The 54,839-nt window shown below is 67.8% G+C and carries 60 protein-coding genes and 3 tRNA genes (2 of these 63 cut by a window edge); 29 read left to right on the top strand and 34 right to left on the bottom strand.

From position 1 onward, the window contains the following. On the top strand, window positions 1-2,396 hold the 3' portion of the coding sequence (gene gyrA / locus DW307_RS06745; protein ID WP_021201380.1) for a DNA gyrase subunit A. 160 nt of this gene lie to the left of the window's left edge; only the last 2,396 of its 2,556 coding nucleotides appear in the window; its start codon lies off the left edge, out of view; the stop codon is at window positions 2,394-2,396. Next, window positions 2,393-2,797, top strand: coding sequence for a DUF3566 domain-containing protein (locus DW307_RS06740; protein ID WP_017829919.1), 405 nt, complete (start codon window positions 2,393-2,395; stop codon window positions 2,795-2,797). The genes gyrA and DW307_RS06740 overlap by 4 nt, the downstream gene beginning before the upstream one ends. A 69-nt stretch (window positions 2,798-2,866) precedes the next feature. On the opposite strand, the gene DW307_RS06735 is transcribed toward DW307_RS06740, so the two are convergent. Beyond that, the gene (locus DW307_RS06735; protein WP_136024359.1) at window positions 2,867-3,577 is read right to left on the bottom strand and encodes a VIT1/CCC1 transporter family protein; all 711 of its coding nucleotides are present in this window, start codon (window positions 3,575-3,577) and stop codon (window positions 2,867-2,869) included. Between the two features lie 125 nt (window positions 3,578-3,702). Between DW307_RS06735 and DW307_RS06730 the strand changes: the two genes are divergently transcribed. The 6 genes from DW307_RS06730 to DW307_RS06705 all read left to right on the top strand — a co-directional run bounded on the left by DW307_RS06730 (window position 3,703) and on the right by DW307_RS06705 (window position 8,365). Beyond that, window positions 3,703-4,971, top strand: coding sequence for a sensor histidine kinase (locus DW307_RS06730; protein ID WP_029259468.1), 1,269 nt, complete (start codon window positions 3,703-3,705; stop codon window positions 4,969-4,971). Further along, entirely contained in the window at window positions 4,959-5,648 is a 690-nt protein-coding gene (locus tag DW307_RS06725; RefSeq protein WP_029259469.1) for a LuxR C-terminal-related transcriptional regulator, read from the top strand. Before DW307_RS06730 ends, DW307_RS06725 begins: the two co-directional genes overlap by 13 nt. Then, the gene (locus DW307_RS06720; RefSeq protein ID WP_136024358.1) at window positions 5,645-6,601 is read left to right on the top strand and encodes a DUF4097 domain-containing protein; all 957 of its coding nucleotides are present in this window, start codon (window positions 5,645-5,647) and stop codon (window positions 6,599-6,601) included. The genes DW307_RS06725 and DW307_RS06720 overlap by 4 nt, the downstream gene beginning before the upstream one ends. Before the next feature lie 85 nt (window positions 6,602-6,686). Further along, a tRNA-Ile gene (locus DW307_RS06715) sits at window positions 6,687-6,760 on the top strand. 26 nt (window positions 6,761-6,786) lie between these two features. Further along, window positions 6,787-6,859: transfer RNA gene (locus DW307_RS06710), tRNA-Ala, on the top strand. Between the two features lie 252 nt (window positions 6,860-7,111). Then, the gene (locus DW307_RS06705) at window positions 7,112-8,365 is read left to right on the top strand and encodes a CDP-alcohol phosphatidyltransferase family protein (protein WP_136024357.1); all 1,254 of its coding nucleotides are present in this window, start codon (window positions 7,112-7,114) and stop codon (window positions 8,363-8,365) included. Between the two features lie 6 nt (window positions 8,366-8,371). Here the strand turns inward: DW307_RS06705 and DW307_RS06700 are convergent, their stop codons facing one another. From DW307_RS06700 to DW307_RS06685, 4 genes are all read right to left on the bottom strand, one after another. Further along, the gene (locus DW307_RS06700; RefSeq protein ID WP_136024356.1) at window positions 8,372-8,833 is read right to left on the bottom strand and encodes a GNAT family N-acetyltransferase; all 462 of its coding nucleotides are present in this window, start codon (window positions 8,831-8,833) and stop codon (window positions 8,372-8,374) included. 30 nt (window positions 8,834-8,863) lie between these two features. Next, complete coding sequence (locus tag DW307_RS06695; protein ID WP_136024355.1) at window positions 8,864-9,238, bottom strand: HNH endonuclease; 375 nt, start codon at window positions 9,236-9,238, stop codon at window positions 8,864-8,866. 35 nt (window positions 9,239-9,273) lie between these two features. Continuing rightward, window positions 9,274-10,398 (bottom strand): M24 family metallopeptidase, encoded by a 1,125-nt coding sequence (locus tag DW307_RS06690; RefSeq protein WP_205810411.1) that lies wholly within the window; start codon window positions 10,396-10,398, stop codon window positions 9,274-9,276. A gap of 166 nt (window positions 10,399-10,564) precedes the next feature. Then, window positions 10,565-11,011 carry a hypothetical protein gene (locus tag DW307_RS06685; protein WP_021201371.1) on the bottom strand — a complete coding sequence of 149 codons (447 nt, stop codon included), beginning with the start codon at window positions 11,009-11,011 and terminating at the stop codon, window positions 10,565-10,567. Between the two features lie 137 nt (window positions 11,012-11,148). Here DW307_RS06685 and DW307_RS06680 point away from each other — a divergent pair, with 137 nt between their 5' ends. Further along, window positions 11,149-11,571 (top strand): NUDIX hydrolase, encoded by a 423-nt coding sequence (locus DW307_RS06680; RefSeq protein ID WP_021201370.1) that lies wholly within the window; start codon window positions 11,149-11,151, stop codon window positions 11,569-11,571. Between the two features lie 24 nt (window positions 11,572-11,595). On the opposite strand, the gene DW307_RS06675 is transcribed toward DW307_RS06680, so the two are convergent. Both DW307_RS06675 and DW307_RS06670 read right to left on the bottom strand, forming a co-directional pair. Further along, window positions 11,596-12,051, bottom strand: coding sequence for an aminoacyl-tRNA deacylase (locus DW307_RS06675; protein ID WP_029268152.1), 456 nt, complete (start codon window positions 12,049-12,051; stop codon window positions 11,596-11,598). Between the two features lie 56 nt (window positions 12,052-12,107). Next, the gene (locus tag DW307_RS06670) at window positions 12,108-12,608 is read right to left on the bottom strand and encodes a hypothetical protein (RefSeq protein WP_029259475.1); all 501 of its coding nucleotides are present in this window, start codon (window positions 12,606-12,608) and stop codon (window positions 12,108-12,110) included. A 147-nt stretch (window positions 12,609-12,755) separates the two neighbouring features. On the opposite strand from DW307_RS06670, the gene DW307_RS06665 reads away from it, so the two are divergent. Next, on the top strand, window positions 12,756-13,313 hold the full coding sequence (locus DW307_RS06665; protein ID WP_021201367.1) for a peptidylprolyl isomerase: 558 nt from the start codon (window positions 12,756-12,758) through the stop codon (window positions 13,311-13,313). Between the two features lie 21 nt (window positions 13,314-13,334). Beyond that, entirely contained in the window at window positions 13,335-14,234 is a 900-nt protein-coding gene (locus tag DW307_RS06660; protein WP_021201366.1) for a rhomboid family intramembrane serine protease, read from the top strand. A gap of 210 nt (window positions 14,235-14,444) precedes the next feature. On the opposite strand, the gene DW307_RS06655 is transcribed toward DW307_RS06660, so the two are convergent. Beyond that, entirely contained in the window at window positions 14,445-14,684 is a 240-nt protein-coding gene (locus DW307_RS06655) for a cell division protein CrgA (protein WP_021201365.1), read from the bottom strand. A 113-nt stretch (window positions 14,685-14,797) separates the two neighbouring features. Here DW307_RS06655 and DW307_RS06650 point away from each other — a divergent pair, with 113 nt between their 5' ends. The 3 genes from DW307_RS06650 to DW307_RS06640 are packed head-to-tail and all read left to right on the top strand — an operon-like array spanning window position 14,798 to window position 16,405. Next, complete coding sequence (locus tag DW307_RS06650; protein WP_029268154.1) at window positions 14,798-15,592, top strand: class E sortase; 795 nt, start codon at window positions 14,798-14,800, stop codon at window positions 15,590-15,592. A gap of 28 nt (window positions 15,593-15,620) precedes the next feature. Further along, window positions 15,621-15,776, top strand: a complete 156-nt coding sequence (locus DW307_RS06645) for a hypothetical protein (protein WP_021201363.1) — start codon at window positions 15,621-15,623, stop codon at window positions 15,774-15,776. Further along, complete coding sequence (locus DW307_RS06640) at window positions 15,773-16,405, top strand: anthranilate synthase component II (protein ID WP_029259478.1); 633 nt, start codon at window positions 15,773-15,775, stop codon at window positions 16,403-16,405. Before DW307_RS06645 ends, DW307_RS06640 begins: the two co-directional genes overlap by 4 nt. Window positions 16,406-16,438: 33 nt before the next feature. On the opposite strand, the gene pknB is transcribed toward DW307_RS06640, so the two are convergent. Genes pknB through DW307_RS06605 form a run of 7 tightly spaced genes read right to left on the bottom strand, consistent with a single transcriptional unit; the run spans window position 16,439 to window position 25,296 of the window. Further along, window positions 16,439-18,127, bottom strand: coding sequence for a Stk1 family PASTA domain-containing Ser/Thr kinase (gene pknB / locus DW307_RS06635; RefSeq protein ID WP_029259479.1), 1,689 nt, complete (start codon window positions 18,125-18,127; stop codon window positions 16,439-16,441). Between the two features lie 45 nt (window positions 18,128-18,172). Continuing rightward, window positions 18,173-19,909, bottom strand: coding sequence for a protein kinase domain-containing protein (locus DW307_RS06630; protein ID WP_240750537.1), 1,737 nt, complete (start codon window positions 19,907-19,909; stop codon window positions 18,173-18,175). Beyond that, window positions 19,906-21,360 carry a peptidoglycan D,D-transpeptidase FtsI family protein gene (locus tag DW307_RS06625; protein WP_029259481.1) on the bottom strand — a complete coding sequence of 485 codons (1,455 nt, stop codon included), beginning with the start codon at window positions 21,358-21,360 and terminating at the stop codon, window positions 19,906-19,908. The genes DW307_RS06630 and DW307_RS06625 overlap by 4 nt, the downstream gene beginning before the upstream one ends. Window position 21,361: 1 nt before the next feature. Continuing rightward, a complete protein-coding gene (locus tag DW307_RS06620) occupies window positions 21,362-22,747 on the bottom strand; it encodes an FtsW/RodA/SpoVE family cell cycle protein (protein WP_021201358.1) in 1,386 nt (461 codons plus the stop codon). Further along, window positions 22,744-24,045, bottom strand: coding sequence for a PP2C family protein-serine/threonine phosphatase (locus tag DW307_RS06615; protein WP_136024353.1), 1,302 nt, complete (start codon window positions 24,043-24,045; stop codon window positions 22,744-22,746). The genes DW307_RS06620 and DW307_RS06615 overlap by 4 nt, the downstream gene beginning before the upstream one ends. A gap of 7 nt (window positions 24,046-24,052) precedes the next feature. Beyond that, a complete protein-coding gene (locus DW307_RS06610) occupies window positions 24,053-24,574 on the bottom strand; it encodes an FHA domain-containing protein FhaB/FipA (RefSeq protein WP_136024352.1) in 522 nt (173 codons plus the stop codon). Continuing rightward, a complete protein-coding gene (locus tag DW307_RS06605; protein ID WP_029259482.1) occupies window positions 24,571-25,296 on the bottom strand; it encodes an FhaA domain-containing protein in 726 nt (241 codons plus the stop codon). Before DW307_RS06605 ends, DW307_RS06610 begins: the two co-directional genes overlap by 4 nt. 144 nt (window positions 25,297-25,440) lie before the next feature. On the opposite strand from DW307_RS06605, the gene DW307_RS06600 reads away from it, so the two are divergent. After that, window positions 25,441-25,523: transfer RNA gene (locus DW307_RS06600), tRNA-Leu, on the top strand. 142 nt (window positions 25,524-25,665) lie between these two features. Here the strand turns inward: DW307_RS06600 and DW307_RS06595 are convergent. Next, on the bottom strand, window positions 25,666-26,514 hold the full coding sequence (locus DW307_RS06595) for a ribokinase (protein WP_136024351.1): 849 nt from the start codon (window positions 26,512-26,514) through the stop codon (window positions 25,666-25,668). 115 nt (window positions 26,515-26,629) lie between these two features. Here DW307_RS06595 and DW307_RS06590 point away from each other — a divergent pair, with 115 nt between their 5' ends. Next, on the top strand, window positions 26,630-27,562 hold the full coding sequence (locus tag DW307_RS06590; protein ID WP_029268164.1) for a nucleoside hydrolase: 933 nt from the start codon (window positions 26,630-26,632) through the stop codon (window positions 27,560-27,562). A gap of 3 nt (window positions 27,563-27,565) precedes the next feature. On the opposite strand, the gene DW307_RS06585 is transcribed toward DW307_RS06590, so the two are convergent. Further along, window positions 27,566-28,582, bottom strand: coding sequence for a LacI family DNA-binding transcriptional regulator (locus DW307_RS06585; RefSeq protein WP_029259485.1), 1,017 nt, complete (start codon window positions 28,580-28,582; stop codon window positions 27,566-27,568). A gap of 112 nt (window positions 28,583-28,694) precedes the next feature. Here DW307_RS06585 and uriT point away from each other — a divergent pair, with 112 nt between their 5' ends. The 4 genes from uriT to DW307_RS06565 all read left to right on the top strand — a co-directional run bounded on the left by uriT (window position 28,695) and on the right by DW307_RS06565 (window position 31,908). Next, complete coding sequence (uriT, locus tag DW307_RS06580) at window positions 28,695-30,113, top strand: uridine transporter UriT (protein ID WP_136024350.1); 1,419 nt, start codon at window positions 28,695-28,697, stop codon at window positions 30,111-30,113. Between the two features lie 164 nt (window positions 30,114-30,277). Continuing rightward, a complete protein-coding gene (locus DW307_RS06575) occupies window positions 30,278-30,469 on the top strand; it encodes a hypothetical protein (RefSeq protein WP_136024349.1) in 192 nt (63 codons plus the stop codon). A 10-nt stretch (window positions 30,470-30,479) separates the two neighbouring features. Next, on the top strand, window positions 30,480-31,184 hold the full coding sequence (locus DW307_RS06570) for a GntR family transcriptional regulator (RefSeq protein WP_136024348.1): 705 nt from the start codon (window positions 30,480-30,482) through the stop codon (window positions 31,182-31,184). After that, a complete protein-coding gene (locus DW307_RS06565; RefSeq protein ID WP_136024347.1) occupies window positions 31,177-31,908 on the top strand; it encodes a GntR family transcriptional regulator in 732 nt (243 codons plus the stop codon). The genes DW307_RS06570 and DW307_RS06565 overlap by 8 nt, the downstream gene beginning before the upstream one ends. Before the next feature lie 257 nt (window positions 31,909-32,165). Here the strand turns inward: DW307_RS06565 and DW307_RS06560 are convergent, their stop codons facing one another. Then, on the bottom strand, window positions 32,166-33,134 hold the full coding sequence (locus tag DW307_RS06560; protein WP_136024346.1) for a GNAT family N-acetyltransferase: 969 nt from the start codon (window positions 33,132-33,134) through the stop codon (window positions 32,166-32,168). A 150-nt stretch (window positions 33,135-33,284) separates the two neighbouring features. Between DW307_RS06560 and DW307_RS06555 the strand changes: the two genes are divergently transcribed. After that, entirely contained in the window at window positions 33,285-33,923 is a 639-nt protein-coding gene (locus DW307_RS06555; protein WP_136024345.1) for a hypothetical protein, read from the top strand. A 55-nt stretch (window positions 33,924-33,978) separates the two neighbouring features. On the opposite strand, the gene DW307_RS06550 is transcribed toward DW307_RS06555, so the two are convergent. From DW307_RS06550 to DW307_RS06530, 5 genes are all read right to left on the bottom strand, one after another. Beyond that, window positions 33,979-34,281, bottom strand: coding sequence for a hypothetical protein (locus tag DW307_RS06550; RefSeq protein WP_021201338.1), 303 nt, complete (start codon window positions 34,279-34,281; stop codon window positions 33,979-33,981). Then, window positions 34,278-34,544 (bottom strand): hypothetical protein, encoded by a 267-nt coding sequence (locus tag DW307_RS06545; protein ID WP_136024344.1) that lies wholly within the window; start codon window positions 34,542-34,544, stop codon window positions 34,278-34,280. The genes DW307_RS06550 and DW307_RS06545 overlap by 4 nt, the downstream gene beginning before the upstream one ends. 300 nt (window positions 34,545-34,844) lie before the next feature. Beyond that, window positions 34,845-35,648 (bottom strand): SDR family oxidoreductase, encoded by an 804-nt coding sequence (locus DW307_RS06540; protein ID WP_136024343.1) that lies wholly within the window; start codon window positions 35,646-35,648, stop codon window positions 34,845-34,847. Continuing rightward, entirely contained in the window at window positions 35,645-36,145 is a 501-nt protein-coding gene (locus DW307_RS06535) for a MarR family winged helix-turn-helix transcriptional regulator (protein ID WP_021201335.1), read from the bottom strand. Before DW307_RS06535 ends, DW307_RS06540 begins: the two co-directional genes overlap by 4 nt. 55 nt (window positions 36,146-36,200) lie before the next feature. Next, window positions 36,201-36,794, bottom strand: a complete 594-nt coding sequence (locus tag DW307_RS06530) for an isochorismatase family protein (protein WP_029259495.1) — start codon at window positions 36,792-36,794, stop codon at window positions 36,201-36,203. A 114-nt stretch (window positions 36,795-36,908) separates the two neighbouring features. Between DW307_RS06530 and DW307_RS06525 the strand changes: the two genes are divergently transcribed. After that, window positions 36,909-37,862, top strand: a complete 954-nt coding sequence (locus DW307_RS06525; protein ID WP_081859812.1) for a GlxA family transcriptional regulator — start codon at window positions 36,909-36,911, stop codon at window positions 37,860-37,862. 84 nt (window positions 37,863-37,946) lie between these two features. Here DW307_RS06525 and DW307_RS06520 read toward each other — a convergent pair whose 3' ends face one another. The 5 genes from DW307_RS06520 to DW307_RS06500 all read right to left on the bottom strand — a co-directional run bounded on the left by DW307_RS06520 (window position 37,947) and on the right by DW307_RS06500 (window position 42,821). Continuing rightward, window positions 37,947-39,374: an MFS transporter gene (locus DW307_RS06520; RefSeq protein ID WP_136024342.1), complete on the bottom strand. Its 1,428-nt coding sequence runs from the start codon at window positions 39,372-39,374 to the stop codon at window positions 37,947-37,949. A gap of 177 nt (window positions 39,375-39,551) precedes the next feature. Next, entirely contained in the window at window positions 39,552-40,106 is a 555-nt protein-coding gene (locus DW307_RS06515) for a peroxiredoxin family protein (RefSeq protein WP_197020549.1), read from the bottom strand. Then, window positions 40,099-41,130, bottom strand: coding sequence for a type I glyceraldehyde-3-phosphate dehydrogenase (gap, locus tag DW307_RS06510; protein WP_136024341.1), 1,032 nt, complete (start codon window positions 41,128-41,130; stop codon window positions 40,099-40,101). The genes DW307_RS06515 and gap overlap by 8 nt, the downstream gene beginning before the upstream one ends. Window positions 41,131-41,245: 115 nt before the next feature. Then, on the bottom strand, window positions 41,246-42,397 hold the full coding sequence (locus DW307_RS06505; RefSeq protein WP_136024340.1) for a calcium:proton antiporter: 1,152 nt from the start codon (window positions 42,395-42,397) through the stop codon (window positions 41,246-41,248). Between the two features lie 139 nt (window positions 42,398-42,536). Continuing rightward, window positions 42,537-42,821 (bottom strand): hypothetical protein, encoded by a 285-nt coding sequence (locus DW307_RS06500; protein ID WP_136024339.1) that lies wholly within the window; start codon window positions 42,819-42,821, stop codon window positions 42,537-42,539. A gap of 317 nt (window positions 42,822-43,138) precedes the next feature. Between DW307_RS06500 and DW307_RS18330 the strand changes: the two genes are divergently transcribed. Further along, the gene (locus DW307_RS18330) at window positions 43,139-43,273 is read left to right on the top strand and encodes a hypothetical protein (protein ID WP_017829963.1); all 135 of its coding nucleotides are present in this window, start codon (window positions 43,139-43,141) and stop codon (window positions 43,271-43,273) included. A 236-nt stretch (window positions 43,274-43,509) separates the two neighbouring features. On the opposite strand, the gene DW307_RS06495 is transcribed toward DW307_RS18330, so the two are convergent. Next, a complete protein-coding gene (locus tag DW307_RS06495) occupies window positions 43,510-44,334 on the bottom strand; it encodes a shikimate 5-dehydrogenase (protein WP_269320233.1) in 825 nt (274 codons plus the stop codon). A gap of 520 nt (window positions 44,335-44,854) precedes the next feature. Between DW307_RS06495 and DW307_RS06490 the strand changes: the two genes are divergently transcribed. Continuing rightward, window positions 44,855-45,061, top strand: coding sequence for a cold-shock protein (locus tag DW307_RS06490; RefSeq protein WP_017203899.1), 207 nt, complete (start codon window positions 44,855-44,857; stop codon window positions 45,059-45,061). 92 nt (window positions 45,062-45,153) lie between these two features. Here DW307_RS06490 and DW307_RS06485 read toward each other — a convergent pair whose 3' ends face one another. Continuing rightward, window positions 45,154-45,819, bottom strand: a complete 666-nt coding sequence (locus DW307_RS06485; protein ID WP_136024338.1) for an HAD hydrolase-like protein — start codon at window positions 45,817-45,819, stop codon at window positions 45,154-45,156. 144 nt (window positions 45,820-45,963) lie between these two features. On the opposite strand from DW307_RS06485, the gene DW307_RS06480 reads away from it, so the two are divergent. After that, window positions 45,964-46,323 (top strand): response regulator, encoded by a 360-nt coding sequence (locus DW307_RS06480; RefSeq protein WP_136024337.1) that lies wholly within the window; start codon window positions 45,964-45,966, stop codon window positions 46,321-46,323. A gap of 11 nt (window positions 46,324-46,334) precedes the next feature. On the opposite strand, the gene nucS is transcribed toward DW307_RS06480, so the two are convergent. Both nucS and DW307_RS06470 read right to left on the bottom strand, forming a co-directional pair. Next, on the bottom strand, window positions 46,335-47,030 hold the full coding sequence (nucS, locus tag DW307_RS06475; RefSeq protein WP_021200066.1) for an endonuclease NucS: 696 nt from the start codon (window positions 47,028-47,030) through the stop codon (window positions 46,335-46,337). 56 nt (window positions 47,031-47,086) lie between these two features. Next, window positions 47,087-47,968 (bottom strand): GAP family protein, encoded by an 882-nt coding sequence (locus tag DW307_RS06470; protein ID WP_136024336.1) that lies wholly within the window; start codon window positions 47,966-47,968, stop codon window positions 47,087-47,089. Between the two features lie 116 nt (window positions 47,969-48,084). Here DW307_RS06470 and DW307_RS06465 point away from each other — a divergent pair, with 116 nt between their 5' ends. Together DW307_RS06465 and DW307_RS06460 are read left to right on the top strand one after the other, a co-directional pair. Next, window positions 48,085-49,281 (top strand): sensor histidine kinase, encoded by a 1,197-nt coding sequence (locus DW307_RS06465; protein ID WP_136024335.1) that lies wholly within the window; start codon window positions 48,085-48,087, stop codon window positions 49,279-49,281. Next, window positions 49,278-49,925 carry a response regulator transcription factor gene (locus DW307_RS06460; RefSeq protein WP_136024334.1) on the top strand — a complete coding sequence of 216 codons (648 nt, stop codon included), beginning with the start codon at window positions 49,278-49,280 and terminating at the stop codon, window positions 49,923-49,925. The genes DW307_RS06465 and DW307_RS06460 overlap by 4 nt, the downstream gene beginning before the upstream one ends. Window positions 49,926-49,979: 54 nt before the next feature. Here DW307_RS06460 and DW307_RS06455 read toward each other — a convergent pair whose 3' ends face one another. Then, on the bottom strand, window positions 49,980-51,218 hold the full coding sequence (locus tag DW307_RS06455; protein ID WP_029260815.1) for an MFS transporter: 1,239 nt from the start codon (window positions 51,216-51,218) through the stop codon (window positions 49,980-49,982). A gap of 60 nt (window positions 51,219-51,278) precedes the next feature. On the opposite strand from DW307_RS06455, the gene DW307_RS06450 reads away from it, so the two are divergent. Next, entirely contained in the window at window positions 51,279-52,340 is a 1,062-nt protein-coding gene (locus DW307_RS06450) for a LacI family DNA-binding transcriptional regulator (protein ID WP_136024333.1), read from the top strand. A gap of 11 nt (window positions 52,341-52,351) precedes the next feature. Here DW307_RS06450 and DW307_RS06445 read toward each other — a convergent pair whose 3' ends face one another. Next, window positions 52,352-53,851, bottom strand: a complete 1,500-nt coding sequence (locus DW307_RS06445) for a hypothetical protein (protein ID WP_136024332.1) — start codon at window positions 53,849-53,851, stop codon at window positions 52,352-52,354. Between the two features lie 120 nt (window positions 53,852-53,971). Between DW307_RS06445 and DW307_RS06440 the strand changes: the two genes are divergently transcribed. Beyond that, window positions 53,972-54,839 carry the start of a Na+/H+ antiporter subunit A gene (locus DW307_RS06440; RefSeq protein WP_136024331.1) on the top strand. Its footprint extends 2,102 nt past the window's final position, so 868 of the gene's 2,970 nt are visible here — the first part of the coding sequence; it begins with the start codon at window positions 53,972-53,974; the stop codon falls past the right edge of the window.

Here is a 54,839-nt window from a genome sequence, read left to right as displayed (position 1 = left end):
GCCGTGTGATCTACGGCATGTACGACGGCGGCTTCCGCCCCGACAAGTCGTTCTCGAAGTGCGCCCGTGTGGTGGGCGAGGTCATGGGCCAGTACCACCCGCACGGCGACTCGGCGATCTACGACGCCCTCGTGCGACTGGTGCAGCCGTGGTCGCTGCGGTATCCGCTGGCTCTCGGCCAGGGCAACTTCGGGTCCCCGGGCAACATGGGCGCGGCAGCCCCGCGATACACCGAGACCAAGATGGCCCCGCTCGCGCTCGAGATGGTGCGCGACATCGAAGAAGACACCGTCGACTTCACCGACAACTACGACGGCCAGACGCAGGAGCCGACGGTCCTCCCGGCCCGCTTCCCGAACCTGCTCGTCAACGGCTCGGTCGGTATCGCGGTCGGCATGGCCACGAACATCCCCCCGCACAACCTGCGCGAGGTGTCCGATGCGGCGCTCTGGGCACTCGACAACCCCGGCATCTCCCGTGAGGAGCTGCTCGAAGGTCTCATCCAGCGCGTCCCCGGTCCCGACTTCCCGACCGGTGCGCAGATCCTCGGCACCAAGGGCATCCACGAGGCGTACCGCACGGGTCGCGGCTCGATCACGATGCGCGCGGTCGTCAACGTCGAGGAGATCCAGGGCCGCACCTGCCTCGTCATCACCGAGCTGCCGTACCAGGTGAACCCCGACAACGTGGCGGTGAAGATCGGCGACCTCGCCCGTGACGGCAAGATCACCGGCATCGCCGACATCCGCGATGAGTCGTCGGACCGCACGGGTCAGCGTCTGGTCGTCGTGCTCAAGCGCGACGCGGTCGCGAAGGTCGTGCTGAACAACCTCTACAAGCACACGCAGCTGCAGGAGAACTTCGGCGCGAACATGCTCGCGATCGTCGACGGTGTGCCGCGCACCCTCGCGATCGACGGTTTCATCACGCACTGGATCTCCCACCAGATCGACGTGATCGTCCGCCGCACCGAGTTCCGTCTGCGCGAGGCCGAGAAGCGCATGCACATCCTGCGCGGATATCTGAAGGCGCTCGACGCCCTCGACGAGGTCATCGCGCTCATCCGCCGCTCGCAGACCACGGCGGATGCGAACGAGGGACTCCAGAAGCTCCTCGACATCGACGAGATCCAGGCCGACGCGATCCTGCAGATGCAGCTGCGCCGTCTTGCGGCTCTCGAGCGTCAGAAGATCATCGATCAGGCGAACGAGCTCGAAGCGCAGATCACCGATTACAAGGCGATCCTGGCCGACGAGGGTCGTCAGCGCACCATCATCCGCGAAGAACTGACGGGCATCGTCGACCGCTTCGGCGACGAGCGTCGCACGCACATCCTGCACGGCTTCGACGGCGATGTCTCGATGGAAGACCTCATCGCCGAAGAGGAGATGGTCGTCACCGTCACGCGCGAGGGGTACATCAAGCGCACGCGCAGCGACAACTACCGTTCTCAGCACCGTGGCGGCAAGGGCGTCAAGGGTGCGCAGCTGCGCGCGAACGACATCGTCGAGCACTTCTTCGTGACGACCACGCACCACTGGCTGCTGTTCTTCACCGACAAGGGGCGCGTCTACCGCGCGAAGACCTACGAGGTGCCCGAGGCCGGACGCGACGCGAAGGGCATGCACGTCGCGAACCTGCTCGCCCTGCAGCCGGACGAGAACATCGCCCAGGTGCTCGACATCCGCGACTACCAGGTGGCCGACTACCTGGTGCTGGCGACCCGTGAGGGCCTCGTCAAGAAGACGCGACTCGAGGCGTACGACACCAACCGCCAGGGCGGCGTCATCGCGATCCGTCTGAACGACGAGGACGAGCTCGTCAGCGCATTGCTCGTGAACGCCGAGGACGACATCCTCCTCATCAGCCGCCGCGGCATGTCGGTGCGCTTCGAGGCGACCGATGAGGCCCTGCGGCCGATGGGTCGGGCGACGGCCGGTGTCCGCGGCATGAAGTTCAAGATCGACGAGGACTGCCTGCTCTCGGCATCCGTCGCAGCTCCGGGCAAGTTCGTCTTCGTCGTGACCGACGGAGGCTACGCGAAGCGCACCGCGGTGGAGGAGTATCGGGTGCAGGGACGCGGCGGAACAGGCATCAAGGTCGCCAAGCTCAACGACGATCGGGGCACTCTCGCGGGTGGTCTGATCGTCTCCGAGGACGACGAGGTCTTGGTGGTTCTCTCCAGCGGCAAGGTGGTACGCTCTGCCGTGGCCGAGGTCCCCGCCAAGGGTCGAGACACCATGGGAGTGGTGTTCGCCCGGACGACGGAGGCCGATCGCATCCTCGCCATCGCCCGTAACGGTGAGCGTGGCCTCGCCGAAGACGAGGCGGATGCGGAGGATGCCGAGACCCAGGCCCCCGAGACGACACCGACCCCCGAGGATACAGACGCATGAGCACAGTGGCCGACAAGCTGGCGAAGAAGTCGACCCGCAAGACCAGCGGCAAGCAGGTACGCCTCCGACTGGTCTACGTGGACTTCTGGTCGGCCGTGAAGCTCTCGTTCCTCGGAGCGGTGGCCCTCGCGGTCGTCACGATGGTCTCGTTCTTCCTCATCTTCCTGGTGTTCCAGGCGACGGGGATCATGACCACGGCGGAGAGCTTCCTGCTCGGCATCACCGACAACACGTTCGTGCTCTCCGAGGTCGTCGGACTTCCGCAGGTGATGGCGTTCGCGGCGGTTGTCGCGATCCTGAACCTCATCGTCTTCACGGTGCTCGGCGCCGTCGTCGCGGGAATCTACAACCTCGCAGTGAAGGTCACGGGCGGACTGCTCGTCGGCTTCATGTCGAACTGATCATCGGAACGTTTCACGAAGGGCGGGTGCTTCGGCATCCGCCCTTCGCTGTTTCTCTTCGCGCTTTCTCTAGACGACGCCCGTCGTGCCGAGAAGCGTGCCGATGAGCCAGGTCGCCGCCAGGGCGAGCCCACCACCGATCACCAGTCGGACCGATGCTCGCACGGGCGCCGAACCTCCGATCTTCGCGGACAGTGTTCCCGTGACGGCCAGGGCGAGGAGGACGGCGACGAAGGTCACCGGAACCCGCCACTCCGGCGGCGGAAGGAGGATGGCGAGCAAGGGCAATAGCGCGCCGAGGGTGAAAGCGATCGCCGACGACATGGCCGCATGCCAGGGATTGACGAGGTCGTCCTGGTCGATGCCGAGTTCGACCTCCAGGTGCGCGGCGAGGGCATCGTGCGCGGTGAGCTCTTCGGCCACCTGTCGCGCCGTCTCGTCCGAGAGCCCCCTCTCGCGATAGAGCTGCGTGAGTTCATCGAGCTCCACAGCGGGCATCGTGCGCAGCTCCTCGCTCTCTTTCGCGATGAGGGCGCGTTCGCTGTCTCGCTGACTGCTCACCGAGACGTACTCCCCGAGGGCCATGGAGATGGCTCCGCCGACCAGGCCGGCGATACCCGCCGTGAGGAGCGCCGCGTTGTCGGTCGTGGCACCGGCGACCCCGACCACGAGGGAGGCGACCGAGACGATGCCGTCGTTCGCTCCGAGAACTCCCGCACGCAGCCAGTTCAGTCGCTGACCGAGACCGGCACCGTGCGGTTCACCTTCATGCGCTGTCATGCCCCCAGTGAAGCAGACGGTGGCCGGAGAAGGAGGAAGTCCGCGACGGGCATTACGGAAAACCCGAAGTCGAGTGTCCGGTTGACTCGGTATCGAGCCCATCCGGCCCGCCGTACCTTGGAACCATGACCACTCAGACTGCGACTCCGACTCCCGCAACGGCGGTGAAGCCGCCGTTGCGCATCTTCCTCACGATCCTGCATCTGGCAGGTGTCGGCATCCTCGGTGGTGCCATCTTCGGCATGCTCGGCGGGCTCCTCGGCACGGGCCTCGGACTTCTCTTCGCCGCCGGTATCGGGCTCATCATGCTGGTGGGACTGGTCTACGCGCTCTACGGTGTGGGCTGGTTCGAAGTCGCTCGTGTCGGTGCGCTGTACCGCACGCCGATCGCACCGCTGCGTCTGCAGCCGCGCGACCGTCCCGGCTTCGTCGGTTGGTTGCGAGCTCTCGGCCGCCAGGCCATCGACGGGCGCATGTGGCGCGCGGTCGCGAACTTCGCCATCTCGGCGCTTCTCGGCTGGGTGGTGCTTCGCCTGTTCTGGGGTCTGGTGTGGTCGATCATCATCTCGTTCGCTCCCCTCACCGCGGCGGATTCGGTCATGGGACCGTTCGGTGGGGGAGGCATCCCCGTCGCATGGGCGCCGCTGATCGGCATCTTGGGAATCGCGGCCTGCGTCGTCGGGACGATCGGCTTGGCGCTGCTGCACCGCACGCTCTCGCTCGCGATCGTGATCCGCAGCAAGGAGACCGAGCTCACCGAGCGCGTGCGCACCTCGACCGCGCAGCGGGAGGGCGCCGTGCGCGCCGCCGACGTGGAGCGCACCCGCATCGAGCGCGACCTGCACGACGGTGTCCAGCCCCGACTCGTGTCGGTCGGCATGACGCTCGGCCTCGCGCAGCAGAAGATCGACAACGATCCCGAGGCCGCGAAGGAGCTCATCAACGAGGCGCACACCTCGACCAAGGCGGCCATCACCGAGCTGCGTCAGCTGGCTCGGGGCATCCACGCCTCGGTGCTCGATGACAGAGGCCTCGACGCTGCACTGTCGGCACTCGCCGGACGCTCGCACATTCCCGTGCACCTGGATGTGCGCATGGACGGGCGATGCAGTCGCGAGGCCGAGGCTGCCGTGTACTTCTCGATCGCCGAGTCGCTGACCAACGCGGCGAAGCACTCGAGAGCCAGCGAAGCCCGCGTGATCGTGCGGATTCGAGAGGGCAACACGCTCTGGGCACGCGTCGAGGACAACGGCATCGGCGGCGCTCAGGTGCAGCCCGGCGGCGGGCTCGACGGCATCGCGAATCGCATCCTGGCCGCAGGGGGAACCTTCCGCCTCGACAGTCCGCAGGGCGGACCGACCAGCCTGGAGGTGAACGTACCGTGCGCATCCTGATCTGCGAGGACTCGGTCCTCCTGCGCGAGGGCCTGGTCCGTCTGCTCGAAGACGCCGGCCATGAGGTGGTCGCCGCCCTCCCCGACATCGAGGGTCTCGACCAGGCCGTCGCCACTACGACCCCCGACCTGTGCATCCTGGACGTGCGTCTCCCCCCGACGTTCACCGATGAAGGCATCCGGGCCGCTCTCGGTCTGCGCTCGACGCATCCGTCTCTCGCGATCCTGGTGCTCTCGCAGTACGTCGAAGAGCGGTATGCGTCGGATCTGATCGCGGCGCAGGGTGGGCCCCTCGGCTACCTGCTCAAGGATCGGGTCGCCGACGTCTCCGAGTTCCTCGCCTCGGTGCAGCGGATCTCCGAGGGCGCCACCGTGCTCGACCCCGAGGTCGTCGCCCAGCTGCTGACCCGCCGCAACCGCGACGATCGAATGCTGCGGCTCACGGAACGCGAGCGCACCGTGCTCGCACTGATCGCCGAGGGCAAGTCGAACCAGGCGATCGCGGGGCTGCTGTTCCTCTCCGAGGCGAGTGTCGAGAAGCACATCACCTCCATCTTCCAGAAGTTGGGCTTCGAGCAGGACGAGGCGGGAAACCGTCGCGTGCTCGCCGCCCTCGCACACATCGAGAACACCGGCGGCCCGACGCCGCCGACAGGCCAGACAGGAGTGGCACGATGACCACCGACAACAACGGCACCCCGGGCGAGCACGCCCCACTCACCCCGCCGCCGCCCTCCCCGCCCCAAGGAACGGCCCCGCAGGCGGGTCCGTCCTCTCCTGCCGCGCCTTCTACAGGCGCGTCCACTCCTTCCGCGCCGACCAACGGGCGCACCCCAGGGGCGACCGCGGTCATGGTGGTGACCGCGGTGGTCGGGGGGATCGCGCTTCTCGGGGCCGGCGGCACGGCTGCTGCCGCGGCGGCCGGGACCATCGTGTCGTCGAGTCGTCCGGACTCCGTGCAGAGCGTGGACGTCGACGGGCTGGACAGCATCGACCTCGCCGCCGATGCCAGCAGCATGCGGATCGAGTTCGGCGACGTCGACGAGGCCGCACTCGCCATCACGAACGGGCGCGGTACACCGTGGACGTTCGAGCGCGATGGCGACGAGCTGGTCGTCCGGAGTCCACAAGGAGTCTTCGGGTGGTGGCTCGGCGGCTGGTTCGGTGATGAGGAGATCGCCGTGCTCACGCTCCCGGAAAGTCTTCGCGACGCAGGACTCGACGCCGACCTGAACCTCGATGCGGGCAGCCTCGACGTGAACGGCGACTTCGGTGTGCTCGACGTCAGCGTCAACGCCGGAGCGCTCGACGTCGAAGGGGCCGCGAAGGAACTCGATGTGCAGATGAGCGCCGGCCGCGCCGACATCCTCCTCGACGGCGTCTCCCAGGCGGACCTCGGCGTCTCCGCCGGCGATCTCACGGTCGAGCTCACGGGTACTCCCCCGACCCGGACGGCGATCGACGTGAGCGCCGGCACCCTCGATCTGACCGTTCCCGACGTGGAGTACGCGATCTCTCAGGAGATCAGCGCGGGCACGCTGAATGCCGAGGTCGACGAGGCTTCGAGCGCGCGGAGGACGATCGAGGTCTCGCTGTCGGCCGGCACCGCGACCATCCGACCGGGCCGCTGAACACGCTCGAGGGGGAGGACACTCCCGGGTGCTCCCCCTCGATTCGGATTTTCCGTATTTCTCCGGTAAAGTCTTGGAGGTTGACGGGGCTATAGCTCAGGCGGTTAGAGCGCTTCACTGATAATGAAGAGGTCCCAGGTTCAAGTCCTGGTAGCCCCACTCCTTAACTCAAGAAAATCCCTCACGGGGCCTTAGCTCAGTTGGTAGAGCGCCTGCTTTGCAAGCAGGATGTCAGGAGTTCGAATCTCCTAGGCTCCACAGGATCGAGAAGCCCCCGGCCCCCGGCCGGGGGCTTCTTCTGTTGAGGCGGGTGTCGACCCATCGCGTCTGCCTGGTTGTGCATCTCCGCCCACGGGGGGACGCGAATCGTCCCGGTGGACGACGCGAGGGAGTGAATACTTCACGTAGCGTGTTACCCATGTAGAGCTTGCCTCGTGCTGAGCTGCTTCAGATCAATGTCGCCCCCGCACATGGCAGGGCCGGCTCCAGCTCGCAAGACTCAGGAGACACATGGACATCCTCGAATGGGTGAGGACGACCGCATCAGCCCTTCCCGACCCTCTGGTCTGGGCCCTCGGCGGATTGTTCGCCTTCCTCGAGAACGGCTTGGGCCTCGGCTTCTTCCTGCCCGGTGAGACGATCGTCGTCTTCCTCTCCGCTTCGCTCTCCGACGTCTGGGCGGTGGTGGTGATGTTCCTCGTGGTCGTCGTCGCGGGAAGCGCGGGAGACCACGTCGGCTATCTCCTCGGGCGACACTTCGGCGTCGGCATGCGTGACCTCAAACTGGTCAAGCGACTCGGGATCGATCGATGGGATCGGGCCGTCGAGATCCTCCACCGGCGCGGTGCGATCGCCGTCTTCCTCACACGACTCGTCCCTGTCGTTCGCACGTTGACCCCGGCTGCTGCGGGCGTCGCGAAGGTGAGGTACCCGTCGTTCCTGCTCGCCTCGCTCGCCGGAGCAGCGACCTGGGCTGCGATCTACGTCAGCGTCGGGTTCCTGTTGAGGGCATCCCTCGACGCCGTCACCAAGGCGCTGGGACCGATCAGCAACGTGCTGCTCCTCGTCGTGGTCGCCGGCGTCATCGTCTTCTTCGTGGTGCGATTCATCCGCACCCGGTCGCTCGCACGCGCCGTCGATGCGACCGATGATGCTGCGCCCATCCAGCCCACCGTCGTCGACCGTCTCTTCCGTGAAGACGAATGGCGCACGTGGCCCAACCTCATCACCGGGATCCGCCTGCTCCTGCTGCCGGTGTTCCTCTGGCTGATCACCGCCAGGATGCTGTGGGCCGCGCTGGTCGTCATCGGCCTGGTCTTCCTGACGGATTGGCTCGACGGTTGGCTCGCGCGGCGGACGAACAGCGTCTCCGCCCTCGGCACCTGGCTCGATCCGGTCGCCGACCGGATCACGGTGGTCGTCACGGCCGTCGCCTTCACGCTCGGGCATCTCATCCCGTGGGAGACGCTCGTGCTGCTGCTCATCCCCGACGTCCTGCTCGGATCGGCCGCCCTGCTCTTCTTCCGAGGAAACCCGGCAGTCCCGGTCACGATGGTCGGGAAGGTCCGGACGGCTCTGATCTTCGTCGGACTCCTCGGCGTCCTCCTCGGCAGTGCGCTGAGTGAGTCGGGTCTGGAATCGCTGAGCTGGATCGTCGGGATGTCGTTCCTGCTGTTCCTGATCGGGATCGTCGGTCACTACATCGCGGCGTCCCAGTACGCCCGTGCCATGATCACGCAGAAGCTGAGTGTGCGCGAAGGCTGAAGCTCGTCAGGCCTCGGTGCCCGTCTCGAGGTCGATCTCGTAGTGGATCATCCCCGAGCGGGCGGCGAGGCGGTCGTAGAGTCCGCGCGCGGTGGTGTTCGTCTCGGCCGTGAGCCAGTAGACCTTCGCCGCGCCCTGCTGCTCAGCCCATGCGCGGACGTGCGCGATCAGAGCCCGGCCGACCCCGCCACCGCGCACGCCGGGTGCGACGAACAGGTCTTCGAGGTAGCAGTAGTCCGTCGTCGCCCACGTCGAGGGGTGCGTCAACCAGTGGACGATCCCCACTGCGGTGCCGCTCTCGTCGCGGGCGAGCGCGCCATGGACGCCGGAATCGGCGTCGATGAGGCGTTCGAAGGTGGCATCCGTGGTCGCGGGGTCGAGGGCTTCCTCATAGAAGGACAGATAGCCGCTCCACAGGTCGTCCCACTCGGCACGGTCCTCGGTCGTGATCGGTGCGATCGTCGTCATGACTCGAGAGTAACGAAGTGGTGCGGAGGTTCACTCGACGGGTCGAAGGCTCCGCAGGATCGCGGCGTGACGAACCAGGAACGTGCGTTCGTCGAGCTTCTTGCGCCGCAGCCAGCCGGTGACCTCGTCGTTGTGCTTGCTCGCGTTGCACGAGGCGCACGCCGGGACGACGTTCTCGAGCGTGTAGCGGCCGCCGCGCGACACGGGTTGGATGCAGTCGCGTTGCAGGGCGGCACCGTCCCCACCGCAGTACGCGCACCCGCCCCAGGCATCCATCAAGTCGTACCACTGCTCGTCGGTGAGGTCGTTGTCGACGCGGGCGAGCCGGTTCTGTCGGCGCTTGGCATAGCGGGCACGGGTCGCCGGCGACGCGGTGGCGGAAGAGACCTTGCGGCGGCGGCGCATGGGCCGATGCTATCGCGGTGAGCGCTCGACGCGCCTCAGCCCTGGCCTACCGAGGTCAACTCATGTGGCGCGAGATTCAACCGCTCGCCGCCGACCGCGGTCACGACCACGATGTCCTCGATGCGGGCACCCCAGGAGCCGGCGAAATAGATACCTGGCTCGATGCTGAATGCCATGCCCTCGCGAAGCACCAGGTCGTTGCCCGGAGCGATGTACGGCTCCTCGTGCACCGAGACGCCGATGCCATGGCCGGTGCGGTGCAGGAACGCCTCACCCAGCCCGGCGTCGGCGAGAACGTTTCGCGCCGCAGCATCCACCTCCGCCGCGGTGGCGCCAGGACGCACGGCGTCCACTGCTGCCTGCTGAGCGCGTACGAGCACCGCGATGCGCTCGGCGGCAGCGGGGTCGGGAGTGCCGGCGACGTAGGTCCTGGTGCTGTCGGAGTTGTAACCGCTCGGCACTGCCCCTCCGATGTCGACCACCACGATGTCGCCGTCCTCGATCACGCGGTCCGAGACCTCGTGGTGCGGATCGGCGCCGTTCGGGCCGGATCCTACGATGACGAACTCCACCGTGCGGTGTCCTTCGGCGACGATGGCATCGGCGATGTCGGCGGCGACCGCGCGCTCGGTGCGTCCGGCCCGAAGCCACTCGTGCACGCGGCGGTGCACCGCATCGATCGCCTCTCCGGCGCGGCGAAGCTCGGTGATCTCCTCGGCGTCCTTGACCATGCGGCCCTCGCGGAGCACGGGCGTCGCGAGTTCGAGACGCACACCCAGTCGCTCACCGATCGGGATCACGTGCAGGGCGGGGAGGGCATCGGAGACGCCGACGCGCGACACGGTGCCGACGGATGCGGTGATCAGTGCGTACGGGTCTTCGCCGTCGACCCAGTCGGCGACGGCGAGTGCGAGCTCTCCGACCGCCGTGGTGCGCACCTTCGCGAGTTCCATCCGCGGGACCACGATCGTCGGCGCGACGTCGGGGCCGATGACCAGCGCAGTGAGTCGTTCGATGGTGTCGCCTTCGACGCCCACCAGATACTGCAGATCGGGACCCGGACCCACGATGATGGCGTCGAGCCCGGCCTCGGCAGCGAGGGATGCGGCACGGCTGAGGCGGGCGGCGTACACGGAAGCGGGGAAGGGCAATGTGCTCACGGGCTCCACGCTACTGCGCGCGTGCTCGCAGGGCATCCGATTCGCGGTTCGATCCGCTCCGCGCGCACGGTCGGGGCTGAGCGACTCGCCCCGGTCGCAATGCCGCAGATCATCGACGGCTGAACGGAGGGGGCGCGGTCGTTCAGCCGCTCCCCCTCCGCGGTGGTCAGCTGATGGCGACGCGGATGCGCTCGGCGAGGAACTCCAGATCGGCCTTCGTGAGGTCGGTCACCGCGTAGGCAGTAGGCCAGACGGTGCCGTCGTCGAGGTTCGAGATGGGCTCGAACCCGAACGTGCCGTAGCGCACCTTGAATTTACTGGCCGGCTGGAAGAAGCAGAGCACCTTGCCGTCGCGGCCCCATGCCGGCATTCCGTAGTAGGTGCGCGGTACGAGCTCCGGGGCGACCTCCGAGACCAGGGCGTGCAGCTTCTTCGACAGCGCCTGGTCTTCGGGAGTGAGCTTCTCGATCGCCTCCTTGATGTCGGCCTCTCCCGCCGCTCGAAGCTCTTCCGGGGACTTCTTCGCGCGGGAGCGCCGGGTGCGGGCCTCCTTCGCGGCGGCCTGCATGGCCTCGCGTTCCTCAGCGCTGAAGTTCTTCTCTTTCTCGGCCATGATCGGTCCTCTCGACGTGCGTCCGGTGTGCAGATCACACTACGGACGCCGGGTGGCGATGCGCTTCTCGATTCATGATCGATCTCGGCAGGACGCACGGTCATCGACTGTCGTCGCCGACGGATAGTGTGTGATCCATGGACCTGCGTGTGGCGGCGTACGCGGTCGTCACCGATGACGACGGGCGGTTGCTGCTGGCGCGCTGGACCGAGGGTCGCCGGGTGGCATGGACGATGCCGGGCGGCGGACTCGAAGCGGGAGAGTCTCCGGAGGATGCCGTGCGTCGTGAGCTGCGCGAGGAGACCGGTTACACGGTCAAGGTCGGTGAACTCCTCGGCATCCACTCGCGGGTGATCCCCGCCGGTCGACGCGTGCAGAAGGCTGCAGATCCGCTGCATACCCTGCGGATCCTGTATCGGGCCGAGGTCACGGGCGGCAAACTGCGCTTCGAGACCGGCGGCTCGACCGACATGGCGGAGTGGTTCCCCCTGAAGGCGGTTGCCGAGCTGCAGCGCGTCAAGCTGGTCGACATCGCCTTGCGGATGGCCGGCATCCTCTGACAGGAGCTGCGCCGCCGCCCGGGATCAGCGCTCTTCGGGGACGGAGATGTCGGCGACGGTGGCGCCGTAGGCCGCGAGCAGGTCGTCGGCGTCGACGAACAGGCTGTATCCGTGGGCTCCTGCGCCCATGGCGATGCGCTGACCGACGATCGACTCGTCGGCGTAGATCGGCCAGTCCGTGGTGCTGCCGATCGGCACGATGGTTCCGCGTTCGTAACCGGTGGCCGCGAGCGCCAATGCGGGCTCCGGCAATCGCAACTTGTTCACCCCGACCAGCGCGCGCAGCTTCGGCCAGGAGATCGAGCGGCCGCCGGGTACCAGGGCGAACAGGAAGGTGTCATCGGACCGCTTCACCACGAGGGTCTTCACGATGCCCGACGGAGGGATGCCGAGGAGCTCGGCCGCCTCGAACAGGCTGCCGGCGGCGGGACGTTCACGGATCTCGATGTCGAGCCCTCGAGCGGCCGCCGCGTCCCGCACCCGTGCATGCTGATCGCCTCCGTCACCGGAGGCGACGGAGGCGGGATCAGACGGGGTCACGCGTCGGGTGCGGCGAGCGGGTCGTCCGCGACCCAGAGCTCATCGTCGGCGCGCAGAGTCTGCCACGCGGCGTAGAGCACACCGACGGCCGCAGCAGCGCCGAGGATGATCGCGATGACGGAGCCGAGGCCCGGTCCCGACTTCTGCGGCTTGGTCGCCTTGCGCACCTGCACGGCGACGCCGTGGCGCTTGGCGTTGGCGACGTCCCACGCGCTGAGTGCCGAACCGACAACTCCGCCCACGATCGGGACGAACTTGTCGTCGACGACGTGCTTGCCGATCTTCACGCCACGATCGACGACCGGGGCGACACGGCGGTTGTACGTGTCCTGGATGACCGGCACGACCTGCTCACGATTGAGGTTGCCGAGCTGACGGCCGGCCTCACGGGCGACATCGGCGGCGTGACCGACGAGCACCTGCTGGTTCTCCCAGAGCTGGTTCGCGTCGTTCTGAAGACGACGCAGTTCCTTCTTCCGCTTGCGGCTGAGGCTCACGATGCTCTCCTGTCCATTGGAGTACGGGTTCCCCATCTTGCCACGAGAGGCTGGAAGCCGGGCGGGAATCGCCCGGCCCTTGCTTCTTCGCCTCATGAGGGGTAGATACCACGGCCAACTCACCGGAAGCTCTGCGAGAATGAGGACATGGCTCACGCTTCTCATGTCGCAACCCTGCACACCAACCACGGTGACATCGTCATCAACCTCTTCGGTGACCACGCCCCGAAGACGGTCAAGAACTTCGTCGGCCTCGCCGACGGCACCCAGGAGTGGACCGATCCCGCCACCGGCAAGCCCGGCGAGGGACCCCTCTACAAGGACGTCATCTTCCACCGCATCATCCCGAACTTCATGATCCAGGGCGGCGACCCGCTCGGACAGGGTGTCGGGGGCCCCGGCTACAACTTCGACGACGAGATCAACATGGAGCTCAACTTCAACGAGCCCTACATCCTCGCCATGGCCAACGCCGGTCTCCGCCGCAACGCCATCACCGGCAAGCCCGAGGGCACCAACGGTTCGCAGTTCTTCATCACCACCGACCCGACGCCGTGGCTGCAGGGCAAGCACACGATCTTCGGCGAGGTCGCCGATGACGCTTCCAAGGCCGTCGTCGACGCGATCGGCGCCGTGCAGACCGGTGCGGGCGACCGTCCCGTCGAGCCGGTCGTGCTGCAGTCGATCGACATCGTCGCGGCCTGACGACAGCTGCGGCCGATCCGGATGACCACGCCTGAGTTCACGAGCAATCGCGACAACTTCTGCTACCGGCATCCGGATCGGCAGAGCTTCGTGCTCTGCCAACGGTGCATGCGCACCATCTGCCCCGAGTGCCAGACGCAGGCGCCCGTCGGCGTCATCTGCCCGGAGTGCATGAACGCCGACCGCAAGAACCGCACCCCAGCCCAGAAGAAGGCGGCCCGTCGTTGGGGCGGCAGCGGTGGAGCGAGCATGGCGATGGCTCGCAGCGGCAAGCCGGTGGTGACCTACGCGCTGCTCGCGGTCACGTCGTTCATCGGACTGCTGCAGCTGATCCCTGGTATCGGCGAGCAGATCACCGGCCAACTGCTCTTCGCGGCGCCGTATCTGTATCCGAACCTGTCGCCGCTGCCCTTCGAGCCCTGGCGATTGCTGACCGCGATCTTCGCCCATGGCGGCTTCATCCACCTCGCGCTCAACATGCTGGCCCTGTGGATGCTCGGACAGAGCCTCGAGCCCATGCTCGGTCGCGTTCGCTTCCTCGCTCTCTACCTCATCAGTGGTCTCGGCGGCTCGGTCATGGTGGCGGTGCTCGCGCCGCTGACCTCGACCGTCGGTGCCTCCGGCGCGATCTTCGGCATGATGGCCGCTCTACTCATCGTCGGTCGACACCTCGGTGCCAACGTCACGGGTCTTCTCGTGATCCTCGGCATCAACTTCGTCTACGGCCTGGTATTCGGCGGCGGACGGATCTCCTGGCAGGCACATCTCGGCGGCCTGCTCATCGGAGCCCTGGTGGCGTTCATCTACGTCAAGACGAAGCGACGAGACCAGCGCACCCTGCAGATCGTGCTGCTCTCCGCTCTGGTCGTCCTGTTGATCGTCGTGGTGGCGTTCGTGCCGCCGCTCATCCTTTTGTCCTGATCCAGAGTTGTTAACAGGGTTGTTAACCCCTGTGAATAACAACGGTGTAATTCTCCCCAGGCTGTGGAGAGGGCTGTGGATAACTTTCGCTCTGGGTGGCTTGTGGGGCGGGAACGGGGCCGTTCCCTTACGTGAGTCGTACTTCGCTACTGACATGAGAAAGGCCCTCTCGCATGGCGAGAGGGCCTTTCTGGAAGAAGGAGTGAGGCGTCAGCGCCAGCGGGTGGTCATCAGGAATCCGATCAGCGCGATACCGAGTCCGATCGCCAGGTTCCAATTGGAGAGACCCGGGATCGGGTACTGCATGCCGGAGATGTAGAACACCAGGATCCAGGCGAGACCCAGGAGCATGAACCCGATCATCACCGGCTTGAACCACACGGCGTTGGGAGCGGCGTCGCCTTCAGCGCGCTCGACGGCGGGTTCTTCAGTCTTGCGGTCACGTGCCATTCCGTCATTGTACCCATGAGACCTGTCTCGGACGAGGTCGAGCAGGCCCTGGGACAGAGGGCGAGACGGTGACGCCACGGCATCCGCCCAGCGTTCCCGGATATGATCACCGCATGACTGCATCCGTCGCGCCTGGGGGGCGACGTCCGCGCCGGCAGCGACCACGCTCCCGTGCGACGTTCGCGAGCGTACTCGGCGAGCTCCTTCTGACGGCAGGCGTGGTCGTTCTCCTCTTCGTGGCCTGGCAGATGTGGATCGGCGACATCATCATCAGTGCACAGAAGAACGACGAGGGTGCCGCCGTCTCCCAAGCCCTCGCGCAGGCGGAGGCACCCGCGCTCCCCCCGGTCGTCGAGGACGAAGACGGCACCTCCACCTACATCCCACCCGTGCCCGCAGCCCCGGCCGACGCGCAGTGGTTCGGCCAGATGCACATCCCCCGTTTCGGAGCCGAGTACAACTTCGGGATCTTCGGGGGCACGAGCCGTGCGCGCACCCTCGATCAACAGGGCATCGGAATCTATACGAACTCCAAGATGCCCGGCGAGGTCGGAAACTTCTCCCTGGCCGGGCACCGCACGACGTGGGGCAAGCCGTTCAACCAACTCGACAAGCTGCAGCTGAACGACGCGATCGTCGTCGAGACGCCCGACGGCTGGTACACCTACCGCTTCCGCACGCTCGAGTACGTGAAGCCCTCGCAGACCGATGTGCTCGCCGATGTGCCGCAGATGCCGGAGCAGCAGACCGGCGAGCAGTACATCACCCTCACCGCCTGCTCGCCTCTGTACTCGCTGGCGGAGCGCATCGTCGCCTACGGGGTGTTCGAGAGCTTCCAGCCGCGGGCCGAGGGACCGCCGACCGCGCTGACCGACCCGCCGCCCCCGCCGGCCGCACCATCCGTGTGATCGTGGACCGTCATAAGGGAGAAGACTGATGTACGCCGCACTCTGGCGCCTGCTGCCCGGACCGTGGTGGCTGCGTGTGCTCATCCTCGTGGTCGTCATCGCCGCCGTGCTCTATGGCCTGTTCTGGTACGTGTTCCCCTGGGTGAGCCCGATCATCGCCCCCGGTGAGGTCGACGTCGAATGACGCGAGTTCTCGTGGTCGACAACCACGACAGCTTCGTGCACACACTGGTCGGATACCTGAGCGAGCTCGGCGCGCACACGGTGATGATCGAATCCGATGCCACGGATGCGGCTCAGCTGGAGCGGATCCTTCCCGAGTACGACGCGTTGATGCTCTCTCCGGGCCCCGGTGCACCCGTCGACGCGGGGGCGTCGCTCGACGCGGTGCGCATCGCCGCCCGCCTGCGGGTGCCGACGCTCGGGGTGTGCCTCGGGCATCAGACGATCGGCGAGGCGTTCGGGGCTCCGGTCGCCGCAGCGCCCGAGCTCATGCACGGCATGGTCTCGGCGGTGACGCACGACGGCTCCGCGTTGTTCACCGGGATCCCTTCGCCGTTCGACGCCGGGCGCTACCACTCCCTCGCGCTGGCGGCCTCCGATCTGCCCTCCGAAGTCGTCGTGACCGCCTGGACCGAGAACGGAACCGTGATGGCTCTGGCTCACCGCGATCAGCCCCTCTGGGGCGTGCAGTTCCATCCGGAGAGCGTGCTCACCGAGGGAGGCTACCGGCTCCTGGCGAACTGGCTGGAGCTGTGCGGCGACGAGAACGCCGTCGGGCGCGCTGAGGAACTTCACCCGCTCGCTCGCTGAACAGCGTCGGGCGGGGGCATACGCCCGACGGTGCTATCCGGTGCAGAAGAAGATCTGGACCGAGGAGCCCACCGGAACGTCACCCGGTGCCACCGACATCGAGTGGACCGTGGTCGGCTCCGTCGCGGGGCACTCCGCGGTCTCCGTCGGCACAGCGACCAGACCGAGGTCCGTGAGGTTTGTCGTGGCGGCATCGACGGTCCAGCCGACGAGGTCGGTCAGCGTGACCTTGCCGCTGGCCACGACGAGATTGACGACGGTTCCCGGATCCAACTCCGCATCGGCCTTCTCGCTGGCGGAGATGACCGTGTTCGTCGCCAGGGCCTTGTCGTTGCGCTGGATGACGGTCCCGAGTTCGAGGCCGGCCGCCGTGAGGGCCTTCGTGGCATCGTCGAGTGCCATCCCCTCGATCTTCGGCATCACCACGGTCTCCTCGCCCTTGGAGACGTACAGGGTGATCGTGGAACCCTCTTCCACCGACACTCCCGCTTCGGGGTCGGTGCGGATCACGTTCCCCTCCGTCACCTCGGAGCTCGTCTCGATCACGATCTTCGATGAGAGGTCGAGTGCGGCGAGGTCGTCCTGTGCTCGTTCCGAAGACACGTTGACGAGGTTGGGGATGGTGCGCGACGTGCTCGACACCTCAGTGGGCCGCATGCTGATCGTGACCACCCAGAACAGCACGGAGGCCAACAACACGGCGAGCAGCGCCACGCCCGCCCAGATCCAGGCGACCGGAGGACCGGACTGGGTTCTGGTCATGGTCGTGTCCGTGCTCAACTGGCGAAGCGATCGCGCGGTCTCCTGCGCCTGCCGCGGGCTCGCCCCGTACAGCTCGCTGGTCAGCGCACCGAGCTCCTTGCGGGTCGGAGCGTTTCCCGTCATCGCGGAATCGAGCGCCGCGCGGAAGTGCGCGGCATCCGGATAGCGCTGGTACGGGTCCTTGGCGAGCGCGCGGAGCACGATCGGGTCGAGATTCCGCGGGGCGTCCTCATTGACCTCGGTGGGAGGAACGGGAGTCTCGCTGACGTGCTGATAGGCGACCGCTACCGGCGACTCGCCACGGAACGGCTGCCGCCCCGTGAGCAGCTCGTACAGCACGACACCGGTCGAGTAGAGGTCGGCACGAGCATCGACGGGTTCGCCCTTCGCCTGCTCCGGTGAGAAGTAGGCGGCGGTCCCGATGATCTGGGTGGTCTCGGCGACGGTCGACGACGAGTCGGAGACGGCTCGGGCGATGCCGAAGTCCATCACCTTGACCTGACCCTTGTCGGTGACCATCACGTTGCCGGGCTTGATGTCGCGATGCACGACACCGGCGCGGTGCGAGTAGTCGAGCGCCTCGAGGATTCCGTCGACGTAGCGGACCGCATCGGTGGCCGGCACCGGGCCGGCGGCGATGATGTCCTTGAGGAGGGTGCCCTTGACGAGCTCCATCACGATGTACGGCGGCTCCGTGGAGCCGATCTCGCTCGTCGAAGGGTCGCCGGCGTCGAACACGCGGACGATCGACGGATGCGACATGCGCGACGCCGCCTGGGCCTCGAGGCGGAACCGGTTACGGAAGGTGGTGTCGCGCGCAAGGTCGGCATCGAGGATCTTGATCGCGACCTCGCGTCCGAGCGTCAGGTCGTACCCGCGGTACACCTTCGCCATTCCGCCATGCCCGATGAGCTCGTCGACGCGGTACCGACCCGCGATGACTTGTGGCTCTGTGGACACGGAAGACCCCCCTGGAAACTACGCTTGCTGAACTGGAACTACAGATTACCCGTCGGTGCCGCTGTTCCCATCGCCGGGGTCGGTGGCCGCCGTGATCGTCACCGAGAGCGGCGGAGACGCGGCGGAGGTGCGCTGGTCGCCGCCGGAGCACATGCCCTGGTAGCTGACGATGAGCTGCTGTCCTGCGGCGTCGGCGATCTTCACCTGCGTGTTGCGCTGCGTCGGCTGGAAGTTCGGGCCGCCCGAGACGAAGGTGCCGTTCTGGACCGACACGACGTAGCCGGAGAGAGTGGTTCCGCTGGGGCAGGTGAATCCGGTGCCCCAGGAGATGGTCACCGTCGAGCCGGCGACAGGGTTGCCCGTGATGGTCGGGGCGTCGGTCGGGGTCGGCAGACCGGCACGAGCGGTGTAGACCGTGAGGGTCATCGCCTGGGTGGTCTCCACGTTGCCGGTGGGAGCCACGCGGTAGACCTTTCCGACCTCTTCATCGCTGGGTGCCGGGTCTCCGTCGACACAGGTGATCTCGCTGTTGAAGCCGGCGCCCTTGAGCGTGGAGGTGGCCGCGCCGCAGTCCATGCCGTTCAGGTTCAGGGCGGTCACATCCACTCGCGTCACCTCCGGCGTCGGGGTGTTCGGCGGTGGAGTCGTCTGCGTCTGGGTCGGCTTGCTGCTCGGCGACCCCGTGGGGTCGGCGTCGCCGCCCTGGTTCGCGAGCATCGCCCACACCGTGCCGCCGAGCACGATCACCAGCAGCGCGATCAGAGCGATCAGCGGCCAGGTCCAGGGGCTGCGCTTCTTCTTCTTCTCCTCTTCCACGGCTTCCTCCGTGGGAAGCTGAGCGGTGGTGGGAAGGATGCGCGTGGTGCCGTCGTCGCCGGAGGCATTCAGGAGTCGGGTCGCGTCCTCGCCGCCGGCGATACCACCGGTCGCGATCGCCGGCACAGCGATGGCCGCGGAGTTCAGATCGCCCCGGCGAAGGGCCTGGGCCGCTCGTGCCACCGTCGCGGACGACGAGGGACGATCGCTGGGCTTCTTGGCGATCATCGCCATGACCAGGTTCTGCACCGGGATCGGGACGGTCGGAGGCAGGGGCGGCGGCTGCTCGTTGATCTGCGCCATCGCGATGGCCACCTGCGACTCGCCCGTGAAAGGACGCTTGCCCGCCAGGCACTCGTACGCGACGATGCCGAGCGAGTAGGTGTCGGTCGCTGGCGATGCCGGGTGACCTGACGCCTGCTCGGGCGAGAGGTACTGCACCGTGCCCATGACCTGGCCGGTCGCGGTGAGAGGCACCTGGTCGGCGATGCGGGCGATGCCGAAGTCGGTGATCTTGACCCGGCCGTCGGGCGTGATCAGCAGGTTTCCCGGCTTGATGTCGCGGTGCACGAGACCGGCCGCGTGGGCTGCCTGCAGCGCGGAAGCCGTCTGGGCGACGATGTCGAGAGTCTTGTCGGCGCTCAGCGCACCATCGCGCTCGAGCACGGTCGAGAGTGCCTCGCCCGGCACCAGTTCCATGACGAGGTAGGCGCTGCCGTTCTCCTCGCCGTAGTCGAACACGCTGGCGATGCCCTCATGGTTGACGAGAGCAGCGTGCCGCGCCTCGGCACGGAAACGCTCGAGGAACCCGGGGTCCCCCATGTACTCGTCCTTGAGGATCTTGATGGCGACGGTACGTCCGATGACGTGATCCGTCGCCTCCCATACCTCGCCCATGCCACCGATCGCGATACGCGACTGCAGCTCGTAACGACCACCGAACGACACACCCTGCGTCGGCCTCATCTGCCCAGCACCGCCTCTATGACCTTCTTCGCAATCGGAGCCGCGATGGTGTCGCCGCTGCCTGATTGTCCCTGTCCGCCGCCGTCTTCGACGACGACCGCTACTGCGACCGCGGGGTCGTTCGCCGGCGCGAAGCCGGTGAACCACAACGTGTGCGGCCTGTTTCCGTTCTCTGCGGTGCCCGTCTTACCGGCCACGTCGATCCCGTCTATTCTTGCACCCTGGGCCGCGCCCGTTGCGACGCTCGCGACCATCGCCGCGGTCACGTTGTTCGCCACGTCGGCATCCATCGCACGTCCGAACTCACTGTCCTGGAAAGCCTTGATGACCGAGAGGTCGTTGCCGATGACGGCGTCGACCATCCGCGGGTTCATCACGATGCCGTCGTTCGCCAATCCGGACGAGACCATGGCCATCTGCAGCGGGGTCGCCGTGACCTTTCCCTGACCGAATCCGGTCAGCGCGGTCTGGGCGTCGTCGAGGCCGCGCGGGTAGCTCGACGGCGTCGACGTGAGCGGCGTGTCGAACGACTGGTTGAAGCCCAGCTTGTCCGCCATCTCGCGGATGGTGTCGTCACCGAGCTCTACGGCCAGCTCGGCCATCGGGATGTTGCAGCTCAGACGGATCGCCTCGGCGATCGTGACGGTCTCCCCCGGACCGCACGTGCCCCCCCAGGCGTTGGAGACGCGGTTGCTCGAACCGGGAAGGGTATACGCGATCGGGTTGGGCAGCGTGGAATCCGGAGTCCATTTGCCAGTTGCATAGGCCGCAGCCGCGACCACGACCTTGAACGTCGAGCCGGGAGGGTTCAGGTCACCGGCGATCGCCCGGTTGGACAACGGCTTGTTCGCGTCGGCGACCAGCTGATCGTAGGTCGCGTTCGCAGCGTTCGCATCATGCGTCGCCATCAGGTTGGTGTCGAACCCGGGAGTCGAGACCATCGCGAGGATGCGTCCGGTTTTCGGGTCCATGGCCACGACCGCGCCCTTGAGGTCGCCGAGGGCTTCGTAGGCAGCCCGCTGCGCCGCGGTGTTCAGAGAGAGCTCGACGCTGTATCCGCGCTGCGGCTGGCCGGAGAGGATGCGCTCGACCTCGCCGAGGAACGCGTTCGACCCCGTGCCGGAGAGCTCGGCGTTCATGGCCTTCTCGATGCCGGTGCTCGAGCCCAAGGCGGGGTTGAAGTAACCGGTGACCGGTTCCCACAGCGCCGCATCCGTGTAGACGCGCTGGAACTGGTACCGGTCGTCGCTCGGCACCGAGTTGGCGATCGCGACCCCGTCGACGATGATCGATCCGCGTTGGATCTCGTAGCTGTCGAGGCGCGTGCGCTTGTTGTTGCTGTTCTGGGCCAGCGCATCCGCCTCGACGACCTGGATCCAGCTGGTCGCGGCGAACAGGGCGATGAACATGAACAGCATGATGATGCTGAGGCGACGGAGTTCCTTGGTCATGTCAGCCGATCACCACCCGGGGCTGACGGCGCACACCGTCGGAGATGCGCAGCAACAGCGCCACGATGAGCCAGTTGGCCACGAGGGAGGAGCCACCCGCGGCGAGGAAAGGAGTGGTCAGACCCGTCAGCGGGATGAGGCGGGTCACGCCGCCGACCATGATGAACACCTGCAGAGCGATCGTGAACGAGAGTCCGGTGGCGAGCAGCTTTCCGAAATCGTCCTGACCCGCGAGGCCGATGCGCATGCCGCGGCTGACGAACACCATGTAGAGGCAGAGGATCGCGAACAGCCCGATCAGGCCGAGCTCTTCGCCGAGGCTGGTGATGATGTAGTCGCTGTGGGCCAGCGGGGTGACCTCGGGACGGCCCTGACCCCACCCGGTGCCCATGAGTCCGCCGCGTGCGAGGCCGAAGAGTCCCTGCATGGGCTGGTAGCCGGCGCCGTCGGGATCGACCTGGTCGGCGTCGAAGAGGAAGAGCCAGTTGATGAAGCGTCCCTGCACGTAGCTGAGGATCTGCGTCGCGAGTGCCACGCCGGCGACCACGAGGGCCAGGCCGATGAGCACCCAGCTGGTCTTCCCCGTCGCGACGTAGAGCATCGCGACGAACATCCCGAAGATCAGGGTTCCGGTTCCGAGGTCGCGCTGGAACACGATGATCCCCAGCGAGATGAGCCAGACGACGAGCACAGGTCCGAGCTCGCGCATACGGGGCCAGGTGATGCCCAGCACCCGCTTGCCGACCGACGTCAGACTCTCGCGGGTGCGCACCAGATAGCCGGCGAAGAAGATCGCCAGGCAGATCTTGGCGAGCTCGCCCGGCTGGAAGGCGAAGGCACCGCCGAGCGACACCCAGACCGCCGCATTCGCATCGGGGATGCGCAGCCCGGGGACGAACGGCAGCAGCAGGAGCAGGATTCCGGCGAGGCCGAAGATGTAGGTGTAGCGGAACAGCACGCGGTAGTTGCGCAACAGGATGACGACCGCGATCGCACCTGCGAGCGAGATCGCGGTCCACGCGAGCTGCTTGGTCGAGTAGGCGTTCCAGCCGGTGTTCTCGAAGGCGATGTCGATCCGATAGATCATCGCGATGCCGAGGCCGGTGAGGAGGGTCGCGATGGGCACGACGAACGGGTCGGCGTCGGAGGCGACGAAGCGGAGCACGATATGCAGGGCGAATGCGAGTGCGGCGAGACCGCCGCCGATCGCCAGGATCATCGGGTCGATCACGCCCAGTGCGCCCAGCTGCACGAGCGTGAGGGCGGCTCCGCTGATCGCGCAGGCGAACAGCAGCAGCCAGAACTCGCGATTGCGCTGGTTCTGCGGCATCCGGATGCGCTTGAGCGCCTTGATGACGCTGGTGTCGGCGGCGACGTCGGTGCTCATCCCTCACCCCCGGCCGGCGTGTCGACAGGAGTCGGCATGGGGGTGGGCAGCGGGGTCTCGATCGTGTTCGCGTCGGCCCCGGCGCGGAGCCGGTCGACGATCGCCATCGCGTCGGACAGAGATCGTGCGGTGATCGTGCGCTCGACCGAGGCGCGCTGATACGGCGGCAGATTCGCGAGGAGGATGTCGGTGTCTTCGACCGGAGTCGACAACGTGATCGGACCGATGTTCTGCTGCACGCCTTGGAAGATCACGACGCTGTCCTCGTCGGCGCCGATGAAGTAGCGCGTCTGGGTCCAGCTGTAGGCGGCGAAGGCGGCGACGCCGAGCATCACGATCACCACGAGGGCACCGGCGATCCAGCCGAGACGACGGCGCTTGGCGCGACGGCGATCCTCCTCGATCAGCTCCTCGAGGTACTCGGGAGCCGGCTCGAAGTGGCTCGGCTCGTTCGCGGCCTGGCGCACCGGGTGCAGCCAGTTGCCGCGCGGAGGTCGGACCGGAGGCACGTAGACGCCGTCGGGGTTCGATGCCGAGCCGACGATCGTGGGCGTGCCCGAGTGGATCGGATGCTGCCCGCCCACGTCGACGAGGACGATCGTGACGTTGTCGGGCGCGCCGCCGTCGAGAGCCTGCTTGAGGAGGTTGTCGGCAGTGCGGCCGGGCGCGAGGCCGAGCTGCATGGCCTTGAGGATGTGCGGTTCGTCGACCACGCCCGAGAGGCCGTCGGAGCAGAGCAGCCACCGGTCGCCTGGTTGCGTGTGCATCACGAACATGTCGAGCTCGGGATCGGAGTCCATGTCGCTGAGCACGCGCATGAGCACGGAACGGCGGGGGTGGTAGCGCGCCTCCTCCGGCGTGATGCGGCCCGAATCGACCAGACGCTGCACGAAGGTGTGGTCGGCGGTGATCTGCGTCAGTGCGCCGTCGCGGTACAGGTAGATGCGCGAGTCGCCGATGTGGCCGATCACCGCGTATTCGTCGACCATGATGATCGCGCTGACCGTGGTGCCGAGGCCGGCGAGTTCCGGGCGGTCCTTCGCGGCGCGGATCAGGTCGCCCGCTGCGGTGGTCGCGGCGGCCTGCAGCGAGGCCTGCGCGTCTTCGGTCGACGCATAGGGCTGGTCGAGGGGCTCCAGACGCTGGATCGCGATGCTGGAGGCGACGTCTCCGCCGGCGTGCCCGCCCATGCCGTCGGCGACGACGAAGAGATTCGCACCGGAGTATCCGGAATCCTGGTTGTTGGAGCGGACCTTCCCGGTGTGGGAGATCGCGACGCTCGAGCCCTCGAAGACCATGCCGGCGTCAGGCTCGCAGCTCGAAGGTCGTGGCGCCCACCTTGATCGGGGTGCCGAGCGAGAGGGCGACGGGCGAGCCGGAGACGCGCTGGCCCGCGACGAAGGTGCCGTTGGTGGAGTCGAGATCCTGGATCGCCCAGCTGTCGCTGCGCAGCATCAGGCGCGCGTGGTGACTGGACGTGTAGTCGTCGCGGATCACGAGAGCGGACTCGCTGGAGCGGCCGATCGTGAGGGAGTCGGCGCTGAGCGGCAGCTCGAGGCCCGCTTTGGGGCCGGAGGTGATCACGAGCCGCTTGGCTGTCGCGACCGTGGCCGGACCGGTGGAAGGGCGAGCGGATGCCGGTTTCGCCACCGGTGCTGCGGGGGCTGCGACCGGCGCGGCGGCCGACCCTGCCGCCGCCTCTGCGGGGAGCTTGCGCACTCGCACGCCGAACAGGTCGGCACGCAACGAATACACGACCCCGAACACGAAGAACCACATCAGGATGAGGAACCCGATGCGGAGCAGAAGGAGGATCAGTTCACTCACCCGAGGGCTCCGAACGCTCGGGTGGCGTCGTCGCCGCGGGGTGCAGGACGCGAGGGTGACGCGACCGGCACGATGCGGAACACCAGATCGGTGCGTCCGATCGTGATGGTGGTGTCGCTCGGGAGCGCGGCTTCGCGCAGCTTCTGGCCGTTGACCTTCGTGCCGTTGGTGGAGCCGAGGTCGCGCATCATGGCGCGCTCGCCATCCCACAGGATCTCGGCGTGCTTCCGACTCGAACCGGCGTCGGCGATCGTGATGTCGGCATCCGAGCCGCGGCCGATCACCGTGCGGGCGCGGGAGATCGAGTGACGACGACCGTCGACGTCGACCACGGCCTGCCAGGACACACGACCTTCGACCGTTCCCGAGCTCACACGCACCGTGCCGGTGGCGACCTTCTCATCGGCCTCGAGAGTGATGGAGAGCGGTCCGGAGAAGCTGTATCCCTGGGACTTGGCGTGCGCGGTGAGAAGAGCGTGCAGCTCGTCCGTGAGGGCGCCACCGAGCCCGCGCATCCGTTCGGCGTCGTCGGCGCTGAGGCGCACGACGAAGCTGTTGGGGGCGATGATGCGGTCGCGGCTGACGACCGCAGCCTTCGTGTCGGCTTCGCGCCGCAGCGCCGAAGCGATCTCCACTGGCTGGATGCCGCTGCGGAAGGTCTTGGCGAACGCGCTGTTAACTGCGCGTTCGAGACCCTTCTCAAAGCTGTCAAGTAGTCCCACTGGGCTCCTCTGGCATGCCGACTGGTAGACACATCGTAGCCAGGTGTCCTGGGGGAACGCCGCCGATGACCCTCCAGGCATGTGCAACGAGGCCGAAAACGCATGATATCTTTGGGAAGTTGAGTTCTTCGGAACGAGACACTCGCGCGAGTGGCGGAATGGTAGACGCGCTGGCTTCAGGTGCCAGTGTCCGTAAGGACGTGGGGGTTCAAGTCCCCCCTCGCGCACAGTAGGTGCGTATCGGAAGTTGATCCGATCCGAGTGTGAGAATGGCCCGGTTCCGTTGAGGAAGCCGGGCCTTCTTCTTTTGGATCAGCCCCGTGGACGCCGGCGCCCACGGGGCCGGCGCCGGAGGTGCGGTCAGCCCCCTCACCGCACGGGCAGATACCGGTTCAGGTGCGCGAGCGGCGGCTGCGACGAGAGGTGCGACACGGCCGCGGATCCGACCGCACAGGCGGCCCCAAGCGCGTCGGCCGGCGAATGTCCGGCGCGAAGCGCGAGCACGAGAGCCGCACAGAACGCATCGCCCGCGCCGACGGTGTTCACGGCCTCCGCACGGACGCCGTCGGCCCGTGCGATCTCCTCGCCCCGGCGGTACAACGCCGCCCCGGCCGCCCCGTAGGTGACGGCGACGAGCTCGGCTTCGGCGAGCTCGGGCATGAGCTCGCGTTCGGTCTCGTTCACGATGAACAGGTCAACGCGACGCAGCAGGGCTTCGGGCAACGGCTGGGCGGGGGCGGCGTTGACCGCGACGAAACCGGTGGCGGTGGCGGCCACCGCTTCGACGACGGCGAGTGCGATCTCCAACTGCATGAGCACCGCCTCGTCTTCTCGGAAGGTCACCCCGTCGAGGGCCACGTGGTCGTTCGCTCCCGGGCAGACCGCGATCTGGTTCTCGGCGTCGGAATCCACCACGATCAGGGCCGTTCCGGTGGGTGCGTCCACGGTCCGCAGATCGGCGACGTCCACTCCGGCCCGGATCATCTCCTCTCGCGTCCAGGTCCCGTCGGCGTCATCGCCGACGGCGCCGATCATGCGCACCCGTCCCCCGAGCTTCGCGGCGGCGACGGCCTGATTCGCGCCCTTCCCGCCCAGATCGCGGGAGAGTCGTCCTCCCGCCACGGTCTCACCTGCGGTGGGGAGGCGATCGACGAACGCGGTGACGTCGACGTTCGCACTGCCGACGACGACGAGAGACGGAAGAGCGGGAGTGACCATGGCGGCAGCTTTCGGATCGAGGAGGCGGTATCGGGGAACGTCGGCATCGTGGTCGACTTGACGTTCCCGTGAGAAAGTGTAAACGTTTACGCACGCACATCTGCAAAGGAGCACCATGACCATTCCCGTCCTTCTCGACTGCGATCCGGGTCACGACGACGTCTTCGCGATCTGGCTCGCAGCCGGAAACGACGCCATCGACCTGCGTGGGGTGACCACTGTCGGCGGCAACGGCTACCTCGAGCACACGACCCGGAACGCGCGGATCGCCCTCACCGTTGCCGGTGTCGAGAACGTGCCGGTCGCCGCAGGTGCCGACAAGCCGCTCACCCGTGAGTTGACGCCCGGGGCATGGATCCATGGGGAGAACGCCCTGGGTGGGCCCGCCCTCCCGGAGCCCACGGTGCCGCTGGACCCCCGTCACGCGGTCGAGTTCCTCGCCGACACTCTCGCCGCCTCACCGGAGCCGATCACGCTGATCCCGACCGGCCCCCTCACCAACATCGCGCTCCTGCTGCAGCAGCACCCGGAGGTCGCGCCCCAGATCAAGGAGATCATCTGGATGGGCGGCTCGACCGGCCGCGGCAACGTCGGCGCGTACCCGGAGTTCAACGCCTGGGCCGACCCGGAAGCCGCAGCGGTCGTGTTCGCCTCCGGGCTGCCGCTGACGATGGTCGGGCTCAACATCTCCCATCAGGCGCTGATCACCGAAGAGGTGATCCGGCGGATCGGTGCGGTCGGCAACGAGACAGCGGCCTTCGGCGTGGAGCTGCTGCGCTTCTTCTGCAGCACCTACGAGAAGGCGGAGGGAATGCCCGAAGGCCCTCTGCACGATCCCATCACCGTGGCGATCGCGATCGACCGCGCCGTCGCATCGATCCAGCGCTGCCACGTCGACATCGAGACCTCGGGTGAGTTCACGGCGGGCGCGACCTGCGTCGATCTGCACGACATGCTGGGCAAGGAGCCGAACACCGACGTCGCGATCACCCTCGACGTGCCGAAGTTCTGGAACCTGGTGACGGATGCTGTCGCGGCACTGGCCTGACGTTCAGCGCGGCGCGACGAGCGTCGTCGACTCGGCCACACGCAGACTCGGCGCGAGGCGGCTGAGCACGTACGGGGCCTCGGGATCGTCCATTCGACGCACCAGCGCCTCGGTCGCCTCCCGGGCGAGCTCGTCGAACGGCTGCACCACGGTCGTCAACCGCGGTTCGCATACGTCGGCGAGCATCGTGCCGTCGAAGCCGGTGACCTGCACATCGGAGGGCACGCTCTTTCCGGCGCGTTTCAGCGCCGCGATGGCCCCGGCTGCGACGAGGTCGTCGCCGGCGATGATCGCATCGGGAAGCGGGCCGCGCGCCAGCAGCTCCTCCGCAGCCCTCTCGCCGAAGGCGAGCAGGTACTCGCCGAAGATGTTCTGTTCGCGGGGCATCGATCGGCTGCGCACCGTGGCCTCGAACGCCGCTCGTCGTTCACGGCCCACGGAGGTGACGTCGTTGCCCGAGACGAGCACCACACGGTGTGCGCCCCGGGCGGTGACGTGCTCGACGGCGAGATCGATGCCGGCGTCGTTGTCGACACCTACGAAGTCGGCAGGAAGATCGAGCACGCGACGGTCGAGCTGCACGAGCGGAACCCTTCGCGCGGTGTCAGCGACGGCGTCGAACGAGAGCTCGGCGTCGGAGGGGACCACGAAGATGCCCTCGACGCGACGCTCGACCAACATGCGGAGGCGGTCGCGTTCTCGGTCGACCTCGCCATGGGAGTCCGCGATCACGAGGTCGAAGCCGCGGCGCTGCAGATGGTCCTCGAGGCGGTGGATGAGTTCACCGTAGAAGGGGTTGCTGATGACCGGGACCACGACCCCGATGGTGGCGCCGGTGCCGGCGCGCAGGCCGCGGCCGATGAGGTTCACCCGATAGCCGAGTCGCTCGGCCACCTCGGCCACATGCTCCGCGGTGCGACCGGACACCCGGTCCTTACCGTTGAGGGCTCGCGAGACGGTCGCGATGGACACACCGGCGGCGGCTGCCACCTCGTGCAGCGTGACGGACGCCTTCTTCACCACGACTTCCCACCCTGACCGGTGCCGCCGTCGACACCATCAGTCCAAGATAGGGCGTGCGTAAAGGATTACGCACGCGAACAGCCAACGATTCGACACGAAGAAGTGAGCAATGACCAATCAAGTAGATGCGGTTCGCACCCGGACCGGCGTGGTGTCGCTGATGATCGCCCTCCTCGCCGCGTGCCTGGCCTTCCAGCTCAACGCCAGCATGCTGAGCCCCGCGCTGGTGACGATGGAGCGCGAGCTCGATGCGACGTCGACCGAGATCGCCGCGACGCAGACCGTCTTCTTCACGGTCGCCGCGCTGTTCACCCTGTTCCTCCCCCGCCTGGGTGACCTGATCGGGCGCCGACGCGTCCTGGTCGGAATGCTCGTGGTGATGGCGATCGGCTGCGTCGTCGCGGCGCTGGCCACCAACGTCCCGATGCTCTTCATCGGTCGCCTCATCCAAGGCGTCTCGGGGCCGGTCGTGCCGCTCTGCCTCATCATGCTGCGGGCGGCCGTCAAGGATCCGAAGGCGTACGGGACCCTCCTCGGTGTCGTCACGGCGGTCAACGGAGGGATCGCCGGTGGAGATGCTCTGCTCGGCGGATATCTGGCGACGAACCACGGCTTCGCCTCCATCTTCTGGACGATGGCGGGTGTGGCGATCATCGCTGCGCTCACCGTGCGATTCCTCGCCCCGGAGACGATGGCCGACGACCGCCCGCGTATGGACTGGTGGGGATCACTGCTGCTGGTCATCTCGGTGGGGTCGATGCTCGTCGCTCTCAACGAACTGGGCGCGCTCGCCGAGGCGAACCTGGTGCTCGTGATCGTTCTCGCGGTCGTCGCCGTCGTGGCGTTCACCTCTTTCTGGAAGCTCGAGGGCAGGATCGACGATCCGCTCGTCTCGACGGCCCAGCTCAGGCAACGAGCCACCTGGGCGCTCAGCGCCACCTCGCTGCTCACCCTGTCGGGGATCTTCGCGATCATGAACGGAGTGGTCCCCGCCCTCGCGCAGGACACGGCGATGAACCTCGCGATGAGTGCCGAGGAGGTCTCATTGTGGATCCTGATGCCCTACGCGCTCGCCGGCCTCCTGATGGGACCGCTCAGCGGCAGGCTCGCCGCCACCGTCGGGTACCGCACGATGCTGCGCATCGGGCTGGGCGGCACCGTCGCGGTGCTCGCGCTCATGGTCGCCAATGTCGAGACCTCATCCCGGTTCGTCCTGCTCCTCCTCTCCATCGCGGTCGGCGTCACCTATGCGGGGATCGGCAACATCATGCTCAACGGCCTGGGCGTCGTGCTGTCGCCGAAGGACCGCCCTGGATCGCTTCCCGGCCTGAACACGGGCGCCATCAACCTCGGGGCGGGACTGAGCTTCGTCGTCATCTACGCGGCGCAGACCTCGTTCGCCTCCGGAGCAGGCGATGCGACGGCGGGATACGTCGCGGCACTGATCACCGGGGCGGTGGTGCTCGTCGGCGCCCTCGTCTTCTCGATGTTCATCCCCAAGCCCGTGACCGCCGAGCTGTCGCGCTAGTCCGCGTCGCAGAGGGCCCCTCGCCCGCCCCGGGCGGGGGTCCTCGTCATCGAACACTCGGGAAACATCCGTCCGTAGTACGACGCCGCCGCTACCTTCGGCCGATGCTTCCCCGTGCCGTCCCGGCGACGATGGAAGTCCACCCTCCTCAGAGAAGACGTTCTGTGACCTCACGCACCCCCGACCCCCGTTTCGCTCTCGCTTTGGCCGCCGTCGGGCTCAGCACCTCGGCGCTCGCGCTCGCCGCGTGCGCTTCGGCTGCCTCCCCCGCGTCCCCCTCCACCGCCCTCGACCCCGCCACGGGGGAAGATGTGCCAGCCCACCACGGCGGAGACAAATCGAAGGCTGCTGGTTAGTCTGGCCGGTATGACGGACGAGCCGAAGCCCTCGACGAAGGCCCGTCCTCGTACTCTGATCCGCGATCAGGTGTACGCGCGGTTGGCTCAGGAGATCGTGACCGGACGCCTGGCTCCGCTCGAGGAGATCCGCGATCAGGACCTGCAGGCCGAATACGGCGTCTCCCGCACACCGATCAGGGAGGCCCTCATCCGGCTCGCCGACGTGGGCCTGGTCGAGATGAGCTCGAACCGCTTCACGCGGGTGGCCCCCATCGATCTGCGGGCACAGGCGGATCGCGCCGAGGCCGCTGGCGCGCTGATCGCCTACGCAGCCGCGAAGGTGGTGCCCGCCCTCACCGACGCCCAGCTCGACTCCCTCGATGCCCGCGTGCAGGCGATCCTGGACTCCGACCTCACTCGCGGAGGGATGCCGGACGGGCTGCGGCTCTGGTTCGCCCTGTGGGTCGAGGTGATCGAACTCGCCGACAACGCGATCGTGACCGAGATCCTCGATCGCAACCTCGTGCTGCACCTGAGCCGCTCGGTACAGGATCGCCCTCTCCCCGAATGGCTCGGACAGCAGCAGCGCGTACTCGTGGAGCCGCTGCGGGTGGCGTTTCGAGCGCGAGACGGCGCGGCCGCACGGGATGCCGTCTTCGAGCTCTTCCGCGTCACCACGGTCGAGCCACTGCGGGCGGCGCTGACCGGCGAATGGCGGCATCCCGATGAGTAGCCCGGAGTCGGAAAGGCGCGCGGGTGCTCCCTCGTTCCTGTCGGTCGAGATCCTCGACCTCGTCGATCGGAAGGATCTGGCCGCGCCGAGACCTGTGGCCACACGGCTGGAGTCGGTCGTCGAGGCACTGACCCGCAAGATGGAGACCGGCGAGCTGCCCCCGGGAGCCGCGTTGACGGTCTCGACGCTCGCGAAGGAGCTCGACGTCGCCACGAACACCGTGCGCGAGGCGATATCGATCCTGACGGTGCAGCATCTGGTCGAGGCTCGTGCGCACAAGTCGTCGGTGGTGGCGACCCCCACACGCGCGTGGCTCGCGGCCGTCGTCGCGGAATGCTCCGGGCTGTCGACTCTGGCCGCGACCCTGGGCATCGCGCGGGCGACCCCGAGCGAGCGCCGGGCGTTCCGGGTGGCCGCCGAGCAGGCGATCACGGCATGGCGGGCGCAATCCGTCGATCACCGGGTCGCGTCCGGCTTGACCTGGAACCTCTTCCAGATGCTGGCGTCCTACTCGCGAAATCAGTACCTCGAAGCGATGCACGCCGCCAAGCGTCCCGCCCTCGTGCTCGGGTTCACGCACCTCGGGCGCGAGCGCAACGCCGCGATGGTGACGGGCGCGGTCGCGGATCTTCTCGAAGCGGTCGACGACGGGGCCGCGCACGAAGGGGCGGAGATCGTCGGCGACCTCTACGTCTACGTGCTCGATGACCTCATCCTGAACTGACCGCGCACCGATACTTCACTGGGCCGGTCGGAGAGTGGATACCGTTCAGTAGTCGCCTTCTGAGGGCGACCGCCCAGCATCCCTGGCTTCCCCGCCGTCACGGTGATCGTCCCCAAGATCACCATCGAGGGGTGCTGCGCCTCGTTCGTTGGCCGCCGTTCCCCACGGCGGCCGGCGGACGTCCATCCGGTGATGAAGAGTGTGAGCCGACCGCTGCCGGATCGTGAGGAGAGCGCGGCCGGCGACCGGGACGGCCGTCAGCCCAGCGGCCCCTCGAGAACGGTGAGCACGTCAACCTCCTCGAACCCGACCGACCTGTTGAGGGCGAGCATCGGCTCGTTCGTCAGCGCCGTGTACGTCTGCAGGAAACGCGAGCCGGCACTCTCCGGAACGCTCAGGAGTCGGCGGAGGTTGGCGACCTTCAGCGCACGCCCGATGCCGCGATCTCGAACCCGCTCCTCGACGAAGGTGTCGTCCTGAAGGGCGATCGTCGGATCGGGCCGAGAGAGCAGGATCTCGGTGTAGCCGACGGAGTGCCCGTCGATGCGACCGACGCTCCGCACCAGGGCATACCCCTGTTCGGACATGCGCTCCTCGTTCCGGCGGACCGCCGCGACATCGACGGGCGCGGCAGTGCGTGTCAGGTCGCCCATCGGCACGTCGTCCGACATGTGCGCGCGCAGCCGAGCCCAGTCGTCGAGAAGCTCCTCCGGACAGGCGTCCACCCACGAGATGACCTCGACGTTCGACGGCGGGCCGGGGAAGCTGTCGAGAATGCCCTGCGGCAGCGGGAGATCGACTACCTGCCGGCTTTCGCGGACGCCGATCCGCATGCCCTCGGAACGTGCGAACGAGACGCCGGCATCGGAGTACGTCTCGGTGCGCATCACCGTGGCGGTGCCGCGCAGGGTGTTCCGCACGGCGTGGAGCAGCGCACGGGCGACTCCGCGTCGACGGAACGCATCGAGAACGGCGATCTCGACGTCTGCCGGCTCGCCAGGGTGCGCGTGCGCCTCGGCCGCGCCGACCGGCACTCCGTCGATCTCCGCGAGCAGCAGCACCGAGCGGCGGATGGGATGGGGGTTCTGGAACTGCAGGCGCGTGGCCTCGTCGCTGCGGGACCACGCCTTCTGACGGCCGAAGGCGCACCCGTCGCGGAGGATGCCGTTCCACCGCAGCAAGAGGGTGACGTTCTGCGGATCGACGGGTTCGACGCGGATGCTCATCGCGGTCACGACGCTTTCGGGGGTTCGACGACGGGCGGGTGCATGACCAGGGTGCCATGCCAGGGAGCCGTTCATCCCTTTTCGCGCTGTCGCGGAGCCTCTGAGAGGGTGGAGACAGGACCTGCCCTGAACGATGACGAGCGGTGAGCGATGAGTGGACCTGAATCCCCGATGGTCGCGGTCGAGGGCGCATCGACGCGGTGGTCACCATGGTGGCTGGCCTCCGGAGTGCTCTTCATCGTCTCGGCGCTGCTGACCGCGTTCCGCAGTCTCCCCGGGTCGCTCGAGGGGAATGCTCTCGTCGGCATCTCGACGGCGGCGACCGTCGCCTTCAGCCTCGCGCTCGCCGCCGCCGGGGTCGGAGCTGCACGTCGTGACGGCACCCTGCGGCTGCCGAGGTCCGCGGTCATCTCCCTCTTTCTCCTGGCGGTCTGGCTGCCGGTTGGTCCCCCGTCGCTGGTGGCGTCGTTCGACATCACGGCGGCTGCACCGATCTACGTGAACGCCCTCGTGGAGTTGGGGCTCAGCGGAACGATCGTGGCAGGTGTCCTCCGCAGTCCACTCGCGAAGCCCTGGAACGTGGTCCCCGCGGGCGCGCTCGCCACGGTGATCCTGGGGTCGTTGATCGAGGTCGCCGTGATGTCCGGCAGCGTGACCGATCAGAATACGATGATCCTCGTCTCCCACGTGCTGACGCTGACACGAATCCTCGCCACCGGAGCGATGGGAGCCGTGGCCATCCAGGCCGCGCGCTCGCGGAGGCGATCGGTGGTCGTGTTCGGGGATTGACCCTCGTTCTGCGCATGTCGGTCGCCCCGCTCCCGCCGGGCGACCGACGCTCCCGTCAGGCGGCCGACACGTATCCGTTCGAGGAGTCGTCCTCGACGAGGACGTACGCGAGCAGGCCGTCCGTCTGCGGTCGTGTCCGCCGCCACACTCGCTCGTGTCCACCGGTGGCGTAGTCGAGCACGATCCATTCGGGAGCGTGCGGATCGCGCCGTCCGACCACGTATGACGTGCTACCGAGGCCGACGGATCCGAGCTGGGCGACGAACTGATCGTCGTCGAGGGAGGCGGGCGGCGTACGGCACAGCTCGGTGGAGCGGATGTGCATGGTCTGCGCGGCCTGCGCGGCTCGCCGTCTCATGCGAGGTCACCGGCTCGGACGCCCAGCTCGCTGGTGTCGCGGAGACCGTGCGTGTCGAGGTAGGCGCGGATGGTGTCGTGGACGATGCGGATCTGCGCCTCGTTCCCCATGGCGGCCTGCATCGTCCCCATCGTGGGTGCCGGCTTGCCGTTCACGCGGTCGAGCGCCTCCCAGACGATGTCCTCGCGGGAGCCGCGGCCCATCGAATGCGGCATCGAACTGAACACCGGGTTCGGTTTCCAACCGGTTCGGTTCTCCTCCATCAGTGATTCCTCTCCTGTGTCTCCTGGCGCCGTCGAACGCGGGTGCATCCGTTCTTGCGCGTGGGCGCGCCGAACACCCCCTGGGGCCAGAGACCCCCGACGGACGGCGCGCTGTCCTGCGGCCAGGAGCCTTCCCGCAGAGCTGTCGGATGCCGACGGAGGGAAGGACGATCTGGCCGTCCGGTTCCCTACGACAGTAACACTTATTTTTAGTCATTCAAAATAAGGAGGTGGTCCGAATGGGCCGGAAGCGCCGAGAAGGCCCGATCCACGGGACCGGGCCTTCTCGCGGGGTGGGTGTCAGGCGCGCGGAGCGTCGTTCCAGGACCAGATGTCGTCGCCGCGCAGCACGGCGTCGGCGCCGCCGTCGCAATAGATGGTCTGACCTGCCATATGGGTGTTGGCCGGGCTGGTCAGCCACACCAGCAGCTCGGCGATCGACGATGCGGGCTGGTGGTAGTTGAGGGGCATCGGCACGGCGGCGTCGACCTGCGCCAGGCCCTCAGGGCTCGCCAGCAATCCGGCGGTCATGGCCGTGGTGACCGTGCCGGGCGCGACGGCGTTGAGGGGGATCCCCGCTCCGGCCCAGGCGTCGGAGACCGACGCGCGTCGCACCCAGCGCGAGAGGGCACGCTTGCTCGAGGAGTAGTTGAGGAACCCTCCCTCAGCCGTGGCGGCGAGCTGGTCGCCGATCTCGAGGGCGAGGGGCTCGTCGCCGCTCAGTGCGGCGTCGACGAGCTCGGCCGAGACGGGCTGCAGCGATGCCATCGACGACACCACGGCGGCGCGCGGCTGCTCCGCCAGGCTCAGGTTCGGCAGCAGCGCGGTGAGGAAATCGGTCACACCGAAGTAGTTGATCGCCATGGTCTTGGCGATCGGCGCCGCGATCCCCGCGCACGCGATGATCGCGTCGATGCCTCCGTCGGCGGTGGCGAGCACGGCGTCAGCGGCGGCCGCGCGGCCTTCGGGAGTCGAGAGGTCGCCTGTGACCTCCACGCCGGCGAGGTCGACACCGATCACGGTGTGTCCGTGCGCGCGAAGCAGCTCGGCGGTCGCGGCGCCGATGCCGGATGCGGCGCCGGTGACGACATAGGTGCGGGTCATGATTCCTCCTGGGGTGATGAGACGGCATCGGACGGCGACCGCGATACGGTCGCCTGCGTCGCCCCTGGCAGGGCGGCGACGAAACGGCTGAGGTGAGCCTGGAACTGGGCGATCTCCTGTGTCGACCAGCCGGCGAGGGCGCCGCCGACCATCTGCTGCCCGGCGGCGACGAGTCGTCCGTAGGCTTCGCGGCCCGCGTCCGTCAGGCGCACATCGACCGTGCGGCCGGAGCGGACCCGGTCGAAGAAGCCCTGCGCCGACATCCGCGAGACCAGCTTCGACGTCGTCGGGCGCGACAACGCGGCTCGATCGGCCAGCTGACTGAACCCCAGGGAGCCGCCGCTCATGCCGACCAGGTACAGGCTGCGCACCTCTGCGGCATCGAGGGATCTGTCGACGCTTTCGGCGACCTCTACCTGCAGCTCGCTCTGCGTCCACTCCGCGACGACGCCGACCAGCGCCTCACGGATGTCTTCGATCCTGCCTTCGATCGCCACAAGCTCATCATATCAGCTCAGTTGCGTGAGGCAACTGTAAAGGGAGGGCTGTCCGTCAAGAGAGGTCGGCCGCTGTCGCGACGACCGTGGCGTACAGATCGGCGATGCCGGCGAGGGCTGCGCGGTGCAGCTGCGCGGCCGACACGTCGCCGACGACCGAGGGGAGGCTTCGCGTCGCGGTGGCGGCAGCGACCACCGTCGGACGGTTTCCGCGGAGGAAGGCGCCCTCGGTCGTGTAGGTGACGCACATGTGCGTCATGAACCCGGCGATCACGACATCGTCGTGGCCTGCGGCGTCGATGAGGTCTCCGAGCTCGGTGCCGACGAAGGAGTTCGGAGCGGTCTTCACGACGACCGCCTCCCCGTCGGTCGGAGCGACACGCTCGTGGATCGCGCCGATGTCCTCGCGGATGTCGTACGCCGAGCCGACCCCGCCGTCGTGCTGCACGTGGATCACCGTCGCACCGGCGCTGCGGGCCCGCATGAGGAGGTCGGCCGCGGCGTCGAGGGCGGCGTCCCACCCATCGAGTTCCATCTCTCCGCGGGTGTAGGTGTTCTGGAAGTCGACGAGGATGACGGTCGAGGCCGCGAGGGCGGCAGGGGCGTCGACGATGCCGCTCAGGGCGCGGAGTGTGGATGACGTGGTCATGAGGTGTCCTCTCTCGGGTCGTCTGTAGTCTTGTTGACCCGAACGACTCTGAACAGCCGGATTCGGGTCAGCCGTCGCCGTGATCGGCTCGCCCCAGGGATGGAGGGACGCGCAATGAGCGCACCGCGTGTGACCGTGATCGCCATGGACGGCATCAGCCCCTTCCACCTGTCCGTCCCGTCACTCGTGTGGGGAGGCGAGACGCCCGTCGGCGAGATCGATCCATGGCCCATCCGCGTCGCGGCGCTGCGCGCGGGCACGCTACGCACCTCCGCCGACTTCGACATCGACGTGCGGCACGGGCTCGAAGCGGTTCGCGGTGCCGACGTCGTCGTGGTGCCGTGGTGGGGCGAGCCCGACCGGGCGGCGCCGGATGAGCTGTCGAGCGCGCTGCGGGACGCGCATGCCGAGGGAGCCGAACTGGTCGGACTCTGCCTCGGCGCTTTTCCCCTCGCCGACAGCGGCGTGTTGGAGGGTCGCACCGCGACCACGCACTGGAAGTGGGCCGACGTGTTCCGGCACAGGTTCCCCCGGGTCGCGCTCGAACCGGACGAGCTGTACATCGACCAGGGGCAGATCGTCACGGGAGCAGGCGCCACGGCCGGGATCGACGCCTGCTTGCACCTCCTCGCCCGGAGAGAGGGTCAGCTCGTCGCGAACCGGGTCGCCCGGAGGATCGTCGCGCCGCCCCATCGCTCCGGTGGACAGGCGCAGTTCATCGAGCGGCCGGTTCCGGACGCGGGGGGAGACCCGATCGCCGAGGCGATGCGATGGAGCGCCGCGAACCTCGATGCCGATCTGTCCATCGACGTCCTCGCCGCTCGAGCCCATCTCAGCCGGAGTTCGTTCACCCGGGCCTTTCGGGCGCAGACGGGGTCGACGGTGGCGAAGTGGGTGCTCGCGCAGCGGCTCGCGGCAGCTCGGGAGCTGCTCGAGGCCACGTCGCTCCCGGTCGACACGGTCGCGTCGACGACCGGGTTCGGTGGGGCTGCGCTCTTCCGCCAGCACTTCGGTCGTGCATTCGGTGCGACTCCGAGCCAGTATCGGTCGGCGTTCCGAACCACCTGAGTGGATGCACGCCGCCCCGCGGAGGCAGGGGGCGGATCATCCTCCCCCTGCGCCCGCGGGGCGCTGTCGGTGTCGGGGCCGATGTCACACGGAGACGGATGCCTCGGACGCCTCGCTCCGTGCCCGCGGCTTCGTCATCCAGATCGCGGTGACGATCGCGCCGACAAGGGCGAGGATCGCCGCGCCCAGGAAGGCGGCGGAGTACCCGCGCGTCAGGTCGACCGCCGTCGGAGCGGTGCCCGAGATGCCGTAGACGATCGCGGTGAGGACGGCGAGCCCGAGGGCCGATCCGATCTGGTAGCTCGTGCTCACGAGTCCGGAGGCGACGCCCGTCTCCATCGGAGGTGCGGCGTTGATCGCGGTGCCCAGCGACGGGACGAAGGCGAGCGACATCCCGAGCGCGGCGAGGAGCGACGCCGGCAGCACGTCCGCGGCGTAGTCGCCGTCAGGGCGGACGAACGACAGCCAGAGCAGGCCGCCGGCGAGGATCAGCAGGCCGCTGACGATCATCGACCTGGCTCCGAACCGCGCAAGGAGGCGAGGGGCGAGGGCGACCATCACCAGGACGACCAGGCCCGTCATCGGCAGCAGTGCGGCACCCGCGGCGAATGCGCTCGCCCCGAGGACCTGCTGCAGGTAGAGGTTCAGGAAGAACCACATCGACACCCAAGCCGCTCCGAGGAGCAGCTGGGCGCTGTTGGCCGCGGCCAACAGCGGTGCACGCAGCAGCCCGAGGCGCAGCAGGGGGTTCCGGCTGCGTGCCTGGATCACGAAGAAGATCGCGAGCAGGACGATTCCGGCGCCCACGAAGGTCAGGGTCGACCAGGTGAGCCATCCGACCTCGGGGGCATTGACGACGCCGTAGACGACGGCAGCGAGACCGAGGGTGACGGTGAGAGCACCGGCCACGTCGATCGATCCGGCGGCCGTGCGGACGGTGCGAGGGAGGGTGGATGCCGTGAAGGCGAGCACGAACAGCGCGATCGGCACCGTCACGTAGAACACCCACGGCCAGCTCGCGTACTCGGTCAGCACTCCGCCGAGGAAGACACCAGCCGTGCCGCCGATGGGGGCGGCGGCGCCGTACACCGCGAACGCCTTGGGAAGGTCGGAGGTGCCGCCGAACAGCATCATGAGCAGGGTGAGCGCGGCGGGAGCGATCAGAGCGGACCCGGCACCCTGAATGGCACGACCGGCGATCTCAAGCCCGACGTCGGTGGCGGCGCCGGCGAGGAGCGAGCCGATGATGAGGACGATCCACCCGCTCACGAAGATCTTCCTCGCGCCGAACGCGTCGGCCAGGCGTCCGCCGAGAAGCAGCAGACCGCCGAACGCCACGACGTAGGCGTTGAACACCCACGACAGTGATTCCGGAGTGAAGCCCAGGTCGCGCTGGATATCGGGCAGAGCCACTCCGATGATCGAGGTGTCCATGATGACGACGAACTGCGCCGTGGCGATGAGGACGAGCCCGAGCCAGCGCTGGGCTCGGGAGATGGGCGGGCGGGACATGGGTTCCTCCTGAGGGTGCGTGCCGGTGGGTCCGGTCAGAAATCACCATATACCTATAGGGGGTAGGGGTATTCAAAATGTCGAAAAGAGGTCCGTTCGCGTCGAGACCTGACGAAAGGCCCGGCCTCCAGGGGCCGGGCCTTCACAGAGTCCTGCGTGCCGGTCGTCCGTCGAGACTCAGGTGCACACGCCGTCGATGCTGCACGCCTCGCCGGCCTCCGACATCGAGGCGGAGACCGACGTCATCGACGGTGTGGTCGGTTCGGCGAGAAGACGCCCGAGGTAGGTGCCGAGGGCCAGTTCATCGACCGCGCCGAATGCAATCTGACGTACGCGCCCCTCCCGGTCGACGATGATCGTCGACGGCGTTCCCCGGAGTCCGTATCTGTGCATGGTCGCCGGAATCGCCTGACCGTCGAGCGGCCGATCGATCGCCACCGGGAACTCGATCCGGTATTCCGACAGGAAGGCCTCAAGCGCCTCGCGGCCCATCACGGCGTGATGCTCGAACACCGTGTGCAACCCGAGCACGACGAGCTCGCGGGAGTCGAACATGCCGTGGAGACGCTGGGCAAGGGGGAGGCCGTGGCTCACGCATCCGGGGCACAGCATCTGGAACGCTTCGACGACCACGACGCGTCCGCGGAGCGATTCCGGGCTGATCGGGGCACTGTTCACCCACTCCGAGACGTCGAGCGCGAAGGCGTCGGCCCCGAGCAGCGGCTCAGGCACGGGCTTCCTCCTCACGCTCGGGCAGCCGCGCGGCGACGTACTCGGTGAGGTCTGCCAGGCGGTTCGAGTAGCCCCACTCGTTGTCGTACCAGGCCGAGACCTTCACCTGGTCGCCGATCACACGGATCAATCCCGCGTCGAGGATCGAGGAGTGCGGATCGGCGACGATGTCGGCGGAGACGATCTCGTCCTCGGTGTAGCGGAGGATCCCCTTGAGCGGCCCTTCCGCCGCGGCGCGGTAGGCGGCCTTCACCTCTTCCACGGTCACGGGGCGCGATGCGGTGACGGTGAGGTCGGTGATGGATCCGGTGAGCACCGGCACGCGCAGCGCGAACCCGTCGAGCTTCCCGTCGAGTTCGGGGATGACGCGTCCGATAGCCTTGGCCGCACCCGTGCTCGTGGGGACGATGTTGACCCCAGCCGCCCGTGCGCGCCGGAGATCGGAGTGCGGGCCGTCCTGCAGGTTCTGGTCGGCCGTGTACGCGTGCACCGTCGTCATCAGGCCGGCCTCGATCCCGAAGGCTTCGTGGAACACCTTGGCCACCGGGGCGAGGCAGTTCGTCGTGCAGGAGGCGTTCGAGATGATGTGGTGTCGCTCGGGGTCGTAGGTGTGCTCGTTCACGCCGAGCACGAACGTTCCGTCGTCTCCGGTCGCGGGCGCCGAGATGATCACCTTCCGCGCCCCGGCCTCGACGTGCTTCGCGGCGAGCTCCGCGTTGGTGAACAGCCCGGTCGACTCGATCACGATGTCGACGCCGAGGTCTGTCCAGGGAAGGCGGAGCGGATCGCGCTCCGAGAACACGCGGATCGCCTGACCGTTGACGAACAGGTGCGCGTCGTCGTGCTTCACGGGCCCCGGCAGGGTGCCGTTCGCCGCGTCGTACTTGAGCAGATGGGCGAGCGTGCGCGTGTCGGTGAGGTCGTTGACCGCGACCACCTCGAGATCCGAGTGCTTCGCGAGCAGGGCTCGGAAGTAGTTGCGCCCGATGCGCCCGAAGCCGTTGATGGCGATCTTCGTGGACATGATGCTCCCTCCTGTGCCGGATTCCGGCGGTGATTGACTTTTGGCCTATGCCAAAAATATCACGCGAGAAGAGGGGTGGGGTCGGTGGGGGGTTCATCGCCCCACCGACCCAGGATCAGCTGAAGAGCACCACCAGGTAGGCCGCGAACGTCACCAGGTGCGCGGCGCCGTGCATGGCGGTCACCCGCTTCGCGGCGAACGTCGTCACCGACAGCAGCAGTGTCACGCCTAGCATCAGCAGGTTCGCCGGCGACTCCGCCAGAACGACGGTCTGACCGGTGAACATGCCGATGATCAGCACCGCAGGAATGGTCAGCCCCACGGTCGACACGAGGGCGCCGTGGCACAGGTTGTTCACGCGCTGGGCCTCGCCGCCGAGAGCAGCACGCACTGCGGTGATCGACTCCGGCAGGAACACGATCCCCGCGATGAGCACGCCGGCGAGGGCGACCGGCGCTCCGAGGCGGCCCAACCCGTCGTCGAGCAGCGCCGCCATGTCGTGCGACAGGAGCACGATGGGGATCACGGTCACCACCAGGAGCGCGAGACGCACGAGCACCTCGGTGCGATGCTCCGCGAGAACCTCGCGGATCCCGCCACCCGCCTCCGCCTTCGCCCGGTGCGGAGTGGTCTCCAGCATGCGCGGGTCGACTTCGGTGAAGTCACTCGCCTGGGCACCCATCTGCCGGTAGAGGAAGAAGGCGTAGAGCACGAGGGTGAGCACGATGATCGGGATCTCCTGCGCGGTCGTGTACGAGCCGTCCGTGCCGATGAGGGCGGGGAGGCCGAATGCGAGTGCGACGAGCACGACCAGCATCGACAGATACGCCGAGGTGCCGGTGCGATTGTGGGCCATTCCGCGGTGGCGGAGACCACCGAGCAGGAGCGCGAGTCCGATGACGAGGTTCAGGATGATCATCGCGACGGCCATGACCGAGTCGCGCGCGATGGTGGCGTGCTCTCCCGGACCGAGCATGACCGCGGAGATCAGGATGACTTCGATCAGGACGATCGACAGCGTCAGCACGAGCGAGCCGTAGGGATCGCCGAGTCGGTGCGCGAGGGCCTCGGCCTGCTTCACGACCCCGAAGGCGCAGATGAGGATCACCGCGATGATCGCTCCGAGCGCGATGATGAGGACCGGCCCGGGCACTGGAGGTGCCAGCACCGGTCGGAGAAGGAGGAGGGCCCCGAACGCTCCCCATCCCAGGACGACGCGGACGATGTCCGTGACGCTGATCAACTGTTTCCGTTCCGTGCGTGACATCGCCGGACTCCTTCGAGCTGGGGCCGTCCCCGAGTGGTGACCACGACCGGGTCGTCCCGGCCGCAGCGCTGTCTCAGCGCACTGCATCTGATGGTACGCGGCGTTCGCGGCGGATGGCCGGCGATCGACGGCGGTGGCGTCACTCCGGAGCGGAGGAGCGGGAGAGCGCGTGGATGTACCGCTCGACGTCGCGGCGGAACGCCGATTCTCGATGTCGACGACGCTCGACGCAGACCCACTGCGCAGTAGCCCAGACGAGGAATCCCGCCGAGAGGAGGAGTTCCAGCCAGATCCCGCGCACGCCGACGGACAGTGCTGCCGCGGTGACCATGGAGAACGAGACGAAGCACAGCACGAGCGTGGCGCGTGCGGCCCGAGGTTCGCGGGATACGACCCAGAGGGGCCAGGTGGACGAGTGATTCACGGGAGACTCCTGTCGGGGTCGTCCCCGGTCTGTCTCTCCGTCGGAGGTCGTCCTCCGTCGTTGTTCCGCTCCCAGGGTAGCAAACCCGTTCGCCTCGCCGCCTGCTCGGGTTCCTCGTCGGCGGATTCCCGGGGGTCGCCAGGGCTTGTCGCGGGCACCGTCGCAATGTGTCGCGCATGAGATATTTCCCTGAATATTCCGAAAACGGCATGAGCCTGGCGACGAAGATTTTTCCCGTTCAGCGCGAAATTTGACTTCCCCTGGTTCCGGGCTATGGTCGGAGGTTACGCCAGCCACCGAAGGGGAAGCGAGTAACCATGTCCGGAAAGTCCATCCAGGGTCGCGACAGCAAGAAGGCGCCGCAGCTCTCGCTCAAGGAGAAGCGAGCTGCCAAGCGGGAGAAGAACGCACCGGCCGAGTTCATCAAGCCCCGCAAGGGCGCGAAGGGCTGAGCCGGTTCGACCCATGGGCGGGCACATCCGCGCTGCGTGAGATGCCCGCCCACCGGCCGAACGCGATCTGCCGAGCGTTCGAGCGTGGCATCGATCGTGCCCACGGCTCGGCTCCCACTCGGGAATGCGGCCTGCCGATGAGACAAGCTCCCGCACATCGCTTATCGGCGCCGGAACGAAGATGGAGCGTGCGCCCGACAGCTCGTCGCTTCCGGTTGCGTGCGGGAGGGCAGTCGTCAGGCGTTTCCGGCTCGCATGAACTCCTCCGCCGCGCGCACCTGCTCCGCCGACGGACGGATGCCCGTGTAGAGCACGAACTGCTCCAGTGCCTGCAGGGTCGCCACCTCCGCCCCCGTGATCACCGTCTTGCCAGCCCTGCGCGCCGCAGCGATGAGAGGTGTCTCCGCGGGGAGGGCCACCACGTCGAAGACGACGGATGCGGCCCCGATCGCCTCTTCCGAAAACGACAGCGTGTGCTCTTCCGCGCCCCCGGCCATGCCGATCGGCGTGACATTGACCAGGATGTCCGCCCTGGCATCGTCGAGCCCAGCGGTCCAGGCGAAGTCGTACAAGTCGGCAAGGGGGCGCCCGTTCGCCTCATTCCTGGCGACGATCGTCACCCGCGTGAAGCCGGCGTCGCGGAACGCGGCGGCCGTGGCCTTCGCCATGCCTCCCGATCCGCGCAGCAGCACCGAGGCCGTGCGATCGAGACCTCCGCGTGCGATGAGCTGCGCGATCGCGGAGTAGTCGGTGTTGTAGGCCGTGAGCACGCCGTCGTCGTTGACGATCGTGTTGACGGAGTCGATGGCGCTCGCCGAGGGATCCATCCGGTCGACGAGCGCGATGACCTCTTCCTTGTACGGCATGGAGATCGCGCACCCACGGATGCCGAGACCCCGGACACCTGCGATGGCCTGCGCGAGGTCGGTCGGCGCGAACGCCTTGTAGATCCAGTTCAGGCCGAGCGCCTCGTAGAGATGATTGTGGAAGCGTGTTCCGTTGTTGCTCGGGCGCGCGGACAGCGAGATGCAGAGCGTCATGTCTTTGTTGAGCAGAGTCACCGGATCAGGCTACTCGCGCGCCGATGAAGGTCCGTGGCGAGAACGTGGATCCTCCCCTATGGTGAAGGTGCGTGCACATGGGGATCGATCGTCTACGTCTCTCCCCAGGAGACGGTGGCCCACCCCAGGGGCAGACGATCCGTGCATGCGATTGGGCCCTCTCGAGTAGTTCAGTCCCCAATGGGCTACTCGAGGGGGCCGCTGTCGTTCGTCTCGCAGAGAAGTTCAGATTTGTCCCCCAAAAGGGGGACAAGAGCATCGAAAAGGGGCTAAGCTGTCTCTGACGCACCCTCCGGTCGTCTTCGGCCCTCATCGCTCCCCCCGCGGTGAGGGCCACACCATTTTCTGGGCGTTCTCGTGCGTCCGCTCCCGCGCTCGCGCCGATGACGGCCGGATGCCGCTCGTGCAACATTTGGATTACCTTCTTGCGGCGGCTATTCCGCTCAGGGCCTCCTCCACTAGCGTTAGCGATGTCGGGGCATCCCTGCGTCGGCTTCTTCACCAGCAGAACAGGCAGTACATGAGCACCCAGGGCACGGTTAAGTGGTTCAACTCGGAGAAGGGCTTCGGCTTCATCTCCCCCGACGACGGAGGCGCTGACGTCTTCGCGCACTACTCCGCCATCCAGTCATCCGGCTACCGGTCTCTCGAAGAGAACCAGCGAGTCGAGTTCGATGTGGCGCAGGGTCCGAAGGGCCTGCAGGCAGAGAACATTCGCCCCGTCTGAGACGGGCGAGACACCGAACTCCCCACCGGATCGCGTCCCCGATGCGTCATCCGGAGGGGAGTTCTGTGCTTTCTGAGCGATGTTGAGGGCGATCAGGAGATCAGCAGCGCACGCAGCTCGTCGACCGAGGAGACACGGAACGCGGCCTCGTCGCCCTCGTGCGAATCACTGAACCCCCACTCGACGAAGATCACGGGAACGCCGTTGGCGTTGCCACCCTCGACGTCGTGGTGCCGGTCTCCGACCAGGACGGGACGCGAGGTGTCGGCGCCGAGCTCGCGCAGCCGACGAAGAGCCTCTGCCACGATGTCGGTCTTCGAGGCGAGGGTCGACTCATCCGGGGTCGCCCCGACGGTCGTCAGGAATGCAGGGCGCAGACCGAAGTGGTCGACCAGTGCGTCGACCTGGTTCTCGGGCTTCGAGCTGGCCGTCGCCTGGGGCACTCCGGCGGCGTGCAGCTCGTGGATGAGGTCGACCACTCCCGGGTAGGTCGCGACGTCGGTGGTATAGCCGTCGGCCTTGCCGAGGGTGCGGTAGAAGGCGACCGCCTCGGCGGACTGCTCCGGCGTCATGCCGGCCTGATCCTGGAAGGACTGGAACATGGGGGGACCGATCCAGTGCACCAGCTCTTCGCGGGTCGGCGCCGGTCGGCCGAAGTGGGTCAGCGCGACATTGAGCCGGCGGAGGATGCCGACGGACGCGTCGACGATGGTGCCGTCGACGTCCCACAGCACGCAGGAGTAGGGGGAGTGAGGCATCTCTCCAGCCTATGGGCCGAACGGAGGGTGTCCGCTCGTCCTGCACAGGTGTGCAACGCAAAAGCTTGTGCACACCTCATGTGGGCACCGTGTGTCCCCATATAAGGTCGTGACATCGACGGATACGCGGGCGAGAATGGGGGCATGTACGTGTCGGTGGAAGTCATCACGATGCTGGCGACAGCAGTGACGCTCCTGGTGGCGATCATCAGAGGTTTCGGCTGGATGATCAACCGGATGGACGCGCGATTCGCGGCGCAGGATGCAAGGTTCGATGCGCGGTGCGATGCGATGGAGACGAAGTTCGATTCCCGGTGCGATGCCCTGGACGCGAAAATCGATGTCCGGTGCGATGCCCAGGATGCGAAGTTCGATACCCGGTTCGACACGATGGAGACGAAGTCCGATGCGCGTTTCGATCGCGTCGAGCAGCAGATCTTCGAGGTGAAGATCGCGATCGCGCGCCTGGAGGGGCCGGCACCCCGGCTCATCGCCGCGCGCTGAGAGGTGACGCCTCAGAACAGTCGGGGGATGCCCGACTCGATGCCCTTCATGTCGTCGTAGTCGAGCACCAGGCAGCGGATACCGCGATCCTCGGCGAGCACGCGTGCCTGAGGCTTGATCTCCTGCGCGGCGAAGACGCCCTGCACGGGGGAGAGGTGCGGGTCGCGGCCCAGCAGTTCGAGATAGCGGGTCAGCTGCTCCACGCCGTCGATGTCGCCGCGGCGTTTGATCTCGACCGCGATCGCGGCGCCGTCGGCATCGCGCACCAGCAGGTCGACGGGCCCGATGGCCGTCGGGTACTCGCGGCGTACGAGCGTCGCGCCCTCGGAGATGCGGTCCACCTGTTCGGCGAGCAGCCGCTGCAGGTCGGCCTCGACGCCGTCCTTCTGCAGCCCGGGGTCGATACCCAGCTCGTGGGAGGTGTCGTGGATGATCTCGTAGATCTGCACGCGCAGCGCATCACCGGTCTTCTTGTGGGTGACGCGCCAGACCTCGACGACGCCGGCGCTGGCTTCTTCCTCGCCGGGGGTCTCGCTCGAGAGCGAGCACGGCGGGCTCATCCAGTTCAGCGGCTTGTAGCTGCCGCCGTCGGAGTGCACGAGCAGACTCCCGTCTCCCTTGTGCACGAGCAGACGCGTGGCAAGCGGGAGATGGGCGTTGAGCCGACCGGTGTAGTCGACCGAGCAGCGGGCGATGACGAGACGCACCCGTCGAGCCTACTTCGTCGGGAGTGCTGCGCGGTCGCAGGCGGTGGGCGCGGCGGTCATCGGTCGAGGAACGACCCGATCGCCTGAAAGAGACCGAGCTCGGTGGCGGCGGAGCGGGCGATGAGGAATCCGATGATGCCGATGATCCAGGCGGTGTTCTCCGCGCCGGTGCGCTCCATCCAAGCCGCGAAGCGTTCGAGCGGCCGCTGCACCAGGGGAGCGGCGACCAGGCGCAGGACGAGCAGCACGACAGCGGGCAGGATCATCAGCGCGCAGTACCCGACGAGCGACAGCACACGCAGCGGAGTGTCGATCCCCGCATCCGCCAGCATCGTCATCGCGACGATGTACGGGAGCATGGTGGCGATCTCGACAAGCCCGGCGGCGATCGCGACGGCCATCACGGCGGTTCCGCGAGTGCGCGGGTCGAGCAGTCGCTCACGCCACCGGGTGATGCGACCGGGGCGCGGCGCGGCGTCCGTCGTCATCGCGGGAGTCGGAGGGGGTGGCGTCGTCATCGACGAGCTGTGCGCAGCCGACCTCGCCGGCATCCCCGTCCGCGCCGAGACCTGCGGGGTCGTGGGTCCCGACGTGGGGGTCGTCGACGTGGGCTTGGCGCGCTTGTCACCGGTCGGCATCACGAAGGCCGTGATGAGGAGCGCTCCTCCGACGAGCAGGCGGATGACCAGGCCGGCGGGCGAGGCCAGGAAGTCGGACGCCACGTCGACGAGATTCACCAGCCCCCAGAGGAAGAGGAGCCCGACGAGCAGGTAGAACGCGGCGATCGTCACCAGATACAGCAGGATGCGTCCGGCGCGCACCCGCCCCGGATGCAGGAGCAGGAAGACGGGGATGAGGAGAGTGCCGACGCTCAGCCCATCTATCAGCGCCAGGAGGGCGAGGGAGAGGGGAAGCGGCATTCCGCCGAAGAGTTCCATGTCTCCACGTTCACGGAACGGGGGACGGCTGCGGATCGGGCGAAAGTATCGTCTCCTTCGGCTCCCTCATCCCTTCGTCGGATGCGCGAGTGCGCGCGCCGTGGTTGCATGAGGGCATGCACGAGCAGGTCGAAGGCGGGTTCGGAGCCTGGTACCGCCGGCACCGCTGGTGGGCGGATCCGCTCGGGATGGCGATCCTCGCGGTCGTCATGGCGGGCTTCGGGTTCCGCGGCATCTGGGGTCCGTTCTCGATCCTCGAGACCTCCGTCTCGCCGTGGTGGGCACTGGCCCTCGCGCTTCCCGCTTGCGCGCTCGCCCTCGTCAAGCGGCGTATGCCCGTGACGGTCCTCGCGCTGGTCACGCTCCTCTTCGTGGTCGATCTGCTCACCGTCGGCGGCATCGGCACGCTCGTGGTGCTGCTGGATGTGTTGTGGACGGCGGCGTTCCTGGCGGGGCCGCAGGGGAGGCGGGTGCTGCTCCTCCTGCTGGGCGCTTCGACGATCATCTTCTTCCTCGCCGCCTGGTTCTTCACCGACGTGCCGTTCGCCGTGGCCTTCCTCATCGGCGTGCAGTTCGGCGCGATCTTCGGCACCGACTACTGGTGGGCGGTGGCGGTCTCCCAGGCCCACGAACTCGCCGAGCTGCATCGTCAGCGAGCGGAAGAGGCCGCCGCCGCCGCGAAGCGGGACCGCGTCGAAGCGGTGCAGCGTGAGCGCGAGACGATGGCGAGAGAGCTGCACGATGTCGTCGCCGGTCACGTGATGGCGATGGCGATCCGTGCCGAAGCGGCTTTGTCGTCCGCACCCGACCGTGCCAGGGATCGAGAAGCCCTGCAGGCTGTGCGCGACGCGGGACTCGATGCTCATGGTGCGCTGCGATCCATGATCTCGGTGCTCCGTCGCGGCGACGGGACTCTGGCTCCTGCACCCCGCTGGGCGGATCTCGGCGGAATCGTGCAGGAGGCGGAGCGGGCAGGGCTCGTCGTGCATCTCGTCGTCGATGACATCGAGGACATCGGTGCGGCACGCGAGCAGGCCGTCATTCGCATCGTGCGTGAGGCGCTGAACAACTGCATCCGCCATGCGAGCGGTGCCGTCGTCGGCATCACGGTTCAGGAGCAGGACTCCGAGGTGCGGGTCGAGGTGCGCTCGCGTGGCGGTGCGCCCAGCCGCGCTGCTGCACACGGCGACGAAGGCTGGGGGCTGCAGATGCTCCGGGAACGCGTCGGCGCGTTGGACGGCGTCTTCTCCGCGGGGCCGACCCCGGGCGGATGGGCGGTCGAGGGGCGCATCCCGATGGAGGTGCGGCCATGACGGCGCCGACCGTGCTGCTGGCCGACGATCACAGCGCGATCAGGGCGGGCCTGCGCATCATGCTCGAGACACAGGGCATCACGGTGGTCGGAGAGGCCGCGGATGGTGAGGTCGCTGTCCGCAACGCCGCGGCACTGCGCCCCGACGTCGTGCTCATGGATGTGCGGATGCCGGGGCGGGACGGGATCTCGGCCACCAGAGAGATCGTCGAGCGCGGTCTCGGCGACGTCCTGGTCCTGACGAGCTTCGACGAGGACGACCTCGTGTTCGGGGCCATCCGTGCCGGGGCCGTCGGATTCCTGCTCAAGACGGTGGACGCCCCTACCCTCGGGCAGGCTGTCCGCGCGGTCGCTGCGGGCGACGGCGCTCTGGATCCGCGGGTGACGAGACGTGCGCTCGCCGCCGTCGCCGAGAACGCCGCGCTTCCCGTGCCGATGCCGGATGCGGGGAGGCTCGCGAATCTGACCGGCCGGGAGCAGGAGGTGCTCGAGGGGATCCTGCAGGGGTGGTCGAACGCTCAACTCGCCGCACGGCTGTGCATCTCGGTGCCGACGGTCAAGACTCATGTCTCGAATGTGCTCACCAAGCTCGGCGCGCGCAGCCGTTCACACGCGGCAGCGCTCGTCCGCGGTGGCGAGGACTGAACCTCACTCCGCCGCCGTGATCACTCCGCCGCCGTGATCACCCCGCCGCCGTGGTCAGCCCTGTGGAGTCGTCGCGGCCGGCGTCTTCTCGTCGTCGCGGAGCGGGCGCGCGGCGCCGGAGAACAGCCCGGACATCACGACCAGTGCGACCAGGATGAACAGCGTGTTGAGCAGACCGATGTGCTCGCTGATGACGCCGAGCACGGGAGGTCCACCCAGGAACGCGATGTAGCCAATCGTGGCCGCAGCACTCACCCGGGCCGCTGCCTTTGCCGGATCGTCCGCCGCCGCCGACATGCCGAGCGGGAAGCCGAGGGAAGCGCCGACGCCCCAGAGCGCCGCCCCGACGAGCACGAGCGGGAAGGTGGGCGCGAGGATGAACAGCAGGATGCCCGATGCCGCCGCGACCGCGAGGATGCGCAGCACCAGCACGCGGCCGAAGCGGTCGACGAGCGGACCTCCGAACAGACGCACGACGGTCATGCCCACCGAGAACACGGCGAGCGACACGGCGCCGGTACCCTCGGCGAAGCCGTGCCCCTGCTCGGTGCCCAGGGCGATCCAGTCGTTGGCGCCGCCCTCGGCGAACGACATGCCGAGCATGACCACGCCGATCAGATAGGTGCGCGGTTCGCGCCATGCCTCGAGCGCGGTGTGCATGCGTGCACGGAAGGCCGGCTTCTCGTGCGCCGCGGGATCGAGGGCGGCCTCGCGCACCGGCACCTGGAAGAAGCAGACGATCGCGATCACGGCGATCAGTGCACCCATGACCGCGGCGTGGGCGGCGACGTTGATGGAGAGCTGCGCCGCGAGGGCGCCGATTCCCGCGCCGATGACCGTGCCGAAGCTGAAGAATGCGTGGAAGACCGGCAGGATCGTGCGGCCCATCTGCTGCTCGATCGCCGTGGCTTCGACGTTCATCATCACGTCGACCGATCCGTTGCCGAACCCGAACAGCACCATGCCGATGATGACGACGGGAACGGAGCCGAACACATTGGCGCCGAGGCCCACGAGGACGATCCCGGATGCGAACATCAGCATCGTCAGGAGCATGCCCCGCCGGGCACCGAGGCGCGCCATCACGGCGGGACCTGTCGAGATGCCGATGATCGATGACACGCCCATGCCGAGCAGGATGAGGCCGACCTGCGCGTTGTCGAGCCCCAGCGCCTCCTTGATACCGGGCACGCGCGACGCCCAGGTGGCGATCGACAGCCCGCTCGCGAGGAAGATGGCGAAGATCGCCGCGCGCCAGCGCACGAACTGCGAACGGGAGAGGGCTGTTTCCATGCCGGACAGCCTATCGAATCGATTCGACCGAAGGGAACCGTGGGGAGCTATCCTCGAAGTATGAGCAGTCAGGAGACGCCGCGTCGGCCCACGATCGCCGACGTCGCACGTGAGGCGGGCGTGGCGACGTCCACCGCCTCGGTCGTCTTCAGCGGCAAGGCGAATGTGGCGGCCGCCACGCGGGAGCGTGTGCTCGCCGCGGCGTCGGACCTCGGATACGCGGGTCCGGATCCCCGCGCGGCGTCGCTGCGTCGCGGACGCAGCGGCATCGTCGCCGTCGTTCTCGAGGGGCATCTGCGCGCGGCATTCCTCGATCCGGTGACGACGGCCATGATGGACGGCCTCACCGACGGTCTCGCCGACCTCAGCGCGGGCATCCTCCTGATGCGCGACGAACCGGGGGAGGAGGGGGCCGCCATCACGAACGCCCCCGTAGACGCCTTCGTCCTGATCGGATGCTCGGGGCGCACGAAGGCCTCGCTCGAGGTGGTCGTCGGCCGTGGTCTGCCGGTGGTCGTGATCGAAGGAGATGCCGGTGAGGATATCCCCCGCATCACGCTCGACAACGTCGCAGCGTCCGCCGACGTCGCGCGGCACGTCCACGACCTCGGTCACCGCGACGTGGCGCTGGTCACGCTCTCGCTCGACAGCGAACGGGAACGGGCACTGGTGACCCCCGAACGGATCGCGAACGCGACCGTCGACGTCTCGGTGCATCGCCTCGAGGGGATGCGTCAGGTGTTCCCCGATGCGCCGGCGATCTCGGCGTCCGGCAGCCTCATCGACGAGGGCGTGCTGGTCGGACGGATGCTTCTGACCGACCCCGCCACCCGCCCGACGGCCGTGCTCGCCCAGAGCGACCTGCTCGCGGTCGGGGTGATCCGAGCGGCCGAGGAACTGGGGCTCCGCGTGCCCGAGGACCTCTCGGTCGCCGGTTTCGACGGGATCCCGCTCGACGGCTTCGGGGATCTCACCCTCACCACCAGCGTGCAACCGGCGGTCGAGAAGGGTCGCGCGGCGGGGGAGCAGGTCGCCCGCATGCTCCGCGGAGAACCGGGCGAGACGCAGCATCTCACCTGTGTGTTCCGCGCCGGCACGACCACCGGCCCCGTTCCGCACTGAGCGGCGCCCGCTCAGCTGCGCTGCGGACCGAGCGGCAGGCCGTTCTCCCCGAAATCGAGGATGCGGTAGCGCCCGCAGTCGATCACCTCGTCAGGGATGACCGGTGACGAGAGGCGCCAGGGGACCGTCTGGGCGTCCTCCACGAGGAATGACACCTCACCGACATCGAAATCCGCTCGGTTCACGAGCCACGCGTAGCCGTTGAGCTCATGATCGACCTGCACGAGACGGGCGGGATCCTCCAGATGCAGCTTCGGCAGGCGTACCGTCCAGAACTGGCCGGCCCCGACCCGGCCCGACGCATCGACCCAGTCGGTCACACAGGCGAGATCGGCATCGGGGGCGGCGCTCGCAGCGGCGAGCCGGGGAACGCTGAACGTGCCGCCGATCACGAGCACCACGGTAGCGGCCGCCGCGAGGAGAGCACCGGCACGCCGCGGCACCCGCCAGGCACGGGGAGCCGCCACCACGGCGAGCACCGGCGCGAAGACGAGGGGCTGCAGGTACCGCGCGGCGTGGGTGCCGAGAGCGATCGCGCCGATCGCGACGAGCACGGGGGTGACCCACGCGACGGTCGCGACGAACCGCGTGCCGGGATCGCCCGCTCGCGCCGTGCGCGCGATGGCCGACGCGATGAGGGCGAGCACGATCAGGGCGCCGATGATGCCGGCGGGCGTCGCCGTGCGGTCGAGGAGAAGGGTTCCGTAGTAGCCCGCCGACTCCGGCCAGAGTTCGGGCTGGGCGTAGCCGGCTCCGGTGTTGGCGATCCATGCCCGAAGAGGAATGCGACCGAGGAAGCCCATCGCGGTGCCCAGGACCAGCACGACGAGCATCGTCGCCGTGCGGGTGCGTCGAGGCGACCGGATGAGCATCACGGCGAGGAGAAGAGCGATCGGAACCGTCGCCCAGGCGGCGAACAACGGGTTGGAGAGGGTGGAGACGGCGGCCGTCGCGCCCAGGGCGACCAACGACCCGGTTCCGCCCTCGTCGCGGTCGATCACCCGACGCACCAGACCGGCGGACAGCACGACGGCGATCACCGTCGAGCAGTAATACGTGGTGGTGAGCAGCAGGGAGGCGAGTTCGAGCGCGTCCCGAGAACCCGAGACATCGGTCATCGCCAAGATGCCGAAGACCGCGAGCCCGAGGAGCGCCCAGCTGACCGGGGCGGTGTCGTCGCGTCGACGGCCCGATACCAGCCGGAGGGCCCCGTAGAGAGCGAGCATGTTGATGACGGCATCGATCGTGAGCAATCCGTTCACGTCGACGGGCAGCACCGCATCGAGGCCGGCGAACACAGCAGACTCGGGCAGGAACAGCACGCTGGACATCGCCCAATCCAGCGGAGCGCCGGACAGGACGGATCGTGCGAACATCGCCACGACCAGGGAATCTCCATCGCGGAACAGCAGGTCGGCGCGAGCAGATGAAGCGACCTGCGCCACCGTGATCATCGCCACGGCCAGTGCCCCCACCCAGCCCGCGAGCTCTCGAACCCAGACCCGCTGCATGGGGCTACTCTCGCACGATCGTGCAAACGTGGACCGCAGGAACCTCTCGCGCCGGTAAACTGGTCTGACACCCGCCCGCCTGTGCCGAAATGGCCGACGAGCCCTGAGGGAGCCGCGTATATGCTGATGCTCCTCGCTGTGTTCCTCCTCGGGTCGCTGTTGATGCCCGTTCTGGTGCGCTGGCTCGGAGCTCAGGCTTTCGCCATCGCCGCCCTCGTCCCGGCCGCCGCCTTCGTGCATGCACTCGTCATGACGCCGCAGGTGCTCGACGGGCCGGTACCGTTCGAGTCGGTCGAGTGGATCCCCCAACTGGGTCTGAACCTCTCCATGAACATGGACGTGCTCGGCTGGGTGCTCACCCTGATCGTCACGGGCGTCGGAGCACTGGTTCTCCTCTACTGCCGTTGGTACTTCTACGAGGACTCGGCGGGCGTCGGACAGTTCGCCGGCGTGCTGTTGGGCTTCGCGGGCGCGATGTACGGACTGGTCCTGACCGACGACCTCGTGATCCTCGTCATGTTCTGGGAAGTCACGAGCATCCTCTCGTACCTCCTCATCGGTCACTACCGCCGCCGTGCCGCCAGCCGTCGTGCGGCGCTGCAGGCTCTGCTGGTGACGACGCTCGGTGGCCTCGTGATGTTCGTGGGCGTCGTGCTGCTCGTGGTCGACACCGGCACCTCGAGCATCCGCGAGATCCTCGTCATCGCGCCCAGCGGACCTCTCGTCGATGCTGCGATCGTCATGCTCCTGATCGGGGCGATCAGCAAGTCGGCACTGTTCCCCTTCCACTTCTGGCTCCCCGGTGCGATGGCCGCGCCCACGCCGGTGAGCGCGTATCTGCACGCCGCCGCGATGGTGAAGGCGGGCATCTACCTGATCGCCCGGTTCGCGCCGATCTTCGCGTTCAGCACCACCTGGCGGCCGATCGTCATCACCCTGGGCATCATCACGATGCTGCTCGGGGGCATCCAGGCGTTGCGTGAGACCG

The sequence above is a fragment of the Microbacterium sp. K27 genome, from assembly GCF_004794435.1.
GTDB classification, from domain to species: Bacteria; Actinomycetota; Actinomycetes; order Actinomycetales; family Microbacteriaceae; genus Microbacterium; species Microbacterium maritypicum_A.
Note: the sequence above shows the minus strand (reverse complement) of the source record. Positions and strands in the feature narration are given on the sequence as shown.

Bases quoted from the DNA above. Each gene is read 5' to 3' on its own strand.
- DW307_RS06530 (WP_029259495.1), bottom strand. From the start codon at position 36,794: ATGACCACGTCATCCACACTCCGCGCCCTGAGCGGCATCGTCGACGCC.
- DW307_RS06555 (WP_136024345.1), top strand. From the start codon at position 33,285: ATGAGTGGACCTGAATCCCCGATGGTCGCGGTCGAGGGCGCATCGACG.
- DW307_RS06445 (WP_136024332.1), bottom strand. From the start codon at position 53,851: ATGCAGCGGGTCTGGGTTCGAGAGCTCGCGGGCTGGGTGGGGGCACTG.
- DW307_RS18330 (WP_017829963.1), top strand. From the start codon at position 43,139: ATGTCCGGAAAGTCCATCCAGGGTCGCGACAGCAAGAAGGCGCCGCAG.
- gap (WP_136024341.1), bottom strand. From the start codon at position 41,130: ATGTCCACGAAGATCGCCATCAACGGCTTCGGGCGCATCGGGCGCAAC.
- DW307_RS06640 (WP_029259478.1), top strand. From the start codon at position 15,773: ATGACGCGAGTTCTCGTGGTCGACAACCACGACAGCTTCGTGCACACA.
- DW307_RS06620 (WP_021201358.1), bottom strand. From the start codon at position 22,747: ATGAGCACCGACGTCGCCGCCGACACCAGCGTCATCAAGGCGCTCAAG.
- DW307_RS06695 (WP_136024355.1), bottom strand. From the start codon at position 9,238: ATGCGCCGCCGCCGCAAGGTCTCTTCCGCCACCGCGTCGCCGGCGACC.
- DW307_RS06730 (WP_029259468.1), top strand. From the start codon at position 3,703: ATGACCACTCAGACTGCGACTCCGACTCCCGCAACGGCGGTGAAGCCG.
- DW307_RS06560 (WP_136024346.1), bottom strand. From the start codon at position 33,134: ATGAGCATCCGCGTCGAACCCGTCGATCCGCAGAACGTCACCCTCTTG.
- DW307_RS06540 (WP_136024343.1), bottom strand. From the start codon at position 35,648: ATGACCCGCACCTATGTCGTCACCGGCGCCGCATCCGGCATCGGCGCC.
- DW307_RS06545 (WP_136024344.1), bottom strand. From the start codon at position 34,544: ATGGAGGAGAACCGAACCGGTTGGAAACCGAACCCGGTGTTCAGTTCG.
- DW307_RS06505 (WP_136024340.1), bottom strand. From the start codon at position 42,397: ATGTCACGCACGGAACGGAAACAGTTGATCAGCGTCACGGACATCGTC.
- uriT (WP_136024350.1), top strand. From the start codon at position 28,695: ATGACCAATCAAGTAGATGCGGTTCGCACCCGGACCGGCGTGGTGTCG.
- DW307_RS06705 (WP_136024357.1), top strand. From the start codon at position 7,112: ATGGACATCCTCGAATGGGTGAGGACGACCGCATCAGCCCTTCCCGAC.
- DW307_RS06480 (WP_136024337.1), top strand. From the start codon at position 45,964: ATGTACGTGTCGGTGGAAGTCATCACGATGCTGGCGACAGCAGTGACG.
- DW307_RS06615 (WP_136024353.1), bottom strand. From the start codon at position 24,045: ATGGTCTTCGAGGGCTCGAGCGTCGCGATCTCCCACACCGGGAAGGTC.
- DW307_RS06680 (WP_021201370.1), top strand. From the start codon at position 11,149: ATGGACCTGCGTGTGGCGGCGTACGCGGTCGTCACCGATGACGACGGG.
- DW307_RS06665 (WP_021201367.1), top strand. From the start codon at position 12,756: ATGGCTCACGCTTCTCATGTCGCAACCCTGCACACCAACCACGGTGAC.
- DW307_RS06590 (WP_029268164.1), top strand. From the start codon at position 26,630: ATGACCATTCCCGTCCTTCTCGACTGCGATCCGGGTCACGACGACGTC.
- DW307_RS06485 (WP_136024338.1), bottom strand. From the start codon at position 45,819: ATGCCTCACTCCCCCTACTCCTGCGTGCTGTGGGACGTCGACGGCACC.
- DW307_RS06595 (WP_136024351.1), bottom strand. From the start codon at position 26,514: ATGGTCACTCCCGCTCTTCCGTCTCTCGTCGTCGTCGGCAGTGCGAAC.
- DW307_RS06720 (WP_136024358.1), top strand. From the start codon at position 5,645: ATGACCACCGACAACAACGGCACCCCGGGCGAGCACGCCCCACTCACC.
- DW307_RS06460 (WP_136024334.1), top strand. From the start codon at position 49,278: ATGACGGCGCCGACCGTGCTGCTGGCCGACGATCACAGCGCGATCAGG.
- DW307_RS06685 (WP_021201371.1), bottom strand. From the start codon at position 11,011: ATGGCCGAGAAAGAGAAGAACTTCAGCGCTGAGGAACGCGAGGCCATG.
- DW307_RS06520 (WP_136024342.1), bottom strand. From the start codon at position 39,374: ATGTCCCGCCCGCCCATCTCCCGAGCCCAGCGCTGGCTCGGGCTCGTC.
- DW307_RS06525 (WP_081859812.1), top strand. From the start codon at position 36,909: ATGAGCGCACCGCGTGTGACCGTGATCGCCATGGACGGCATCAGCCCC.
- DW307_RS06735 (WP_136024359.1), bottom strand. From the start codon at position 3,577: ATGACAGCGCATGAAGGTGAACCGCACGGTGCCGGTCTCGGTCAGCGA.
- DW307_RS06655 (WP_021201365.1), bottom strand. From the start codon at position 14,684: ATGGCACGTGACCGCAAGACTGAAGAACCCGCCGTCGAGCGCGCTGAA.
- DW307_RS06630 (WP_240750537.1), bottom strand. From the start codon at position 19,909: ATGAGGCCGACGCAGGGTGTGTCGTTCGGTGGTCGTTACGAGCTGCAG.
- DW307_RS06450 (WP_136024333.1), top strand. From the start codon at position 51,279: ATGAGCAGTCAGGAGACGCCGCGTCGGCCCACGATCGCCGACGTCGCA.
- DW307_RS06650 (WP_029268154.1), top strand. From the start codon at position 14,798: ATGACTGCATCCGTCGCGCCTGGGGGGCGACGTCCGCGCCGGCAGCGA.
- DW307_RS06645 (WP_021201363.1), top strand. From the start codon at position 15,621: ATGTACGCCGCACTCTGGCGCCTGCTGCCCGGACCGTGGTGGCTGCGT.
- DW307_RS06490 (WP_017203899.1), top strand. From the start codon at position 44,855: ATGAGCACCCAGGGCACGGTTAAGTGGTTCAACTCGGAGAAGGGCTTC.
- DW307_RS06625 (WP_029259481.1), bottom strand. From the start codon at position 21,360: ATGACCAAGGAACTCCGTCGCCTCAGCATCATCATGCTGTTCATGTTC.
- DW307_RS06455 (WP_029260815.1), bottom strand. From the start codon at position 51,218: ATGGAAACAGCCCTCTCCCGTTCGCAGTTCGTGCGCTGGCGCGCGGCG.
- DW307_RS06660 (WP_021201366.1), top strand. From the start codon at position 13,335: ATGACCACGCCTGAGTTCACGAGCAATCGCGACAACTTCTGCTACCGG.
- DW307_RS06565 (WP_136024347.1), top strand. From the start codon at position 31,177: ATGAGTAGCCCGGAGTCGGAAAGGCGCGCGGGTGCTCCCTCGTTCCTG.
- DW307_RS06570 (WP_136024348.1), top strand. From the start codon at position 30,480: ATGACGGACGAGCCGAAGCCCTCGACGAAGGCCCGTCCTCGTACTCTG.
- DW307_RS06550 (WP_021201338.1), bottom strand. From the start codon at position 34,281: ATGAGACGGCGAGCCGCGCAGGCCGCGCAGACCATGCACATCCGCTCC.
- DW307_RS06700 (WP_136024356.1), bottom strand. From the start codon at position 8,833: ATGACGACGATCGCACCGATCACGACCGAGGACCGTGCCGAGTGGGAC.
- DW307_RS06740 (WP_017829919.1), top strand. From the start codon at position 2,393: ATGAGCACAGTGGCCGACAAGCTGGCGAAGAAGTCGACCCGCAAGACC.
- DW307_RS06465 (WP_136024335.1), top strand. From the start codon at position 48,085: ATGCACGAGCAGGTCGAAGGCGGGTTCGGAGCCTGGTACCGCCGGCAC.
- DW307_RS06470 (WP_136024336.1), bottom strand. From the start codon at position 47,968: ATGGAACTCTTCGGCGGAATGCCGCTTCCCCTCTCCCTCGCCCTCCTG.